The following is a 53016-nucleotide window of genomic DNA, read 5'->3' on the forward strand; positions in this document are numbered from 1 at the left end:
TCTAGTTTCTCCCGCAGATGGGGGGCGGCTTTCAAAGCGGCACCGAAGACGGCCTCGGCGGTGTAGCCGCCGTAGATGTCCGCCTGATCGATGGTCGTGATTCCTTGAGAAAGGCAGGCTTCCACCTTGGCCTGGACATGGGCAGGGGAGGTGTCCGGATCATCGGCGACCCGCCACATTCCGTAGACGATGCGGCTGAGGGTGAGCTCCGGTGAAAGGGAGATGCGATCCATTAGCGACGTACTCCATTGCCCAGCGGTGTCGCCGGGGTTTCGCTAGGGACGCGACCGTAGGCATGCGGCAGCGAACAGGTTTTCAGGTGCGGCAGTAGCTTGCTGCCGAAGTGATCCGCCTCGTCGAGATGCGGATAGCCGGAGAAGATGAAGGCGCGGATGCCCATCTTTTGGTAGGCGTCGATCTCTGAGAGCACTTGGTCGGTGGAGCCGACGAGAGCGGCACCGCAGCCTGAACGGGCGCGCCCGATGCCAGTCCACAGATGGGGTTCCACATAGCCGAACTGATCTGCGAGTTCGCGGGCACGCGCCTGATGCTCCACCCCGAGCGAGATGCTGTCATGGGCACGGGAGCGGATCAGCTTGCCGTATTCGTCGTCCAGCTTCGAAACGAGATGCTCGGCGTAGTCTCGCGCTTCCTGTTCCGTGTCGCGGACGATGACATGCACGCGCAGGCCGTAATCGAGCACGCGTCCGTGCGCCTGGGCTCGTTCATGGACGGCACGCATACGCTCGGCCAGTTGTTCCTTCGGTTCGGGCCACATGAGATAGACGTCGCATTGCGCGCCGCAAAGTTCTAGGGCGTCGGGAGAGTAGCCGCCGAAATAGAGAAGGGGACCGCCGTTTTGCTGGTAGGGCTTGGCCGGATCTGTAGGCACTCCTTTGAAGTGATAAACCTCGCCGTCGTGGTCGATGGTGTCTCGCGTCCAGGCTTGGCGGAGGATCTGCACCACCTCGTGACTGCGCTTGTAGCGATACGCGCTGTCGGCGACTTCGCCCGGGAAATCCGAACTGATGACGTTGAGTGTCAGGCGTCCTTTCAGCATGTGGTCAAGCGTCGCCACCGTTCGGGCCAGCATGATGGGTTGCATTTCGCCACAGCGGATTGCCGCAAGCATGTTGATCTGGCTTGTGATCGGCGCACATCCTGCGACAAAGCTCAGTGTGTCCTGGCCGACCTGATAGGAGGAGGGGCAGAGGATGTTCCTGAAGCCGAGCCTCTCTGCGCTCTGGACTATATCCGAACAGTGCTCCCAGCTGGAGCGAAGCCCTCCATCCGGCACACCAAGATATCGGTAGTCATCGGAGCAGAGCGCGGCGAACCAGGAGACTTCGGCGGCATCCAAGTCAGCGGAACGTACCGGAACGGCAGTCATGGAAATCTCTCCCGAACTCGATTTTCCACTTGCGTAACATCCGCCTTGATGTAAATCAATAGTGTATCAATTTGATATGCCCTGTTCCGCAATCTCCGCCACCGAAAGCCGATGAACCAACCCGCTGGCAGCCTTCCCATCTATCTGCAGATCACGGAGCTGTTGATCCGCGACATTGCGGCGGGGCGTCTGATCGACGGCGAGAAGCTGCCGCCGGAACGGGAGATGGCGGAGCGGCTGGGGATTGCCATCGGCACCCTGAGGAAGTCGCTTGCCGAGTTGCAGGTGCGCGGCATGCTGGAGCGGGTCCAGGGCTCGGGCAATTATATCCGTGCCGTCAGCGATCCCAAGAGCGTCTATGCCATGTTCCGACTGGAGCTGCTGCACGGGGGTGGGCTTCCTACGGCTGAAGTGCTTTCGGTCGAACGGCTTGCAAAGCCTGAGGACCTTCCGGACTTCGGGACGAGCCGAGATGGCCACCGCATTCGCCGTGTCCGGCGCCTGTCCGGCCAGGTCGCGGCTATTGAAGAGATCTGGCTCGACGGGGCCTATGCGGAGCGAATTCAGCCTCAGGATCTCTCGGAATCGCTCTACCTCTACTACCGGACGCAGATAGGACTCTGGATTGTCCGCGCGGAGGACCGGATTGGCCTGGACGTGGTGCCGGACTGGGCGCCTTCCCTGTTTCAGCCGGCGGTTGGCACCCCGGTCGTCCATATCCTCAGAACAAGCGATGCTCAGGACGGGAAGCGCGCCGAAGTGTCCCGCACCTGGCTTGATCACGCGGTTGCCCGATACGTCTCGCGGCTCAAATAGGAATGCACAGATGATGTTGAACTACGGTGTGATCGGATGCGGAATGATGGGGCAGGAGCACCTCCGCAATATCGCGCTTCTCTCGAACGCGCAGGTCGGGGCGATTTTCGAGCCTGACCCTGTTATGCGGCAGCGAGCGGCCGAGCTCGCGCCAGAGGCTGAATTTGTCAATTCAATCGATGACCTGCTTTCCTTCGAGGCGATCAACTGCCTGCTGATCGCCAGCCCTAACCATTTGCATCTGAAGCAGTTGGAGCAGGTCGCGGCTGTCAGGCCTCTCCCCGTGCTTGTGGAGAAGCCGCTTTTCACAGTCCTGGACGAAATGCGCCGCATCGAGGCGCTACGCCAATCTTATCCCGCACCGATCTGGGTGGCGATGGAATACCGCTACATGCCGCCGGTGGCGCGCCTGATCAACGAGGTGGATGAGGCGACCGGTGGTGTCAGGATGCTGACCATCCGAGAGCACCGCTTCCCATTTCTGCAGAAGGTCGGCCACTGGAATCGCTTCAACCATCAGACCGGCGGCACCCTCGTGGAGAAGTGCTGTCACTTCTTCGACCTAATGCGCCATATCCTGAAATCGGATCCGGTTCGAGTGATGGCGTCAGGCGGGCAGGCAGTCAATCATCTCGACGAGGTTTATGAGGGTCGAAGGCCTGACATTTGGGACAATGCCTATGTTCTTGTCGATTTTGCTTCTGGGGCGAGGGCCATGCTCGAGCTCTGCATGTTTGCGGAGGGTGCGCGCTACCAGGAAGAAATTTCGGCGATCGGAGCGAAGGGCAAGATTGAATGCAAGGTTCCGGGACCCGGCCGTTTCTGGCCTGAACATCTTGGCGAGCCCCCGGTTGCGCAAGTCATCGTATCACCGCGCGATCCTAAGGGGCCAAGAAGGATCGATATCCCTGTCGATCCTCAGCTTCTTGAGGCGGGGGACCACAACGGCTCTACCTTCTACCAACACCAGCGATTCATGAAGGCGGTGTTGGGCCAGGGGCAGACAGAAGTGACCGTCAGCGACGGCAGCTGGGCAGTCCTGATGGGATTGGCCGCACAGCATTCAGCGATAACCGGCCAGGCGGTCGACATCTCGCCTGCCGGTTTTGCTGCCTTCGAGAATACGTCATGCGTAGCAGTCGGGTAGCCGGAACCCCTACGGAAGGGACGTTAAAGGCTGCTCGCCAGCGAAATGTGCGAATTCCGAGATCACCTGGTCGTAGACGGCGCGCTTGAAGCGTACGATCAGGCCTGGAAGCTCGGTCATGGGCTTCCAATCCCATGCGTCGAATTCGGCGTAGTGACCTCCCGGCGGCGGATTGATCTCTATTTCCTTTTCATCACCGTCGAAGCGGAAGGCAAACCATTTTTGGGTCTGGCCTCTATATTTGCCCTTCAGGCCGATGCCGATCAGATGTGACGGAAGATCGTAGTTGATCCAACCCTTGGACTGGCCGAGCAGCGTGACCGAGCGGATGCCGGTTTCTTCGTAGAGCTCGCGGTAGGCGGCGGCGAGCGGATCTTCTCCCTTGTCGATCCCGCCTTGCGGCATCTGCCAGAGTTGGGGAGAGCCGTCGGATTCGCTGTTTCCTTCAGGGATCCGGCGGCCGGCCCAGACCAGGCCCTGATGATTGAGAACCATAACGCCGACACATGGGCGATAGGGAAGGTCTTCCGGCTTCAGGGCTGTCTTCTTGCTCATCCGTCACTCGGTCAGTTCTTTTGGGGATCGTCAACCACGGCAGAAACGCCGACGATCTCGATGCCGCGGCTGCTTGCTTCTTCCACCCATTGTTCGATTGCGTCAACGGACTCGTCGAAGGCGGATGCAAAGCCGACTGCGCTGCCCTTGCGCAAGGCCAGGCGCTCCAGGTCGTCGAGCTTCTGCACAATCGCATTCTTGTCCAGTTGAACGTCGAGTGTCATGTCGGCGAAGCCGTGCGGCAGGTCTATCGCTTTCGATATCGTGCCGCTCACCGACTGGGCGGAGCTACCATCGTCGAGGAAGAGCAGGCCGCGCGACGAGATGTCTCGCAGCAAGGGCTCAAGCGCGTCAGGATCCGACAGCAGCCGCGCACCTTGATAATTGATAATGCCTGTAAAGCCGGTGATCTTTCCCATAGCCTCGTGCAGTCTTGCGATATTCTCTTCTGGGGGAAGGCGGGTCAGAAGCGTGGTTGCGCCAGAGTCGGAAGCTGAGAAGCCGAAGGGCTCCATCGGCACCTGGATGAGGATCTCGTGGCCTTGACGGCGGGATGTCTGCATCCAGCGCTGGAGGCTGTTGCCGCTCGACGCGAACGCAAGAGTGATCTCCGGGGGCAGCTTCTCGATTGCCCGCTGCGTGCCGGTCTGACTAAGCCCCAGGCCACCGACGACGATTGCGATCCTAGTGCCGCGGGTGCCGGACCAGGGACGGGCGTACTGATCCATGGGCCGCAGTCCATCCTGTCCCCGAACGGGAAGAGGGCCATAGGGTGAATCTTCAAGAAGGTCTTCGTTCGGGGTGCCTGCGAGCCGAGGATCCTGACCAATGCGAGGCGTCTCCACAAGCACAGGGCCTGAGCCATCGCGCTGCCGGGGAGAGTATTTAGTGACGACACTGCCGTCGTCGGTCAAAACGCGCTCGACGTTGGCGCCCGACCCGGGATCAGTGCGAGCGACACTTGCCGGTGCGATATCCTTGTCGGCGAGCAATTTTTCCTTCGTGGCAGCTTCTGCCGGGAGGGCGGCGACCTCGTTCTGTTGTAGCGCACTCTCACCTCGCATTGCGTAAAGCGAGAGGCCTACGACAACAGCCGCCGCGGCAAACCCGAAGAGAGAAATGAGAGAGGGGCGCACACGCCGACGCCTTCCGGTCGGTTTGTCCTGTCCGAGCGGTTTATGAAGGTCGCTGCTCAAGAAGTTCGCCCGCGGTCGGATGCAAAAGAGGAGAGGGAGCAACCCGGTGCTCCCTCTCCTATACTCGTTACTGCTTTGCAGCAGCAGCCTTGTCCGGGCTCGGCGGGAAGCTCGGATCCGTCTTGTTGCCGCGCAGGAGATCCAGAGCGTAGTTCAGCTGGATGTCGTCCTTTGCTTCCGGCGGCACATAGGCGACGGAGCCGGAGCCCTCTTCGGTCTCGTTCTGGCCGGTGATGTGACCGCGCAGGCTGGACTCACCCTCTGCACGCACCTTGCCCTGCAGCTCCTCAGGCAGAGGCTGCTCGACGATGATGTCCGGCTTGATGCCCGTGCCCTGAATGGAGGTGCCAGACGGCGTGTAGTAGAGAGCCGTGGTCAGCCGCAGTGCACCACTTTCGCCAAGCGGGATGATCGTCTGAACCGAGCCCTTGCCGAAGGAACGCGTGCCGAGGACCGTCGCACGCTTCAGGTCCTGAAGGGCGCCAGCGACAATTTCCGAAGCAGAAGCCGAGCCGCCATTGATCATTACCACAACCGGCTTGCCATCGGTCAGGTCGCCCGGACCAGCGTTGAACCGACGGGTCTCGTCAGCGTTACGGCCACGGGTGGACACGACTTCGCCGCGCTCCAGGAAGGCATCGGAGACGTTAATGGCCTGGTCGAGCAGGCCGCCCGGGTTCAAGCGCAAGTCGAGGACGTAACCCTTCAGCTTGTCGGCCGGAACTTCAGCCTTGATCTTCTGGATCGCCTTTTCGAGGTCGTCGTAGGTCTTTTCGGTAAAAGAGATCACGCGCAGATAACCAACGTCGCCTTCGACGCGCGACTTCACTGCCCGTACGGCGATGATGTCGCGCACCACCGTGATCTCCAGGGGCTTGTCGGCGCCCTCGCGGATGACTGTCAGCTTGATCGGTGTGTTGACCGCGCCCCGCATCTTTTCGACGGCATCTTCAAGCTTCAGCCCACGCACTGCGGTGCCATCGATTTCCGTGATCAGGTCACCTGCGAGGATACCTGCGCGAGAAGCAGGCGTATCGTCGATCGGCGCGATGACTTTCACCAGCTCGTCTTCCATGGTGACTTCGATACCAAGGCCGCCGAACTCGCCCCGCGTCTGGGTGCGCATATCCTCGGCGTCCTTGGCATTGAGGAAGCTCGAATGCGGATCGAGCGAGGTGAGCATGCCGTTAATGGCGTTCTCGACCAGCTTTTCCTCGTCCGGCGGCGTGACGTACTGCGCACGAACCCGTTCAAAGACGTCGCCGAAGATCGACAACTCCTTGTAGGTTGAAGGGCCCGCAGCCTGTGCCGGAACTCCTGCCGAATAGAGAACGCTCATGGCCGTCGCACCCATGAGCGCACCGACGATCACAAGAGAAGCCTTACGAATCATTTCGTGCCCTTCCGCTTTCCTTAGCGGCCCACCATGGTTCCGAATCCACCGGGGAGCCGTCCTTCCTGAACTCAATGTAAAGGGTTGGGCGATCCGTTTCCAGCGTCAATGCTGTAGCGCTCGCCACCTTTTTATCACCCATCACCGCAATAGGTTCGCCGGACAGGACGAACTTGCCTTGCCGTGTTCTCACCTCGTCCATGCCGGCAAGCACAAGGTGGTATCCGTCTCCCGCGTTCAGAATGATCATCTGCCCGTAACTTCGGAATGCACCTGCAAACACGACGACCCCGTCAGCCGGCGCCGTCACGATCGCACCGGGGCTCGAAGCCACCGTCATGCCCAAGGCAGTGTGTCCCGTCCCGTCTGACTCGCCGTAGTTGCGCAAGATGTCGCCAGCCACGGGGAGCTCAAGTGCCTGCTTAAGACTTGCGAACGCATATGCGGGTGCAATGCGGTTTTTGTCAGGCAGCGAATTCTCGGCTCGCTCTTTTGCTTTTTCCCGCTCAGCCTGCGACAGTTCACGTTGACGTTCCTCCTCTAGGCGCGCCTGCTCCATGGCTTCCCGTACCGAGGCAATCTCCTCCTCCAGCGATCCAATCAAGCCTTCAAGGCTGGTCGCCTGAGCTGCAAGCTGCTCAGCATGCCGGCGTTCAGCCTCCAGCTGAGCCATGTTCTGCTGGCTCAGCTTCTCCTTTTCGGCCAGCAGCGTGTCCATGCGCTTTTCTTCGGCGAGGCGATCGGCAATGGTGGCCGAGACCTGATCCTTCTCCGCGATGGCCTCTCCCTTGAGCTGGGCAAGCGCTTCAAGGTCGGCGATCAGTCGGTCGGCTTGGTCGCGCATGCCTGGTACGACTGCGCCAAGTAAGATGGCGCTTCGAACGGAAGCCAGGGCGTCTTCCGGTGTCACAAGAAGCGCAGGGGGAGGGTTTCGGCCCATCCGCTGCAGTGCGGCGAGAACTTCTGCGAGGACCTCGCGCCTGCCCTGGAGCGAGGTGCGGATCTCCGCTTCTCTCAGACGAAGCCGTGCGAGCCTTTCCTCGGCATTGCCGATCTTCTGCTCGAGCTCCTTGCGACGAGCGGCAGAAGCGATTAGCGCCTGACGAAGATTTTCCGTCGTCTTCTCAAGCTCCGCTATGTCTTGCTCGATAGCCTCAGCCTTCTCGACGGAGAGCGTTATCGTGCTGCTCAGCTGTTCGAGTTCCTCGCGTGCCTCGTCGCGCTTTTGTTCTAGATCAAGTGCCGGGTTGGCGGGGCCGGCCAGCTGTTCGACCACCTGTGCCTGACCTCGCTCTACAGGTGTCACTGCCGCCAGCGTGGCAAGCGCCAAGGCGACCGCGATCACACGCGGCCTTTGAAGGCGAGGGCGCTTTGAACTCTGGGTCATGGATCTTCCGATTGCCACGCTGCAGCGTAGAGTGATTTGCCTAGTTAGCCAACAGAGAGTTGACGTTCGCCGAGGAGCTCAGGCCCGGTGGTAGGGATGACCCGACAGGATCGTCACTGCTCGGTATAGCTGTTCCGCAATCAGGATCCTGACCAGCTGGTGCGGCCAGGTCATGTTGCCGAGATTCAGAACGGCGGACGCTTTCGACTGCAGAGCAGGATCAAGGCCGTCAGCTCCGCCGATGGCGATCATCAGGTCGCGCTTCCCAGAATCACGGAACCTGCTGATGGTTTCGGCAAAGGCCTCGCTGTCGAGCGATTTTCCCCGTTCGTCGAGTAGCACGAGCAAAGCGCCTTCAGGCAGTGCCTTCTCCAAGGCTGCAGCCTCTTCGCGTTTACGCGTATCGGCATTGGAGGCTTTGCTTTCCGTGACTTCCGTCAGACGGACGAATTCAAGCCCTACTGCCGGGCCGGTCTTCTCAAACCGCTCCAGATAACGTGAGGCAAGTTCCTTCTCCGGTCCGGCCTTAAGCCGTCCCACAGCAAAGAGGCTAATCCGCATGTGGCGCGCCGCTCTCCGACCAATAACAAAGGTGCCGCTCGTTTTTCCACCGAGCTGCTCTACCCGTCTCAATCGCAGCCGGACCCGGCCCGCCGCAGATTAATGAAGTGTCTCGTCTTCGAGCTCCGGAGCCGCCCACATCTTCTCGATGTTGTAGAACTCCCGCACCTCAGGCCGGAACACATGGATGATGATGTCACCAGTGTCAATCAACACCCAGTCCCCTGTCTCAAGGCCCTCGACCCGAGCGGTGCCCAAGCCTTCGTCCTTCAGGTCCGAGATCAGATGATCGGAAATTGCGGTGACATGCCTGTTCGATCGCCCGGACACTACGACCATGTAGTCTCCCAGGGCAGACTTCCCGGCAATATCGATGGTGACGATGTCTTCTGCTTTGGAGTCCTCAAGGCTTGCGAGGACCAGTTCGAGAGCTCGGGCAGCGGCATCGGCGCCACGTTCCATGCTCTTCGGGAGGATGACTGGCATCTTTCCCTTGGTGTGTACTGTCGTCAGGGTTCGTCCTTTCTTCAAGTAACAGCTACAGCACTGCCAGCGAATCCGAATTCCTTCGGTCGCTAATGAAAGGTGGCATCGAAGCGTTGATCTTTCAAGACGCAGGAAAAAACGTGATCAGCAATCGGGAAGTGATCCAGGGCGAGCCTGTCGCAGGCTCGTGGAGCTGAGCGCTGAGCGGGGGCCGTGGACAAAGGTCCAAGCGGGCGCGGGTTTCCGCCATAGGATCCCTGCGTCGTCTTCATCCACCCGGGCCCATTCGAAGCTCCGGGTCATCTTTGAGGACAGGAAGGAAAGGGTGGAGCCGGGGCGGTCGATCACCGCAATGGGAAACGTGCTGACGATGGAGCGCCACCGCTGCCACCGATGGAAGGTCCTGAGGCCATCGGCCCCCATGATCCAGATGAAATGAACCCCCGGGTTGCGGCTCTTCACATGCGCCAGGGTCAAGGCAGTGTAAGGGCTCCCCAATGTCTTCTCGAATGCTGTGACTTTGATGCGTGGATTGCGTGCGAGTTGTTCGCTCATCGCAATGCGACTGGATAAGGGTGCCAGGTCCATCGGGTTCTTCAGCGGGTTACCTGGCGTCACCATCCACCAGAGCTGGTCAAGCCCAAGGCGGCGCAAGGCAATTTCCGCCACCAGCAGATGCCCCTCATGCGGTGGGTTGAATGACCCTCCGAAGAGACCGACGATCATGCGCCGCTCCACCCGAGGCATGGCGAGATATCTTCGGTTTTCCGGATCCTGCGTCACCGTTTCCTACGGCCTGACTTGGCCGGTGCCATGCACGCGGTACTTGAAGGACGTCAGTTGCTCAGCGCTAACCGGGCCACGGGCATGCATCTTGCCGGTCGCAATGCCGATCTCGCCGCCCATCCCGAACTCCCCTCCGTCTGCGAACTGGGTCGAAGCGTTGTGCAGCAAGATGGCAGAGTCGATCTCGTTGAAGAAACGCTGAACCACCAGCGGATCTTCGGCCACGATGGCTTCCGTGTGATTGGAGGAGTAGGTGTTGATGTGAGCGATCGCGCCGGAAATGCCATCGACGATGCCGACGGAAATGGTCGCATCGAGATATTCCGTCCGCCAGTCTTCCTCTGTGGCGGGCTTAAAGCCCGGAAAGACTTTCAGAACCGCCGCAGAGGCGCGGATCTCGCATCCGACTTCGGTCAATGCTTCTAAAATCGGCATAAGGTGAGTTCCGATCGCTGCACTGTCGACCAGCAGCGTTTCTGCTGCCCCGCAGATCCCGGTCCGCCGCATCTTTGCGTTGACGACGATGCGCTTCGCCATCTCGATATCTGCCGATGCATCGACGTAGATGTGGCAAAGCCCCTCGAGGTGCGCGAAGACCGGCACCCGTGCCTCGCTTTGCACCCGCGCGACCAGGCTCTTTCCGCCGCGGGGCACGATCACGTCGATGGCGCCGTTCAAGCCGGTCAGCATGGCACCTACCGCCGCACGGTCCGTGGTCGGAACAATCTGGATCGCATGCTGGGGAAGGCCCGCCGCCTTCAATCCTGCGAAGAGGCACTGATGGATGGCGTGCGAAGAATGTCGCGAGTCTGATCCGCCGCGCAGGATTACGGCGTTCCCGGCCTTCAGGCACAGTGCACCAGCATCGGCGGTCACGTTCGGGCGGCTCTCGTAGATGACACCGATGACGCCAAGTGGTGTCCGCACCCGCTCGATTTTCAACCCATTGGGCCGATCCCATGCGGCGATAACGCCGCCGACCGGATCAGGAAGCCCGGCAATTTCCCGCAGCGCCTGCGCCATTCCGTCAATCGATTTCTCGGTCAGCGTAAGCCGGTCGATGAAGGAGGGCTGGAGTCCTTTCCCTTCAACCTGCTTCAGGTCCTCGGCGTTGGCGGCGAGAATGTCACCTTTGGAGGCGACAAGAGCATCGGCCATGGCGTGCAGCGCTGCGTTCTTCGTTTCGGTCGACGCGGTCGCGAGAACACGCGCAGCCAGCTTCGCCTGACGGCCGAGGCCGTCCATCAAACCTTCGACATCCTCTGTGCTGGTGGTCACCAGATCAAGCATGTGCGGCTTCCTCTTCCGAATTATGATTGGCAATGCCTTGACCAAAAGGGCGGGTGACGACGAGATCGTCGCGGTGAACCATAGCGGCCCGGCCGGCATAGCCGAGGATTGCTTCGATCTCGGTCGATCGGCGCCCAGTTATCTGACGGGCTTCGTCCGCATCGTAGCCGGCAAGGCCGCGTGCGATCTCGAGGCCATCGGACCCTATGATGGCAACGGTATCTCCACGATGGAATGTGCCCTTGGCGGCAACCACGCCTGCGGGCAGAAGGCTCTTACCACTGGCCAGCGCGCGTTCGGCGCCCAAGTCCACCACCAATTCGCCCGCCGGCTGCAGTTGACCTGCGATCCAGGTCTTGCGCGCCGTCACAGGCGTCGCAGAGGGGGCAAACCATGAGGAGCGAGCGCTCTCGCCGATTGCCCGCAGGGAGTGCTCGCTCTTGCCAGAGGCGATGATCATCGCACATCCTGCGCTCGTGGCTATCTTGCCCGCATCGATCTTCGTCCGCATTCCGCCGCGCGAGAGTTCGGATGCCGCGCCGCCGGCCATGGCTTCGATGGCCGGGGTAATCGCAGGGATCGTCTCCAGAAAGGTCGCCTGTGGATCGAGGTGCGGCGGTGCGGTGTAGAGGCCGTCGATGTCGGATAAGAGAACCAGGAGATCTGCGCCCGTCATTGTCGCGACACGAGCGGCCAGTCGGTCATTGTCGCCATACCGGATTTCCGAGGTGGCTACGGTATCGTTTTCGTTGATGATGGGGATTGCGCCGATTTTCAGCAGCTGATTGATCGTCGCTCGGGCGTTGAGATACCGGCGGCGCTCCTCAGTATCGCCCAGCGTCAGCAGCACTTGGCCAGCAACGATGTCGTATCGAGACAGACTTTCGGACCAAGCGCGGGCGAGGGCAATCTGGCCGACCGCCGCGGCGCCTTGGCTCTCTTCCAGCTTCAGTGCGCCTGAGGGCAGCCTGAGGACCGTGCGGCCCAAGGCGATCGCGCCCGACGAAACTACCAGCACATCAACGCCCTGCGCCTTCAACGCGGCGATGTCGGCACAGATGGAGGCGAGCCAGCCGGACTTGAGACCGCTGTTGCGGTCGACAAGCAAGGCCGAACCGATCTTCACGACGATCCGTCGATAACTCGAGAGCGGCTTGCGCCCTGCACTCATTCGGCATCCTCCTCCAACTCGTCGCCGTCAGGAGAATAGCGGGAACTGCGATCGGGAAGGGCGGTCTCGTCGCCGCCTGCCTCGACGATTACATCTCGGAGCGCACGGAGCACCTCGGTCATGCCTTTGCCCGTTGCGGCAGAAATGAGGAAAGGTCTTTGGCCGGAAGCGGCCTCCAGCGCGTCGGCCTTCTCCTTGATGTCTTCATCATTGAGAACGTCGATCTGCGAAAGAGCGACAATCTCCGGCTTGTCATCAAGCCCCCCGCCGTAAGCCTCCAGCTCGTGCTTCACCGTCGTATAAGCCTTGCCAGCGTCCTCTTCCACGGCAGACACAAGATGCAGGAGGACCCGCGTTCTCTCCACATGACCCAAGAACCGGTCGCCGATGCCCACACCTTCATGTGCGCCTTCGATTAGGCCCGGGATGTCAGCCAGAACGAATTCGCGCGCATCGATCGTCGCCACGCCCAAATTCGGGTGCAGCGTCGTGAAGGGATAGTTGGCAATCTTCGGTCGTGCCCGCGTGACCGTCGCAAGAAAGGTGGACTTGCCGGCGTTCGGAAGCCCCACCAGACCCGCGTCAGCAATCAGCTTCAGCCGCAGCCATATCGTCTTTTCCTCGCCTTCGAGGCCGGGGTTCGCCCAGTTGGGCGCTTGATTGGTCGACGTCTTGAAATGGGCGTTGCCGAAGCCGCCATTGCCGCCCTTGGCGAGACGGAAGCGCTGCCCTTCCTTGGTCAGGTCGATGATCAGCGTCTCGTTGTCTTCCTCGAAGATCTGCGTGCCTACGGGCACCTTCAGCGTGACTCCTTCACCGTTAGCACCTGTCCGGTTGCGGCCCATGCCATGAGTGCCGGTCTTTGCTTTGAAGTGCTGTTGGTAACGGAAGTCGATCAGCGTGTTCAGCCCGTTGACGGCTTCCACCCACACGTCGCCGCCGCGTCCACCGTCGCCGCCATCCGGACCGCCGAATTCGATGAACTTCTCGCGCCGGAACGAGACAGCACCTGCGCCCCCGTCGCCGGAGCGGATGTAAACTTTTGCCTCGTCGAGAAACTTCATCTTACTGCCATTGGTCTTGTGTTAGCGGACGCGCATTGCTGAAAACACGTCGTCCTCGTTCGATATAGGCGGTGCAGTCGCAGGTCAAAGATAATCATATGGTGCACTGGCCGGTGGTCGAGAGTCGTCCCACAACTTCATATGGAGTGCCGGCGGATCTCCGCCGGCACTCGCCAAACTAAGGTCGACGAAAATCTGCTGACGTTAGTCTGGTCTCGATATGCGTCACCATCGCGTTGCGAGACAGGTTGAACAGCTCGCCGCATCCGATGATCCGGAAGCCGAGCTTCTGCTGGATCGTCAGCGATGCCGGATTATCCGCAAAAACGCCTGAGTGGATCTCGACGTCCGGCATACGGCGCAATGCGCGGTCCAGGATCGCTGCTACGGCTTCCGTCATTAAGCCCTTTCCCCAATAGAACCGGTTCAACCAGTAGCCAAGGTGCCAGTGCGGCCCGCGCAGCTCCAGACCGACGACTCCGATGTGAACGTCATCGCCGGTCGTGATTGCGAGGTTCCAGCCCGGCAACGTCCCGGAAAGCTGCATCTGCAGCCAGTCCAGGCCGTCCTGTCGATCATAGGGTTGTGGTATCCGCGCAAGCATCCTCGCCACCGCAAAGTCCGAAAGGGACTGGGCAATTGCGTCCGCATCCGTCAGCCGGTGTGGGCGCAGTACCACTCGAGCGGTCGAAATAACCGGGCAGGAGCGCAAAGACCGCATAGTAGTACGTTCGTCCTGGAGGATTGCCTCAGTCATCGCAGTTCTCCCCAACTGCGCAGCGACATCCAGGTCTTCCGGTCCAGCCGGAACCATTCCACTGGAACCATGCCGCCCATGGCGAGCGATCCGAACATGCCGGAGCCCTGGAATTGGAAGCCGCACTTTTGGATCACGCGCCGCGATGCGACGTTCGTCACCCGGCAACGGGCGTCGATGTGGTCGATGTCGCGCGTCCGGAACGCCATGTCGATCAGGACATGCGCGGCTTCGGTTGCAAATCCCTGGTTCCAGTAGGGTTCGCCCAGCCAGTAGCCGATCTCGACCACCCGGCTGTCCTCCTGAGGCTCTAGGCCGCAGCAGCCAAGGAATGCACCGTTGTCGCCTCGGGTAATGGCGTAGACGCACTTGCCAATATCGCCCGTATTCGCGCGTCGTACGAAATCGGCGGCGTCTTTCGCAGTATAAGGATGCGGCATACGCGACACCATAGTGGCGATGTTCGCGTTATTGGCGAGATGGGCAAGAGCGTCGGTGTCTTCTTCGTGCGGAGCGCGCAGAACCAGTCTCTGCGACAGTAAGACAGGGCAATCGCTTCTTGACCGCTCGGGCCTCAGCCGTTCCTCGGGCGGCCGCGATTGGCTCGCCCTTATCAATTCGCCTTGCATGGTTCAGTCCTCCTTGTGGAACAAAAGAAAAAGGGAAGGTGGGTGGCGCCCCATCTTCCCTTTTCTTTGGACTGAACCTGGTGGTGCCAGCCGGGTCGATGAGACGCCGGCTGTTTTTGAGCGCTACCGGCTTATTCCGCTGCTTCCGCTTTCGGCATGACGGACACGAATACGCGACCGTTGGCCTTTGTACGGTAGTTCACATTGCCGGCGGTAAGCGCAAAAATGGTGTGGTCCTTGCCGAGGCCGACATTGGCGCCCGGATGCCACTGCGTACCGCGCTGGCGCACGATAATGTTGCCCGGAATGACGGCTTCGCCGCCGAACTTCTTCACGCCAAGGCGCTTGGATTCAGAATCGCGACCGTTACGCGACGAACCGCCAGCTTTTTTGTGTGCCATTGGTGTTCTCCTTAAACCTTAGAAACCCTGATCGACTTAAGCGGTGATGTCCGTGATGCGGACAACCGTGTGGTGCTGGCGATGTCCGCGAATCCGCTTGGAATTCTGACGGCGACGCTTCTTGAAGGAGATGACCTTCTTGCCACGGTTGTGTTCGACCACTTCAGCCTTGACCGTCGCGCCCGAAACAAACGGGGCGCCGAACTTGGCATCTGCACCTTCACCGATAACCAGGATCTCGTTGAATTCGATCGTAGAACCGGCCTCTGCGTCGAGCTTCTCGATGGTAACCACATCGTTGGCCGCAACGCGGTACTGCTTACCGCCGGTCTTGATGACTGCGAACATTTTTTATCCTTTCATGTTCGTTCCGGCTCTACCCGAGAGTGGCCGTCTTTTTGTCAGTCGTTGAGCGGATCGGTCGTTGGACCAACACCCGCCGGTGGGCTTGCCGGATACAGTTACCCATGCAAGAAGAACAGGCATGGATCTTCTCCACGCCTAATCTCAGGCGCAGATACGCGAGCAGTCAAAGACTGTCAAGGCAATAGTACTTCAAGAACGAGGAAACCCACCGGCAGCTTTAGGTGGATGTGGCTTCCGTCTCACTGAACGTAGTCTGCAATGCCAAAGCTTAAGATTAGGGCGCCAGCTGAACTCGCTAGTTTCTTGCGATTGCGTGGAAGAAGCTGCCGCTGACATGACCGCGGCGGCCACCTGAGGGGCCGATTGGCTTACCAGCGCCATCCGTAATGATTGCCAAAGGCTCGTCGCACCCTGCGGCGACCACGCGGGCATAGTGGAATTCATGGCCACGAATGATGTCACCCGCCGTACCGATCGCGCTGTCGGCTTGCAAGGTGGCTTGTCTATAGCCGAGGTTCATCTTGCGTTCGGCAAAGCTCGTCCGATGGGAAAGGAGCGAGGTCATCCGATGCGTCATGCCTTCGGCATCCTCCAGCGTTTCCCCCAGCACCATGTAGCCACCGCATTCGCCATGGATCGGGCGGCGTTCGGCAAATCGGGCAAGGCTGTTTCTGAAATTATCTGCTGCGGCAAGGCGACCGGCATGCAGTTCAGGATACCCGCCGGGAAGCCAGCAGACGTCGCAATGTTCTGGGGGCGTTTGATCGGCGAGAGGCGAGAAGGGCACCAGCTCCGCACCTTGCGCCCGCCAATGCGCGGCAACGTGCGGATAGAGAAAGGTGAAAGCCTCATCTTGGGCAAGAGCGATTCTCTGACCCGGCGGCGCAAGAGCTCGCTCTGAAGAACCGGCCGGCGGCTGGAAGCGGACGGCCGCCGCGAACACGGCGTCCAGATCAATGGAGGCTTCCATGACGTCGGCCAGGCGATTGATGTGTGCGTCCATGGCAGGGTGTTCGCTCGCCTGCACAAGCCCCAGATGCCGCTCCGGCAGCGCGAGAGTTGGATCGCGAAGAACGGAGCCCAATACGTTCAAGCCAATGCTGCCGATCGCGTCGGAGCAGAGCGTGCGATGCCGTTCGCTACCGACGCGATTGAGTATACATCCGGCCATCCGGACCTGCGGATCATAGCCGGCAAAGCCATGAGCAATCGCGGCGGCTGTCTGCGATTGCCCGGACACGTCGAGCACCAGCAAGACCGGAATGCCGAACATGCGGGCAAGGTCGGACGCTGCTCCTGATCGATTTGGATCGCTCCGTATGCCGTCGAAAAGGCCCATGGCGCTTTCGATGATCAGGAGCTCCGTCTCCGAGGCCTGCCCGTGTGCGAGGTGGCACAGAAGCGAGGGATGCATTGCCCAGCTATCGAGATTGATACCCGGCAAACCAGTGGCGGCCTCGTGGAACCCTGGGTCGATATAGTCCGGGCCGGTCTTTGCCCCGCGCACCTTGACCCGGCGGCGGGCGAACGCCCGCAGGAGGCCGATGGTGACGCTGGTCTTGCCAGAACCTGACCGAGGCGCTCCGATGATGATCGCGCGCGGCGTCATGGTCTTCCTTCGCCGGTGAGATGGGCGCGCATCGATACGATCTCGCCAATGATGATCAGGGAGGGGGCCACGAATCCCTGCCTCTGCACCTCGGCCTCTACGGTCGCGAGAGTCGCCGTCAGGAGCCGTTCGTCGGGTGTGGTCGCCGCCATCACGACCGCAGTCGGGGTGTCTGGTGACATGCCGCCATCGATCAGGAGCCGACTGATTTCGCCGATCATCTTGAGGCCCATATAAACGACGATGGGTTCGCCCACTTTGGCAAGCGCCCGCCAGTCCAAGTCACCTTCCTCGCCTGCCGCATGACCTGTGGCCAGCGTGATCGAGCGACTGATGCCCCTCATGGTCGCCGGAATGCGTGCAGAGGCAAGCCCAGCGATGGCGGAGGTCATCCCGGGAAGGATGCGGAACGGGATGCCGGCGTTCAGGAGTGCCTCCGCCTCCTCGCCACCACGGCCGAAGATGAAGGGGTCGCCGCCCTTCAGGCGCAGCACCTTGCGGCCTAAACGGGCGAGATCGATCAGCGTGGCCGTGATGTTCTCCTGCGTCTCAGATGGTTTACCACCCCTCTTGCCGGCAAAGTGCAGCTGTGCGGCATCGGACGCGAACGAAAGAACCTCGGCCGACACGAGAGCATCGTAAACAATGCTGTCTGCCTTGGTCAGCGCATCCGCCACTTCTAGGGTGAGGTAGCGGGGGTGACCGGGCCCCGCGCCGGCGAGCCATACATGACCCGGCTCAAAGCTGGGGCAGCTGGCGCAGGCCTTAGTAAGTGTTTCGTGCAAGCTCATGGATCGACCTTTTGCCGATGACTGCGGTCGACGGCGGGGATATAGACGGTTTCATGGAAAGCGAAGGCAAGAACCTCCGGCGTGGCTGGACCACGGGAACCTGTGCGGCAGCGGCCAGCAAGGCGGCGTGTCAAGCCTTGCTCAGCGGCGCCTTCCCGGCCACGGTCGAGGTTAGCCTGCCTGGCGGCCAACGGCCAAGCTTCGTGCTGGCTCAGGAGGCGAAAGGCGATAACTTCGCGACCGCGGGTATCATCAAGGACGCGGGGGACGATCCGGATGTGACGCACGGGGCGCTGATCGTCAGCACGGTGCGGCGCGGGAGATCGCGTACCGGCATCACCTTCCGCGCCGGCACTGGAGTGGGCATGATCACACGGCCGGGCTTGCCGTTGCCGCCGGGGGAGCCCGCCATCAATCCGGTGCCGAGAAAGATGATTTCGGCCGCCATTGCTGAGGTTGCTGGGCCAGACGCCGACCTTGAGGTCGAGATCTCGGTTCCGAACGGGGAGCGACTGGCCGAGAAGACGCTCAATCCGCGGCTCGGCATCGTCGGCGGGATCTCGATCCTCGGCACGACGGGCATCGTTATCCCGTTTTCCTGCTCGGCCTGGATCCATTCGATCTGGCGCGGCATCGATGTTGCGCGCGCCGCCGGCCTCACGCATATCGCCGGGTCGACAGGCAGTGCCTCCGAGCAGGCCGTTGCCGAGCATCACTCTCTGCCTGAGATCGCGTTGATCGACATGGGAGATTTCGTGGGAGGAATGCTGAAGTATCTCCGCGACAATCCCGTGCCGCAGATCACGATCGCCGGTGGAGTCGCTAAGATGACCAAGCTCGCGCAGGGTATGCTGGACGTTCACTCCAAGCGAGGGTTGGCGGACATGGAGGCGCTTGCGCAGATCGCTGCGGAATGCGGAGCCTCCGACGAGCTTGCGGAGCGTATCAGCGGTTCCAACACCGTCGCCGGTGCCTTCAACCTCGCCTCGGAAGCCGGGATAGAACTGGGCGATCGCGTCGCGTCTCGTGCGTGGAGTACTGCCGCGAAAGTGTTGAACAGCCCGGAGATGGCGCTCGAGATCCTGGTGTTCGACCGTGACGGCGGTCTCCGTGGATGCGCTCCCTTCACGCCGACCAGTCATTCGTCCGACCCAGCATCTTGAGGCCAACCGGGGCGGAAGCGCCGAACATAGTCGGCATTGTATAGCTGGCTTTCCACGAACTGGGAGGCGCCGAGGCTGCGGCCCACGAAGATCAGCGCCGTGCGCTCGACGGGCTCGGCTGCGAGTTTCTCTTCTATGTCCGCCAAAGTGCCGACGATTGTGCGCTCCTCCGGCCAGCTTGCCTTCACCACGATCGCTACGGGGCAGTCCGCGCCGTAAAACGGCGTGAGCTCCGAGACGACGCGATCCAGCGCATGGATCGCAAGGTGGATCGCGAGCGTTGAACCCGTCGCCGCAAAGCCAGCAAGGGTTTCCCCTTCAGGCATTTTCGATGCGCGTCCGGAGATGCGCGTCAGGACCAGGCTCTGCGCCACTTCAGGAATGGTCAGTTCGCGTTTGAGAGCTGCGGCGGCCGCTGCGAACGATGGGACGCCCGGCGTCAGCGTATAGTCGATGCCATGCTTTTCCAACCGGCGGATCTGCTCGGCGACGGCGCTCCAGACGGAGAGGTCGCCGGAATGCAGACGGGCCACATCCTTGCCGTCGCGGTAAGCAGCCAGGTACTCGGCTTCAATATCGTCGAGCGACAATGACCCAGTGTCGACTATGCGAGCGTTTTTCGGGCAGTAGTCGAGCAGCTCGCGTGGCATGATGGAGCCGGCGTAGAGGCAGACGGGGGAGCGAGCGATGATATCTCTCCCGCGAACCGTGATGAGATCGGCTGCTCCGGGCCCCGCTCCAATGAAGTGGACGGTCATCGAACCTCCTCCGATTGCGCCAGCGCACAGGTGGCGCCCTCTGCGACAACCCTCGCGACGATCAGCTGGGCATCGGCGCCTGCCGCTGCGAGTGCTGCGGCTTCCGAAAGGCTTGGTGACGAGGTCTGGGCGAGGCTGTGGCGCGAGACCGTTTGCGTCAACCCTTCGACAGCCTTCAGTGCTTCATCGTCTATTATGCGGAGCGGGACCGCTAGACGGTCGCGCAAGTCAATCATGCCCGGCTCGAATTCCTTGATGATGCCCGTTGCAAGAGCATCGATGGCGGATAGATCTAACCCTGCCTGTTCGCACGCCTGCCTCAGTGCCGCCGCCAATCCGTCCGCCGACGTGCCCTTTCGGCATCCCAAACCTGCGACGATCATCGAACCATTCTGTCCTTGTGCCATGTCCACTGCGTCACCGGCATTGCCGGTCTCCAGCCCTGCATCGACCCTACAGGCTCTGCACGGCTCAGCTGCAGGCGGACGAGACGCCCGCCAAACTGTGCACGAGCCTCCAGCAGAACCTTTTCCGTCTCGAGTGTCACCGCATTGGCAACCAACCGGCCTCTAGGCTTCAGCCTGTCCATAGCAGTCTCCAGGACGCCATCGTCGCTGCCGCCGCCGCCGATGAAGATGGCATCGGGTGCTTCCAGATCAGCAAGCGCTGTTGGCGCCGTCCCCTCCACAAGCTGCAGCCCCGGAACGCCGAGAGAGTTCGCGTTTTTCCGCGCGCGGTCCGCACGCACCGGATCGGCCTCGATAGCGATCGTGCGCATCGAGGGGTGCCGTAGCATCCACTCGATGCCGATCGAGCCGGAGCCAGCGCCAATATCCCACAGCAGTCCGCCGCGGCGGGGCGCGAGGGCCGAGAGGGTGAGTGCGCGAATCTCGCGCTTGGTCATCTGGCCGTCATGCTCGAAGAAGTCATCCTCCAGGCCGCTCGCAAGAGGCAGGGGCTGAGCTTCGGCATCGGCTTTGACTTCGATAGCGACGACGTTCAGATCGGACACATCGCTCAGAGCGAACTGAAAGGCTTGCGCTGAACGGATGCGCTCGTTTTCACCGCCCAGGGCTTCCAGCACTGTCAGATGCGACGTACTGAAGCCGGTCCCTGCAAGAAGTCTGGCAAGTTCGGCAGGTCCGCGGCCGTCGGAAGTCAGAGCCAGTATCCGCCGAGCGGGATGAAGCAGTGGTCGTATGAGTGAAGTTGGGCGCCCATGGAGCGAGACAGCCTCGATGTCCTGCAGTGCCCAGCCCAACCGGGATGCTGCGAGGGAGAAGGACGAAGGGGCAGGGTAGGTAACATACTCATCACGCGAGACCACCCGTGACAGGTTTACCCCAACGCCGAAGAAGAAGGGATCGCCCGAAGCCAGGGCGCAAACAGGCTTTCCGCGAAGGGCAACCACGTCCGCCATCGTCGGATCAAAGGGGACGCTCCATGGTCTTGCCTCACCCGAGATAAGAGCTTCGGCCAGTGCCAGATGCCGCTTGCCGCCGAAGACGAACGCCGCGGAGGCGATTGCCTGCTTGGCATTGTCCCCAAGACCGGCAACGCCATCTTCGCCAATCCCGACGATGGACAGCCATCGGTTTCCCGTTGCATGTTCAGGGCTCATCTCAGGAGGCATCGTGAAGCAGTCCATCCTCATACTTGGCGGCACCGCCGAGGCCCGTCGGCTTGCGGAGGTTCTGAGCCGTGATGCCCGTTACGCCGTGGAGCTTTCCCTGGCGGGTCGTACACGCACTCCCGTTCCTCATGCCGTGCCGGTGCGAACCGGTGGCTTCGGCGGCGCGGAAGGGCTTGCGGGGCATCTCGTCGAGCGGGGCTTTGGCATGCTGATCGATGCTACCCATCCCTATGCCGCACGTATATCCGCCAATGCCGCAATGGCTTCGAAGATATCGGGCGTACCATTGGTGGCGCTGCGTCGCGCGCCGTGGCTGCCCCAGGCGGGCGACAGATGGCAAATTGTGGCGGCGATCTCGGATGCCGTTTCCGCGCTGGGATCGGCTCCTCGGCAGGTCTTCCTGACGCTCGGTCGACAGGAACTGCTGCCGTTCAAAGCGGCCCCTCAGCATCGGTACCTGATCCGTAGCGTTGACCCGGTGGAGCCTCCACTTCAAGTTCCCGCTGCCGCCTATCTGACCGACCGCGGTCCGTTCCGGGAGGAGGATGAGATCCGTCTGCTGCGCCAGTACGCGATTGACGTCATCGTCGCCAAGAACAGCGGTGGGCCCGCGAGCTACGGCAAGATCGCCGCGGCTCGCGAACTCGGCATCGATGTCATTCTGATCGATCGACCTGAGCTTCCGGATGTTCCGGCGGTCGAGAATGTCGAGGCTATGGTGGATTATCTTGCTCACGCGCTGCCGCCTTTGTAGCTGCGGGGTGAGTATACCAGCGGCTCGTCGCCTTCCCGAGGAATGACACGCGTCTCCACCGAACCAACTATGATGCACGTCGCCATGTCCGCCATGCCGCTTGCGGCTTCTGCAAGGGAAATGACGCGGATCACTTCGTCTGGCCGGCCGGCTGCACGGCCGAAGATGACGGGAACGTCAGCTGGCAGATGTCGGCGCAACAGCTCAAGCGCTTCCCCAAGCTGATGCGGTCGGGCCTTACTGACGGGGTTGTAGAACGCCATTACAAAGCCTGCCTGGGCCGCGGCCGTGATACGCTTTTCGATGACCTCCCAAGGCTTGAGGTTGTTTGACAGCGAGATGGCACAGAAATCGTGGCCTAGAGGTGCCCCCGCCTTCGCGGCAACAGCCAGCATTGCCGTCACCCCAGGAATGACTTCAAGGTTGATAGACCGCCATTCCGGCGGGCCTTCCTCGATGGCCTCACAGACCGCTGCGGCCATGGCGAAGACGCCCGGATCGCCTCCTGACACGACGCAGACCTTGCCGCCTTGCGCCGCCATGGCGAGCGCGGCTTTGGCGCGAGCCAGTTCCTCACGATTGTCGGAAGCATGACGGCGCTGCTCGGGGCGGAGAGACAGCCTGTCGAGATAAGGGAAATACCCGAAGAAATGCTCCGCTGCAGCGATGGCCGCGGCAGCCTCGGGCGTCATCTGGTCCGGGTTGCCGGGGCCGAGCCCGACGATGGTGAGCGCTCCGGTCGGCATGTCTTTCATGGGCGCGTCTTCCAGCCCGGTACCAGCACGAGAGAGAAATAGGGGGCGGGGCTCTCGTCTCGCTCTTCGAGCCTTTGTGCGTGGCCGTTCAGCATCGTCCCGCGTTCCACATAGAGTGCTTCGGAGAGTTTCCCCGCCGCTTGCAGCGCCCGCCGGATCTTCGGCAGGTTGCGCCCCACCTTCATGATGACGGCGCCTTCCGTGTCCTCGAGACGTCTCGTCAGCGTGTCTTCCGGCAGCGTTCCGGGCAGGATGCTCAAGATGTCGTCGCCCTGTACGAGCGGAAAACCGGTCATCGACCAGCAACCGGACATGGCCGTGATACCCGCCACCACCTCAGTGGGGTAAAGGTGAGCGAGACGGACGTGCATATGCATGTAGGAGCCGTAGAAGAGGGGGTCCCCCTCGCTCAGTACGGCGACATTGCGCCCCTCGTCGAGATAGCTCGCTATGGCCTCAGCCGAGCGGTCGAAGAAGTCGGCAATCGGACCCTGATAGGCGGCTTCGTCCTTGTGCGTCTCGACCGTCACGGGATAGACGAGCGGCATTTCGATTGTGCCGGGGCGCAGGTGCGCGTCGACGATCGCTCTGGCATTGCCATTGCCGCCCTTCTTGCAGAAGAAGGCGACGACATCAGCTTCCTGAAGCGCTCGCACAGCTTTCAGCGTCAGCAATTCGGGATCGCCCGGCCCGGTGCCGACGCCGCTAAAACGACCCTTGACGATGGCGTTCACAAGCCCGCCCTCGCGAGCGCGTTCACCGCGGCAGCCGTCATCGCCGACCCGCCCATGCGCCCCCGGACGATGGCGTAAGGGATGCCGAGGCCGCGTGCCATCAGTGCATCCTTGGATTCTGCCGCACCCACAAAGCCGACCGGCATGCCGATGATGGCAGCAGGCCGCGGGGCGCCGGCTTCCAGCAGTTCGAGAAGCCGGAAGAGTGCCGTCGGAGCGTTTCCGATGGCCACCACTGCACCCTCCATTCCGTCCCAAAGATCGAGTGCGGCCGCAGAACGGGTGTTTCCGATCGTCTTGGCGATCTCGATGGTCCGGCTGTCGCGTAGGGTGCAAATGACCTTATTATCTGCCGGCAGGCGCGCGCGTGTGATCCCATGAGCGACCATTTCCGCATCACAGAAGATCGGCTTTCCAGCATGAAGCGCGCCGCGGGCTTTGGCGACGAAATCCGGGGAGAAGCGGAAATGGCTTGCAGCCTCGACGAGCCCGCAGGCGTGGATCATGCGAATAGCAACCTCCGCCTGATCCTCCGTAAAGGCCGTCAGATCCGCTTCCTCGCGGATAATGGCGAAGGACTGGCGGTAGATCGCGTCTCCTTCGCGGATGTAGTCGTATGCGGTCATCAGGATCCTGTCGTAATATGATCGGCAAGCTGCTCCGGTTTAAGCCGGGCAAGGCATGCCGCAGAGCTTTCGCCTTCACGTCGCTCGCTTCGGAGGAGAGCTGCGGTTCGACGAAGAGAGGTGAGAACATCTACCTGCTTCACTGCGACGAACGGCGCGTCGCTTGCCCGTCCGGCGATGAAGGAAATGCTGGCTGCCGTGCCGCAAAGGGTGAGCGGCGAGGTTTGTGGGAAGGCGCAGCCTTTCGGGCAACCTGTTATGTGCAGCTTGAACGAGCCGTCTAGCAGCGCGCCAAACTCGTCCACGGCATGGGCTGCAAGGTCATGCGTGGCGAGCGTAGCGGAAGCGCAGGCGGGACTGCCGGGGCAGGCGGCAATCGCTCCGCGCGGATCGTTCGCGACAGTAATGAAGCCTTCGCTGGCGGCGTAATGCTGCAGTGACTGACACGCCTGCAAGCCGCCGAAGAAGATAAGCGAATGATCCAAAGCCGGCTTGACAGTCGGGATACCGGCGTTTGCGGCTGCGACACACAGCGCAGCCAGTTCCCTGGCGGTCAGCTGGCCGAAAGCGGGACTTAGGCCAAGAGCGTACTGCTCCGTTGAAAGAGGATGGAGACCGAGAGGAGAGGCGGAGGCGGGAGAATGTCTTCGCTCCATGCCGGCTTCAACTAGGTCACGTCCTCTGACAGAGGGACCAAGCGCAGCCAGCCGGCGCAGCAGATCCAGGACCTGCGCAGTTGCATCCGCGGTGGTGCCTACTTTCCCATAAAGGCCTGCCGTTGCTTCGGTGCCGCCAAGGAGGATCATCCAGCCATCGCCTTCTGCAGGCGGCATGGCGACAAGTCGGATGTCGGCCAGAAGGTTTGAGAGCTTAAAGCGTCCCGAACCGTCCACGATCACGCTCATCTTCGGGGCTAGACCTTGAATGTCCTTCGCTCCTTCGGCGATGGCAGTAGCCAGTTCACGGGGATCGGCAGCTTCCGTCGGATCAAGGCCGGCGAAAGGAGGCACTTCGACCGCCAGACCAGAACGAAGCGGCAGGTTCATTGCCCGCACATCCTGATCCAGAAGCGGGGCAGATGTCTCCGTCAGCCCGCGTACCTGAATGTTCCCGCGTGCCGAGATGTCGATAATGCCGTTGCCATGCTGCGAGGCCAGGCGACACATCCCGGACAACTGTCGTGGCGAGATCGCGTCCGTGAGTGCCACCCGCGCCAGGAGCCCATCGCCGGTTTGCATGGGAGAGGACAGACCAGGGCAGGCGCCGCGGCGAAACTGACTTTGGTTATGACGTGAGAAGGAGCTCGCCATCGTCACGCCGCCTTCTCCGCGACAAGCATTTCTAGTTCCTCGTCGACCGCATTCCTGCGCGGGTGCCATAGGCCCCGACGTAGCGCGGAACGGAAGCGCTCGCCCATGTAGCGTGCGCCTTCGGGGTTCTGCGACAGGAGGAAGTCGCGCACGGTGCTGTCAGCGACGTAGGCATCGTAGGTTGCTTCGATCAGCGACTGAGGGATCGCTTGCGTCGTCTCTGCGAAGCCTATGAGGCGGTCCACCGCTTCCACCAGTTCGGCAGCCCCCCGCGGGCCATGGCGCATCTGGCCAGCGATGAAGCGCGGATTGGTGGCGCGCGCCCGCACAACCCGTGTCACCGCTTCGGATATGGAACGCGCCTTGGGCCTTGCCGGATCGGTGGTGTCGAGCACAATAAGATCCGCCTTACCCCCGATTGCTGCGATGGCAGCAGAGAAGCCGCCGATGAAGGCCACATCAGCAGAACCGTCAAGGAGATCACGACCAGGGTCATCACCGGTGTGAACCAGCAGGTCCGCATCGCCGATGCGTTCTGCAAATTGTCCATGAGCTTCGCTCGCACTGCCCTCAGGGCCCGAGAAGGCGTGGCTTGTTGCGCTCAGATAAGCTTGCCCCAGCTCTTCGCGCTCCTGCCAGCTGCCCTCCGCCAGGCGATCCTCGATGCCGGCGCCGTAGCTTCCGGGGGCAGAACCAAAAATTCTCGCCGGCGGACGGCCATGCTGCCGTGTCTCCTCGGCAAGCGGATTGTCGCCTGGGGCTTCCTCGCGGCTGGCAATCGCCCGCACGGCAGTGTCGAGAAGGGCGATGAGAGACGGGAACATGTCGCGGAAAAGGCCAGAGATTCGCAGCGTCACATCCACCCGCGGGCGCCCCAGCTGAGCGGGAGCCATAACCTCGACACCGGTTACGCGGCCGGTTGTCGTGTCGTAGGCCGGTTTGGCTCCCATCAGAGCCATGACCTGTGCGACTTCCTCACCACCACTTCGAAGCGATGCGCTTCCCCAAAGGTCGAACACGAGGCTCCGCGGCCAATCGCCGTGATCCTGTAGGTAACGGCGCAGCACTTCGTCGGCGGCCTTCCTGCCGAGATCGAATGCTGTCGGTGTGGGGAGGGTGCGGGGATCGCTCCCGTATATGTTCCGGCCGGTCGGCATCACATCCAGCCTTCCGCGGGCTGGCGCTCCGGAGGGGCCAGGACGGATGTGACGACCATCTAACGCAGCGATCAGGGCATTCCGTTCGGCAGTCACGCTCGCCAAACGCAACGGGTCAGTATCATCTGGCGCAGCCACACCATACACGTGTTGACCATCCTTGATCGCGAAGTCCTTCAGATCGCACAGGAAGGCGTCGATGCGTGACAGGGCGATGTCCGGGTCGTCTTCGCGAGACACGCCTGCTTCACCGGCCAGCCCCACTTCCTGCGCGGTCTCCACGATCAGCTTCGCCAGCCGATCCCGGCGCCGCCGGTCCAAGCCATCGGCCTGCGCATATTCGTCGACCAGAAGTTCGAGTCGTTTTTGGTCCTCCGATAGACCTGCATCAACCAGCGACGGCGGCAGGTGGCCGATCGTGGCGGCGCCAATGCGCCTTTTTGCGACCGCCGCTTCGCCGGGGTTGGAGACGATGAATGGATAGATGACCGGAAGTCCGCCCAGAACGATCTCGGGGAAGCATTCACGAGAGAGAGAGACTGTCTTCCCGGGAAGCCATTCCAGTGTCCCGTGAGCTCCGACATGCACGACCGCGTGAGCGCCTAGCCGCTCTTTGAGCCATAGCCCAAAGGCGAGCAGCGCGTGACGTGGCGGGAGGGCAGGGTCATGGTAATCGGCCCGCCGATCCGCGTCGCGCCCGCGGTCAGGGGCCAGGGCGACGGTGATGTTGCCGAAGGTGGCCGCCCGAAACCGAAACGCATGCTGGTCGACGTCCGGATCTTGCTCAGCGTGGCCCCAGGTGGCGTCGACGGCTGCCGAGGCGGCGTCGGGATTGCCGTGCAACCATTCCAGATACCGCGCCGTCTCCAGCGACCCTTCATGCTGACTGAGACGATCAAGCAGCTCACGGGGCGTGGCGGGAGCGTCTCCGACGGCGTAGCCCGCCTCATCCAGCTCCTTCAACATGGCCAGCACGCTCTGCGGCACGTCCAATCCCACGGCATAGCCGGTGCGGCCCGGCGCGTTCGGATAGTCCGGGATCAGGATCGCGACCTTCCTGTGGGCCCGCGGTGTCTGTTGCATCCGCAGGAACAGCGATACCCGCTCCGCAACCTGCTCTATCCGGTCGAACTGGGGCTGGTTAATGACGCGGGACGACGCATCGGTCTGTTTGAACGAGATAGCTCCCAGAAGAATTCGCCCGTCCAGCTCGGGAAGTACGACATGCATCGCCAAGTCAGAAGGTCCCAGCCCGCGTTGATTTTTCGCCCAGGCCTCGTGCTGTGTGGTCGCAATAATCACCTGGAAGACCGGGATCCCCCAGCGATCGAACACGGTATCCTGGTTCTCGTCGGCGCCGGCGGCGAAGGCCGTGGTTGACAGGATGGCTGCGGGGCCGACTGCAGCGAAGACTTCCTCCACGAATTGCAACGATTCCTTATCCTTGAGGCTGCCGATGAAGATCGGGACAGGCGCCAGGCCGCGCGCGCCAAGGGCTTCGAAGAGCGCGCCGATCGGCGCCACGTCGTCGGCAAGAAGCATCGAGCGATAGAAAAGGATCGGCAGCCGAGGAGCGGTTGGTGCAGCCTCCTCGAGCAAGCCTTCCAGGCTCGTGACGCCTTTGAAAGGGTGGTAATACCCTACCTTCGGCATCGCCTGAATAGGAAGATGTTCAACGGACAGCCCCCGCGCCAGAGCGTCCAGCCGGCGTGCGAGCAGTGCCATGTTCTCCCGCCCGCCTTCCCTGAAACAGGTGAGGATGGCGTTGAGGTTGTCTTCGTCGACTGTGGAGGCTGCCGAAAGGCGGTCGTCGCGGATGCTGCATTCGCCGGGCAGAAGAGCAAGCGTGATCTTCCTCGACCTAGCCAGCTGCGCCAGTTGCTCGACCCCATACTGCCAGCGGTCATAGCCGCCGAGAATGCGGACCAGAATGAGTTTGGCTTTGGCGGCCGTCTTCTCCAGCCAGAGATCCACCGACATCGGGTGCCGCAGCTCTGAAAGGTTGGCGGTGCTGAGGGAGGCGCTGCCTGATGCCGGCCAGTGCGCAGACATGCTGTTCAGGTCACTGTTGGAAAAGGAGAGCACCACCACATCAGCCGGGACCTGATTGAGATCGACCGGCTCGATGAGGTCGTCCAAAGACGACGATGTTGTGGCGAGTATGTGCATCCCGTTCTCAAGTGCCGTCAGACGGCCAACATCCTTTCGATCGCGCTGCGGTCAATTCCCTTTTCGCCGATGACCACCAGGCGTGTCTGGCGCGTTTCCCCCGGAGCCCAGGCGCGGTCGAAGTAATGGTTGACGCGTGAGCCTACCGCCTGGACCTGCAGGCGCATCGGCTTGTTCGCGACGTCGACGAAGCCTTTTATGCGCAGCACGTTCTCCGCTTCGGCGGTCGCCGAGATCCGTCGTGCCAGTTCGTCGGCATTGTCCACAGCCGGAAGGTCTACGACAAAGCTGTCGAAGTCATCGTGGTCGTGATCGAGCTCGTCATCGTGATGTGTTTTGCGGTTTTCGATGTCTTCCTCGACCGCCAGACCGAGGCCGATCAGGATTGCCGGATCCACCGAGCCTTTGGCCGCCGGGACGATCTTGACGCTGCGTGGCAGGTGCGCGGCAACCCGCTCCCTTGCCTGGCCCAGTGCGCCGGCGTCTAAGAGGTCCGTCTTCGTCAGGACGATCAGGTCAGCGCAGGCCACCTGGTCCTCGAAGACCTCTTCAACCGGATCGTCGTGGTCGATGGAGCCATCGGCCTCACGCTGGGCTTCCAGGGCATCGTGATCATCGGCCACCCGGCCTTCGGCAAGCGCTACCCCGTCCACCACGGCCACTACACCATCCACCGTCACACGAGCCCTGATGGCCGGCCATTGAAAAGCCTGCACAAGCGGCTTTGGCAGCGCAAGACCGGATGTTTCGATAAGGATGTGATCGACCCGCGGCTCGCGCGCCAGGATCTGGTCGATTGCGGGGACAAAGTCATCCGCGACGGTGCAGCAGATGCAGCCGTTGGCGAGCTCGATAATGTTGTCGTCGGGGCAGCTCTCGATGCCGCAGCCCTTCAGGAGCTCACCGTCGATGCCGACGTCGCCGAACTCGTTGACGACTATGGCAAGCCGCTTCCCGTCAAGCCTTTCGATCAAGCTGCGGATCAGGGTCGTCTTGCCTGCTCCGAGAAAGCCGGTCACCACTGTGCAGGGGACGCGATCGACGGTTACACTCATTTGGGCATGTCCTCATGGTGATGGAAGGGCGGAATACGCGCGGTCATTCCCTTGCCGCGCAAGCAGGTCGGTCGGCTGCGGAGAGGCAGGAAACCGCGATCGTTCTGGGCAAGCATCATGGCGCCGGAAACTATGTCGTCGACATTCTCAAGGTTGAGATGGCCAAAGACATACGACCAGCCGGAGCGATGATTGAACGCCGCACTCGGGCTTTTTTCGCAGTTAGCAAGGCAGGTGACCGGCTTCACGGCGAGCGGCAGATCTGTCGTTGCGTCGCGCAATGCTTCGATGAGCTCGACCCCCGGACGCGCTTCGCTATCCGATGCGCGTCGGCAGTTGGTGCAGACGAAGATCGTCACGTCGATGTCACTGGTAGGCTGCTCGTCACTCAAGGCCGCGTTCCAACTCAATTCCAACATGGGGCGCGGCGGCGGAAAGGCTCATGCTGCTCCGCCATAGTGTCAGTGGCTTTGACCGGAGCACCCCGCCCGGAAAAGCAGTTCATAGTGACGGCAGGTCTCCTGGCTCGCGGGTCTTTGCTCCTTGCCGACCTTCCCGGGCATCGCCCAGTGGCTTTCTGGCTGGAGCTCTTCGCTTACAGTTGCGGGGGCAGCCGCGGCTTTGACCTCTAAAGAGGCCGCACCGCATTCCCTTTTCGTCCCTTCCGTTGCCGGAAAGAAACCGTCTTAGTTTCAGTAAGCCCGGTCGCTGGTTCGTGTCAATCCGTCGCTGAAGCGATTGCCGCTCGGATCTTTTCAGTTATAGTGGCGAGGTCGTCGGTGCCCGAGAGGGCGGAGAGGGAATGCGGTGAGACGGGTATCGTCGAAGCCGCGGCTGCCCCCGCAACTGTAAGCGGAGAGCTTTTACCATTCATGCCACTGGTCAAGTCCGGGAAGGCTGGTGAGAGCGTCGGATCCGCGAGCCAGGAGACCTGCCGCCGACCTGATGAAGATCGAAGACCCTCGGGTGGAGGGTGAAAGGATACGCAATGACGACCAAGACGGCAGCCAGCACGCTCGGCGCTTCCGCCTCCAGGATTATTCCCCTCAGCATGACGGCAGTACTCGGCCTGTTCGTCGTCGGCTTTGTCGGCTTCTCTCACATGGAAGTCGTCCACAACGCCGCCCACGACTCCCGCCACTCGCTCGCCTTTCCCTGCCACTGAGGAACACCGATATGTTCTTGTTTCGTAACATCGTCTTCACGGCGGTGATTGCTGGGTTTGTGTCTGGGCTATGCCTCACTTTGCTTCAGAGCTTCGCCACAGTGCCGCTGATCATCCAGGCAGAAACTTTCGAGAGTGGCGAGACCACCTCAAGTCATTCTCACGACCATGCGCATGACGCGGCGACGCCTGCCCATGAGCACGGCGAGGACAGCTGGATGCCTGCCGATGGCGCGGAGCGCCTACTCTACACCGCCGCTGCCAACATGCTCGCCGGGATCGGGTTTGCCTTGATCCTCTTGACGGCGTCCGAAGCGCTGGGTGGTTTCAGTGGTTGGCGCAGCGGGCTGATGTTCGGTCTGGCTGGTTTTCTCGCGTTCAGTCTGGCTCCGGGGCTCGGTCTCCCGCCGGAGCTTCCAGGCATGCCTGCGGCTGAACTCGGCGCGCGGCAGCTCTGGTGGATGGTGACGGCGGTATGCACTGCGGCCGCACTGGGGCTTTTTGCTTTCTCGCAGACGCCGGCTCTGGCTGGGCTGGGCGTGCTTCTGCTCGTTCTGCCGCATCTATCGGGTGCTCCCCTACCTGCCAACCATGAGACCGCCGTGCCGGCGGAACTGCATGCGCGTTTCGTGGCAGCGGTCTTCGCGACCAGCCTGATCTTCTGGGCCTTGCTTGGTACGCTCTGCGGCGCAATTCGGGTTCGACTGCGCGGCGGGGAGGAAGCCTATCCGAGCAACGCAGCCGAGTCGGTTCGGTGAGGCCGGTCGATGAACAGGCACAGGAGCGCCACCGGTCGAAGATGGCCAATCGAAAGGCTGTCCAGGACGCGGAGGTGGCGGAGAAGACCCTGGAGAAGGGTCTTCTCATGGTCCATACCGGCACCGGCAAGGGCAAGTCCACCGCCGCTTTCGGTCTCGCGTTGCGCATGCTTGGCAACAATCGCCGCGTCGGGATCGTGCAGTTCATCAAGGGTGCCTGGTCGACGGGTGAGCAGCCGGCCTTGGCTGTCTTCGGCGATCGGGTAGTCTGGCGCACCATGGGTGAGGGTTTCACCTGGGAAACTCAGGATCTCAAGCGAGACATCGCTGCCGCAGAAGCAGCCTGGCAAAAGGCGCTCGATCTGATGGCTGACGAGACGATTGGCCTCGTGGTGCTCGACGAGCTGAACATCGCGCTGCGTTATGACTATCTGGATCTCGAGGCCGTGCTGGGCGCGTTCAAGGCACGGCGCCCGGATCTTCATGTTGTCGTGACGGGGCGCAATGCGAAGCCAGGCTTGATCGAAGCGGCTGACCTTGTCACGGAGATGACGTTGGTCAAGCACCACTTCAAGGCGGGCGTGAAGGCTCAAAGCGGCATCGAATTCTAGGATGACGGGTGCGCGTGCTCTCATGTTTCAAGGGACAGGCTCCGATGTGGGCAAGTCTCTCGTCGTCGCCGCGCTTGCGCGCGCTTTCAGGCTGCGCGGCCTCAGCGTTCTTCCTTTCAAGCCGCAGAACATGTCGAACAATGCTGCCGTCACGGCAGATGGTGGCGAGATCGGTCGTGCCCAAGCGCTGCAGGCGAGGGCGGCGAAGGCCCTTCTGAGCGTGCACATGAACCCGGTGCTCCTGAAGCCGCAGAGCGAAGTCGGTGCCCAGGTCGTGGTGCAGGGCAGAGTGTGGCGGAATGCGAAGGCGTTGGACTATCAGTCGCTGAAGCCGCAGCTAATGCCCCGCGTGCTGGAGAGTTTCGACCAACTTAGGGCGACGGCAGACCTCGTTCTTGTGGAAGGCGCAGGCAGTGCCTCGGAGATCAATCTGCGCCAGAACGATATCGCGAATATGGGTTTTGCACGTGCTGCCGACGTGCCCGTAGTGATGATCGGTGACATCGATCGGGGCGGTGTCATTGCAAGCCTCGCGGGTACGAAGCTGGTGCTCAATTCCGATGATGCTGCCATGATCGAAGGGTTCATCGTCAACCGCTTCCGCGGCGATGCAACGCTGTTCAACGAAGGTATGCGCCAGATCGAGACATTCACGGGCTGGAAGCCCATCGGGCTCCTCCCCTTCTTCAAGGAGGCGGTTCGACTGCCGGCGGAAGATGCGCTGGCGCTCGGCCAGAAGCGAGAGCGCAAAGCAAACGCAAAGGTCCGCATCGCCGTGCCGGTCCTGCCTCACATCTCCAACTTCGATGATCTCGATCCGCTGGAGGCTGAGCCGGATGTTGACCTGTTAAAGGTTCGTCCGGATGAATCCATACCAGGTAATTGCGATCTCGTTCTGCTGGTCGGCTCGAAGGCAACGGTCGCCGACCTTCGGGTGCTGAAGGAAAGCGGACTTGCGGTGGATATCGTGGCGCACGTGAGGCGAGGCGGGCACGTGCTTGGGCTCTGCGGCGGATATCAGATGCTCGGGCGGAGGGTGGCAGACCCCCATGGTACTGAAGGCGAGCCCGGGGCGATAGAAGGACTCGGCCTGCTCGACGTCGAGACAGAGCTTGACGGAGACAAGCGACTGCAGGCCGTTAGGGGACACAGCTTCGATGGTGTCTCCCTCGACGGGTATGAAATGCACATCGGCCGGACAAGCGGAGCCGATTGCACCCGCCCCTTCGCCAATTTTGGCGGTGAGCTGGATGGTGCCGTTTCAGCAAACGGCCGGGTAATGGGGACGTATCTGCACGCGCTCTTCGCCAATGATCGCCAGCGCTCTGCCTGGCTGGAGAGGCTTGGCGGAGCGGCGTCGGCTCTGGATTATGAGGCAGATGTCGACGCCGTGCTGGATCGCCTGGCGGCCCACGCCGAGCAACATCTTGATCTCGACGCCCTGCTCAAAATTGCCAGATGATCAGCGCTAGCAGCCCGAGTGATCCGATCAGCAGACCATCTGCGACGCGCGCGAGGCTGAGCGCATTGCGAATATCGGCTGCTGTCAGGTCACTGCGACCTCCGTCTCCCATGAACCGTGCGTCGATCATCCTGCCGCCATAGCTTCGCGGCCCGGCGATCGCGATGCCGAGCGCTCCGGCCACGGCGGCTTCCGGCCATCCGGCATTGGGAGAGCGGTGAAAGCGCGCGTCGCGACGGATCGCGGCGATCGCATCGCGAGGCGAGGCCGCTGGTACCAAGCACGCGGCGGCGACGAAGAGGGCTCCAGTCAAACGAGAGGCTGGCAGATTGACGAGGTCATCAAAACGCGCTGCAGCCCATCCGAAAGCCTCGTGACGGGGCGTGCGATGTCCAATCATGCTGTCGGCTGTGTTTGCTGCCTTGTAGGCCGCGCCACCCGGAAGGCCTGCAATCGCCGTCCAGAAGGCCGGAGCGACGATGCCATCTGAGAAGTTCTCCGCGAGGCTCTCAATGGTCGCCCGACACACTGCGGCTTCGTCCAGTCGCTCCGGGTCGCGGCCGACGATCATGGAGACGGCGCTGCGGCCCGCTTGGAGCCCTTCCCTGTCCAGTGCATCAGCCACTGCTTTGACATGCGACTCCAGGCTCTTCTGTGCTGGAAGAGTGGAAGTGATCAGCACGAGCACAAGGAGACCGAAAGGCACGGCGAGAAAAGACTTCTGGATAAGGCCGGAGACCAAGACCGTCACGCCCAGAAGGACAAGCAGTGCCACAACGCCTGCCGCCTTGCGTGCAGTGAATTCCTGCCCGCCGCGGTTCAAGCTGGTATCGAGGGTGGTGATCAACCGTCCTATCCAGGTGACGGGGTGGCCGATGGCACGATATACCCAGTCCGGATAACCAATCAGGCGTTCGGTCAGCAGCGCAAGAAAGGCGAGAAGAACATACATGAGGAAGGGCGGTTCTGAGCTGGACGGGGCGATTCAACACGGTGGTAATCTGGGGCGCGCGCGGCAGGAGTTTCCTTCAGCTCCCGAACCCTGGATTGATCTCTCCACCGGCATCAATCCGTATTCCTATCCACATTCTCCCATCCCCGCCAAGGCTTTCTTGCGCCTGCCGGAGCTTGATGCTGTCGAGCGGTTGAAGGGGCTGGCGGCAGCGGCCTATGGCGCCCCTTCACCGGCACACATTGCGGTTGCTCCAGGAACACAAATCCTTTTGCCGATGCTCGCACGCCTTCGCGCCACCAGGGGATCTGCAGCCATCCTTTCACCGACCTATGCGGAGCATGCGAAGGCTGCATCGCAGGCCGGCTACCAGATCAAGGACACGGAGGACCTGTCGGATCTGGAGGCGGCGGACCTTGCCATTGTCGTCAATCCCAACAATCCGACGGGCAGGCTTCTCAGCCGGAGCGCGCTCGTAGCGTTGGCTATAACTTTAGCCAAGAGAGGCGGGCTTCTCATCGTAGACGAGGCCTTCGGTGAAGTGTCCACGGGGGATAGCGTGGCCGACGTCGTCGGTGATGGCGGTCTGGTGGTCCTGCGCTCGTTTGGCAAGTTCTTCGGAATGGCCGGTTTGCGGTTGGGCTTTGCGCTTGCCTCGCCCCACCAGGTGCGACAGCTGGAAGACCAGCTTGGCCCATGGGCGGTATCAGGCCCGGCACTTCATATCGCCACGGAAGCGCTGTCGGACGATAGGTGGAAGACAGAGATGAAGCAGAAACTGCGGGAGGAAGCGCAGCGGCTGGATTGTCTCCTGCAGCAGTTCGGCATTCTCGTCGCAGGCGGTACTTCGCTCTTTCGCTATGCACGACATGAGAGCGCCGGCTTCATCTACGAGCATTTGGGGCGTCACGGCATCCTGATCCGGAAGTTCGACGGGCGACCAGTGGACCTTCGCATTGGTCTACCACACGAGCACGAATGGGACCGGTTGAAGCATGCGCTCGCACAGTTCAGGCTGTGATGCCGCCGCCAAAACGATCCTTCCAGGAGGCTTGTGCGTTCGGAAAGGGGAGGGACGATGCTTCGTAGACGCCCCGAGCAACCGCCCGAGCCGTCACCATAGTAGCATGGTGAAAGATCTGCATGAGGGCTTCCGGTGTCTCCACCGGCTTGGCTCCGGTGGCAGCGGAAAACATGGTGTCGCCATCTGCGGACAGATGGGCAGGGAGAATGGCGCGTGCCAGGCCATCGTGCGCCATCAGAGACAGCCGGTTTGCCTCGGCTTTCGACAGAACGGCATCGGTCACCACCACGCCAATGGTCGTGGCGATTAGGTTGTACCCCTTCAACCGTATGCGCGTGTCGAACTGAGGTGGCAGACCCAGTGCTCCGAACTCTGCGTCCTGCTCGAACGGCGCAGCCCAGAAGTGAGGACCGGCGCCGACGGTGGCCGAGCCCATCGCATTTACGGCGACAAGAGCAGCCACCCTGTGGCCGTCGGCTGTCACGGCGCTTGCCGAGCCGATGCCGCCCTTAAACGTAGCAGTTGTCGCGCCTGTTCCGGCACCCACAGAACCCAGTCCGAACCTGCCGGCGCTTGCCGCTTCGAAGGCGACATTGCCGAGTTCGCGGTAGGGAGAGTAGAGGCCCCAATCCTTGTCGCCGCCGTTGAGGAGGTCGAAAAGGATTGCTTGAGGAACGATGGGCACGCGCGCCGCGCCCACCTGAAGCCCTCGCCCCACCTCGCGAAGTCCGGCCTGCACGCCGCCTGCGGCATCCAGGCCGAAGGCTGATCCGCCTGACAGGACAAAGGCGTCGACAGTCTGCACTGTCATTGCAGGATCAAGAAGGGCGGTCTCGCGCCCGCCCGGTGCGCCGCCGAGGACCGAACCCGAAGCCACTGCCGGTTTCTCGAAGACGATCGCTGTCACACCTGAGCCGCATTCGAGATCGGTGGCGTGGCCAACAGCCACGCCCTCCACGTCCGTCAGCAGGTTGAGCGGCGGCCGCATGCGTCAGATCACGTCGAACTTGACGCCCTGAGCGAGGGGCAGCGTTCGGCCGTAGTTCATGGTGTTGGTCGCCCGGCGCATGTATGCCCTCCAGGCGTCCGAACCAGACTCGCGTCCGCCACCGGTTTCCTTTTCGCCCCCGAATGCGCCGCCGATTTCCGCACCCGAAGGGCCAATGTTGACGTTGGCAATGCCGCAGTCCGAGCCGCGATCGGAGACGAAAATCTCCGCTTCGCGCATGTCGTTGGTGAAGATGGACGACGACAGGCCCTGAGGGACGTCGTTGTGGAGCCGCAGTGCCTCGTGGAAATCGCTGTACTTCATGACGTAGAGGATCGGTGCGAAGGTCTCTTCGCGGACCGGTCCAGTCTGCGCGGGCATCTCCACAATGGCGGGACGGACGTAGAAAGCGTCCGGCGCTCCGTCGAACTCGACGCGCTCGCCGCCGATGACCTTGCCGCCAGCCGACTTCGCGGCATCGAGGGAGGACTGCATGCGTTCGAACGCGCCCTTGTCGATCAGTGGCCCTACAAGGTTCCCCGCCTCAAGCGGATTGCCAACCGTGACAGATTGGTAAGCCTTGGCGAGGCGAGGCACGAGGGTGTCATACACGCTGTCGTGGACGAAGAGACGTCGCAGCGTGGTGCAACGCTGGCCAGCCGTGCCCATGGCGGCGAACGCTACGCCTCGAAGCGTGAGGTCGAGATCTGCAGAAGGGCCTACGATGGCTGCATTGTTGCCGCCTAATTCGAGCAGGGAGCGGGCAAAGCGTTGTGCCAGGCGCGGGCCGACTGCGCGACCCATGGCGGTGGAGCCCGTTGCGGAAACCAGCGGCACCTTCTCGTGCTCCACCAGAACCTCGCCCACCTCACGTCCGCCGATCAGGAGCGTCGAAAGGTTCTGCGGCGCCGTGTTCCCTTCCGCGATATAGCGGGAGAGCGCCTTCTCGAAGATGGACTGGACTGCCAACGCCGTGAGCGGCGTCTTCTCGGACGGCTTCCAGATCGTGGTGTTACCGCAGACCAAGGCGAGCGCTGCATTCCACGACCAAACGGCAACCGGGAAGTTGAAGGCCGAGATGATGCCAATGGCGCCCAGCGGGTGCCACGTCTCCATCATTCGGTGATCGGCGCGTTCCGTGGCGATGGTCAGGCCGTAGAGCTGACGGGAGAGGCCGACCCCAAAGTCGCAGATGTCGATCATCTCTTGGACCTCGCCGAGACCTTCCGAGGTAATCTTACCGACTTCGATTGAGACGAGACGACCGAGCGCAGTCTTGGCTGCGCGGAGCTCCTCGCCCAGCAGTCGAACTAGCTCGCCGCGCTTCGGCGCAGGAACGAGACGCCATTCCAGGAACGCCGCATGTGCCTTCTCGATGGCATCTGTGGCAGCCGCGGCCGAATGCTCCGGCAGCTTCCCGATTTCTGCTCCCGTCACTGGCGAGCGAACGGCCAGCGTGCCGCCGGTGTAGCTCTCGCTCTTCACGCCGAGGTCGCTGAGTATTTTTTGCGTCTCTGCCGCGAGATTAAGGTTGGCAAGCGTCATGTCGGTCCTTCCGGTATCAGCAGTTTAAGTTAATGTAAGGAATGGCAGCCGCTTCGCAATCAGAAGCGTTCGCCAGCGAGGTGTGCAATCTGAGCTCCTGCCTCGTAGTAGGCTTCCTTCAAGGTGCGTAACGGCGGCAGTTTCGGGTCGGTGAATGGCAACGGCAGATCGCCTTCGCTGATCTCGCCGAGGATGTGGCCGGCCAACACCCTACCGAAGGAGGTGCCGGGGGAAATGCCCCGGCCGTTATAACCGCAAAAGCCGATGACGTTCGGTGCGAACTTGTGCAGGCGAGGCAGGGCATTATCCGTCATGCCGATCTGGCCGTACCACTCGCTTTCAAAGTCGAAGTCATCCAGCTGTGGGAACAGGCGGCCAAGCGAACGCTTGGCCCATGCCTTGTGCACGGTAACGCCGGTGCCACGCAATGCGCCGACGCTGCCGAAGATCAGGCGTCCCGCCTTGTCCATGCGAAAGGACGACAGCACCTCTTTCGTGTCCCAGCACCCTTCGCGGCCCGGCAGGATGGACCGTTGCAGATTGCTGCTGAGGGGCGCGGTCGCCAGATTGAAATAAGGAAGATGGACCTGTTCCTTGCGGACCACTTCCCATGGGCCGTTGCTGTAGGCGTCGGTGGCGACGATGACCCAGTCAGCCGTAACCTCACCGTGCGAGGTCCTGACGATGTGGCGGCTGCCAACTTGTTCGTGGGAAACTACGGGGCTCTGGGTAAAGAGCGTGGCGCCTGCTCCGCCGGCAGCGCGAGCAAGACCGCGAGTGTAGGCGAGGGGCTGCAGCGTTCCCGCGCGCATATCGAGCAGGGCGCCTGCGTAGGCGCTGGAGCCCGTACGCCGCTCGGTCTCGGCAGCATCCAGCAGCGTGACCGGCGCATCTCGCTTCTGCCACTGCCGAGCCCGTTCTTCCAGTTCGCGCATGCCCGTGTCGCCGACCGCGCAATGTAGCGTTCCGTTTCTCTCAAGCTCGCACTCGATCCTATGTGCGTCGATGATCTGGCGAACGAGGGACGGTCCATTTCCCAGGAGATCCAGCAGCTTTTCGCCATGCTCGGGACCGAGCTCTTCGGAGAAATTGTCAGGCATCACCCACATGCCGGCATTGATCAGTCCGACATTTCGGCCCGCGCCGCCGAAGCCGAACTCCTGTGCCTCGAGCAGAACGGGATTGGTGCCGGCTGCCGCCAGATGAAGGGCCGCTGAGAGTCCGGTATATCCGCCGCCGACGATGACGACATCCGCAGAGATGGCGCCTGAAAGGGTTTGCGTTTCAGGAGCTGGCGGAGCTGTCTTTTCCCAGAGGCCGTGGGAGCGCGCATCGTTGAGCATGTTTTGTTTTCCGGCGAGTGTTGGCCAGTTCTATCGTCCACAGCTTGTGGTGAAAACAGACAGATTCTCAACAGCTCATTCAATCGCGGAATGCGAGCCAGCAAGGGGAAGCCGCAGGGTGTTCTCTGTTGCTTGAAGCAGGCGATTCTTTCAGCGGGAGTGATGATCACGTCCGTCAGCCGCTTGCGATCCGGCAGCGCATCGGTCAAAAAGACGCTCGACCACGCCTCCTACCAGGCCCGACGACAGGACGAAGTCAATGAAGCCCATATTCGTGCAGCTCCGTTGCACTCCCGGAAGAACCTACGAAGTCGCCGATGCCATTTACCAGACGGAACTGGTCTCCGAACTCTACTCAACGAGTGGCGAGTGGGATCTCCTGCTCAAGATTTATATCAAGGAAGGCGAGGAGATCGGCCGCTTCGTCAATGAGAAGATCGCCAGCATTCCTGGTATCGAGCGTTCGTTGACAACGATGACCTTCACCGCCTTCTGAGGCTCGCCAACGCTCAGGGGGTAGCAGCGCTCTCCGGCCGCCGGTTGACGAGGTCGCGGATCGCGGATCGGACTTCGTCGGCCGAACTGAACAATTGCTCATCCAGGTCGATGACGTGGAACTTCACGGCGATGAACTTTAGCCGATCCGCATCCGGCACGACGATGCCGACGGGTTCGCCGCGATATTCAATGACTTGTCTCTGCATTAAACTGCTCCCTCTGGCTTCCTGAGCCAGCACTGCGAATGAAAACTCAGGTGGATTAACCTGAGCTGTTACATTCGACAGCGCAGAGAGAGTCGGCGCCCCACGCCGTTCGTATCTAGCACGACCCGACCAAAGGCGACGCTCGTCACAACAAACATGTCCTTCTCCTTAGCAGGTTGCGCTTCCGCCAAATGAGTCAAGGTTCGGTGGCAGTCCAATAATACGCGATGCCGATGTGAGCAGCAACGGACTTCAGATTATGTGGGATATTTTTCCAGCGAATGACAGGAGGAAGGCGGAATTGTGAAATCCTCTTCTCCTGAAGTCATCCTTCCGCCTGATCCTCGTGTTTGGAATTGGCTCGACCTACTCGATCTCAGCGGTGGCTGATCCAAACGTCAGCCCATCCGCTCTGACGCATAGCTGCCAGGGCTCGGCGGAAATACGATGGTGCGGTTGCCGTTGAGAAACACGCGGCGATGGATGTGGGCATGAATTGCCCGTGCAAGCACCTGGCTCTCGACGTCCCTGCCAAGCGACACGTAGTCGTCGGGGCTTTGGGCATGCGTGATGCGCACGGTGTCCTGCTCGATGATCGGGCCTTCGTCGAGATCAGCCGTCACGTAGTGCGCCGTCGCCCCGATGAGCTTCACGCCACGCTGGTACGCCTGCTTGTAGGGGTTCGCGCCTTTGAAGCTTGGCAGGAAGGAGTGATGGATGTTGATGATCTTGCCAGACATGTTGCGGCACAGCTGGTCGGAGAGCACCTGCATATAGCGCGCCAGAACGATCAACTCGGTCCCCGTCTGTTCAACAAGATCCATCAGCTGTGCCTCAGCCTGCGGCTTGTTGTCCTTCGTGACCTTGATGTGGTGGAAGGGAATGTCGTGGTTGACCACGACCTTCTGGTAATCGAAGTGGTTGGACACGACGCCCACAATGTCGATTGGCAAAGCTCCGATTTTCCAACGATAAAGGAGATCGTTGAGGCAGTGGCCGAAGCGGGACACCATCAAGAGAACCTTCATCCGCTCTTCGGCGTCATAGATCTCCCACTCCATCCCGAAGCGTTCGGCGATGGGCAGGAAATCTTCCAGCAACTGGCCCCGCGTAACGCCCTCCTCCGAGATAAAGGAAATGCGCATGAAGAACTTGCCGGTGTCCAGGTCATCGAACTGGGAAGAGTCGATGATGTTGCAGCCCTTGCCTGCAAGGTAGCCTGAGATGGCCGCGACTATGCCGCGGGTGGAGTTGCAGGTTACCGTCAGGACATAGCTCATCATCGTCACAGTTCCTCCGCCGTTCGATCGGCAATGTATACATTAAGCGACAGCAGCAGCAGCCAATTTCGTTCTCACAGTCACAACGTTATGCTGCCATTGTCTCTGGCCACCGCATGCATCGTGCTGAGGTTCGGCAGGCGGCCTCTGAAGGCGTTAAGGAATCTACCGCCTCCCTCTGGCGATACCGTCCTTATTGCGCCGTTGGGAAGCGTCTTCACGCCGAAGGATCGGCTGCGGCCTGTAAGAAAATCCTGCGGCGCCCAAGTATGCGCATAGGTATCAGTCCCAAATCGCAAGGTAGCTTGCATGCATGCGCCAACCTGTGTTCAACAGTCATCGACGTACCGGTGCACGCCGCCGCGGAAGTCGCTGACGATATAGGATCCATCTTCCTGTTGCTGTGCCCCTTCCGCAATCACCGTTTTCCCGTGGCCGCCCGGGATGTCCAGTACATAGGTCGGCTGGCATAATCCGGAGATGCTTCCCCGCATGGAGGCAACGATCCGTTGTCCCTCGGCAAGCGTGATCCGGAAGTGGCTGGTTCCGGGGGCAAGATCGGGGTGGTGTAGGTAATAGGGCTTAATGCGATTCTCGACAAAAGCCTTCATCAGATCCGCAAGGATCAGTGGGTCGTCATTCACCCCTCGCAGGAGTACCGTTTGGCTTACCATGCCGACGCCCGCGTCCACCAGTCGGGTGCAGGCCGCACGTGCGGCCGGTGTCATCTCGCGCGGATGGTTGGCGTGCAGGGCGAGATAGATGGTCTTGCCGCTTGCTTTGAGAGCAGCCAGGAGCTCGTCGTCAACGGCAGCCGGATCGACAACAGGAACCCGACTGTGCAGCCGGATGATCTTGACGTGAGGGACGTCGGCCAGCTTCCGCATGATTTCCGAGAGGCGGCGGGCGGAAAGAACCAGCGGGTCGCCGCCCGTCAGGATCACCTCCCACACCTCCTTATGCTGCCGGACGTAATTCAGGGCGGCATCGATTTCTTCTGTCGAGAGAGTTCCGTCGCCTTGTGGCCCGACCATTTCGCGCCGAAAGCAGAACCGGCAATAGACGGGGCACACATGCACTGCCTTCAGGAGGACGCGGTCCGGGTAGCGATGGACAATACCCTTGATGGGGCTATGGGCGGCATCTCCTATAGGGTCTGCTCGTTCCGCCTGCGTGGTGATCAATTCCCTTTTGTTGGGCAAGAACTGGCGCGCGATCGGGTCCTCAGGATCGCGCTGGTCGATGAGGTCTGCCATCGCAGAGGTGATGGCGATCGCGTAATGATCGCCGACAGCGCGGGCCTCGGTCACCTCGCGCTGATCGAGCAGGCCCGCCGCTGTCAATTCCTCTGGGGTCCTGAGCGTACGTTGTGCCGGCATCAACTCGTCTCCGCCACAGGAGCCCAGAGAACCTGCTCGATCCGCTGCGCACCGGTTGCGAGCATTGCCAGTCGATCGAAGCCAAGGGCTGCACCGCAAGCGTCCGGCATGACCTCGATCGCGTCGAGGAAGTCTTCGTCTATCGGATAGCGCTCGCCATAGATGCGCTGCTTTTCTGACATCGCTTCGTTGAACCGGCGGCGCTGTTCCGCAGCGTCGGTGAGTTCGCCGAATGCGTTGGCAAGTTCTACGCCGCAGGCATACAGCTCGAACCGCTCGGAGACACGTGGGTCAGAAGGCGAGGGGCGTGCAAGAGCGGCCTCACAGACCGGATACTCATACAAGATGGTTGGCTTCACGATCCCAAGATGCGGCTCAATCTTCTCCACCAGCACACGGCTGAACAAGTCCGTCCAGCTGTCGTCTTCGGCAAAACGGATGCCAGAGCCTCTCAACCCGTCGGCCAGCAGGTCGCGGTCGGTGTCGCCTGCAACGGATACGGTCGCCAGCAGATCGATGGCCGCAAATCTTTCGAAAGCCTCCGCCACAGTCAGCCGTTCAGGCTCAGCGAAGGGATCTGTCGTCGATCCCCGATAGCTGAAGCGCGTCGTCCCGGACGTCTCGGCGGCGACTGACAGCAGACTTTGACAGTCGTCCATCAGCGACCGGTAGTCCTCGTCGACTCGATACCATTCCAACATAGTGAACTCGGGGTGGTGGAGCGGACCGCGTTCGCGATTGCGGAAGACATGAGCGAAGGAGAAGATTTTACGCTCTCCCGCCGCCAATAGCTTCTTACAGGCGAACTCAGGAGAGGTGTGCAGGAAGAGGTCGTGTGGCTTTCCTTCAGTCGTTAGTGCCTCGGTGGCGAAGGCATGAAGGTGCGTCTCGTTGCCGGGGGAGACTTGCAGGGCCGCCGGATCAACTTCGATGAAGTCACCTTCATCAAGGTGCTGACGGATGGCATTCTGAATCCGATTGCGTCCGAGAAGGAACGGTCGCCTGTCAGAGTGGACCTGCGCGTTCCACCATGGAGAGCGCTTCGATATGGAACCAGTCGAAGGCATAGAGGGTCCTGCTGTCAGCTTTCTATGGTGCTTGATCCTGCAAGGCTTCCTATTCGCCCTTTTTTAGGGTAGGTGCGCCGGGAAAGCGTTCATCCGTCACGCGGATCGGTTTCCCGCTCCTCTACGACGCATCCCCGGTGGAGACAAGCCGGTAGGTACAAGGGAATTTTCATGGTCAAGGTCATCGCTTCTTCCGTCCGCAAGGGCAACGTACTTGAAGTCGAAGGGAAGCTCTATGTCGTCCTGACGGCGCAGAACTTCCATCCGGGCAAGGGCACGCCCGTCACGCAGGTCGACATGCGCCGCATTGTCGACGGCGTCAAGGTTTCGGAACGCTGGCGGACGACGGAGCAGGTCGAGCGTGCTTTCGTTGAAGACGTCAACTTCCAGTACCTCTATGAGGACGGCGAAGGCTTCCACTTCATGAATCCGGAAAGCTACGACCAGGTTGTCGTGGATGCGGACACGATGGGAGATCAGAAGGCCTATCTTCAGGAAGGCATGACCTGCATCTTGTCGATCCATGAGGGCGTGCCCCTCGCGGTCGAGTTGCCACGACATGTGACGCTCGAAATCACTGAGACCGAGCCGGTCGTTAAAGGGCAGACCGCTTCTTCCTCGTACAAGCCGGCGATGCTTTCGAACGGTCTGCGCACCATGGTGCCGCCGCACATCAATGCCGGAACACGCGTCGTGATCGCGACCGAAGACAACTCTTATGTCGAACGCGCCAAGGACTGATAAGTATCCTGAATAAGAAAAAACCTCCGAAAGCGCCGCTTCGGAGGTTTTTTCTTTGTCTTCCGCCTGGCTGGACTACTTGGTCGGCAGCGCCGCGACCGATGCTACCCGCGTCAGCCCTTGCCCGTAGTCATAGCCGCCACCGATCGCAACGTTGAGCGATACGAAGTCCTGCGCCGCCTGCTGAACCGCCTGTGCCAGGTTGGACTGAGCCGTGGACACCTGCCGCTGTGCGTCGAGGACGTCAAGCAGCGAAGAAGCGCCGTCCCGATAGCTTGCGGTCGCAAGGTCGAGGGCCTCCTCATAGGATCGCACCGTGTCGCGAAGTGCATTGACGGTGCGGGCGTCGCGGGCAACGGCGGCGAGAGCGTTCTCGGTCTCCTCTACCGCATTCAAGACGACTTGCTTCCAATCGAGGTAAGCTTCCCGTGCGGCGGACTCTGCGGCCGACACATTGGCTTTGAGGGCTCCGCCGTCGAAGATCGGCAGCGAAATCGTGGGGCCGAACGACCATGACAGAAGACCGCTCTCGCCACCGCCACCGACGCGCGTGTAGGACGGCGTGATCGAGCCGCCCAGAGTGATGGCAGGATACAGCTGAGCCTCGGCAACGCCGATCTGTGCCACCGCTGCCGCCAGTTGGCGCTCCGCAGCCCGGATGTCGGGGCGGTTGCGGATCAGGTCGGCAGGAACGCCCGCCTTGACGTTGAAGCGTGCAACGGGCTGAGCTGCACCCTTCTGAAGCTCGGGAATGAGTGACGACGCCGGAAGGCCGAGAAGCGTTGCAACCCGGTGAGCGGCACCGCGGAAGGCGGTTTCAAGTGCCGGGATCTCTGCGATCGTGGAATTCACCAGACCTTCTGCCTGCACCACATCGAGCCGGGACGCCGCACCCGCTTCAAGCTGAAGGCGCGTGAGTTCCAGGGTTTCGCGACGGGAGGCGAGATTCTGCCGGGCTAGCGCAATGCGCTCCTGGTAGTAGCGAACGTCGATATAAGCGGAGACAACCGCCTGCAGCAGCGACAGGCGTGCCACATCGGCTGCGGCATAGGCAGCGTCGAGGCTTGCAAGTGCTGCTTCTTTCGAGCGACGATAAAGCCCGAAGAGATCGAGGAACCAGGATGCCGTGGGGCCGCCGGACACGGAGGTCTGGGTGGCGGTCGCCGTCGCGCTCGGCGTGCCGCCCAGTTCACTAGCGCCGCTTCGTCTTGCCTGTGCACCAAGATCAAGCGAGGGAAGGGCGCCGGCGCCAGCCTGCACTACATTTGCCTCTGCCTGGTTGATTCGCTCAAGCGCCTGAAGAACATCAAGGTTCTGCGCAAGTCCTTGCACAACATACCCATTGAGACGGCTATCGTGGAACGCGGTCCACCAAGGTACGGTTGTTACGTCGCCATTGCTGGTCGTTGGGCCTTCGGCATATTTTGCCGGAAGGGCGATAGCGGGCGCCGTATGATCAGTGCCGACGACACAGCCGGACAAGAGAAGCATAGCGAGAGGAGCCGCTGTGTGTATCGATTTCATATCTTGTGTCCCCATGCCCAATATAAGAGCCCGCAACAATTGGTGGCCGATTCACCGCCGCGACTCAAGGCTTCGGGCGATGATTAACGGAAATGCATAACAACTCATTTCACTCTGTCTTCGCTCGTTTTTCGCGGTTTGATAACCGCCTGACGACAACAAAGAAGGTGGGAATGAAGAAAATTCCGAGCAGTGTTGCAGAAAGCATACCCCCCAGCACGCCTACTCCGATGGCATTCTGCGCAGCGGAGCCTGCTCCGGCCGCAATTGCGAGCGGCACCACGCCCAGGATGAAGGCAAGCGAGGTCATAACGATCGGGCGCAGACGCAGGCGTGCCGCTTCCAGTGTTGCCTCGATGAGCCCCATACCCTGCTCTACGCGGTCCTTGGCGAATTCAACGATTAGGATCGCGTTCTTTGCGGCAAGTCCGATCGTCGTCAGCAGCCCGACCTTGAAGTAGACATCGTTCGACTGTCCGAAGAAGTGAGCGGCAGCCAGGGCTCCAAGTACTCCGACGGGAACCGCGAGGATGACGGAGAAGGGAATGGACCAGCTCTCGTAAAGGGCGGCAAGGCAGAGGAAGACGATGAGGACCGACAGTGCGTACAGCATCGGAGCCTGGGAACCGGATAGCCGCTCCTGATACGAGATACCCTGCCAGGCAACCGAGTACCCGCCGGGCAGTTGGGCCGTGAGCCTTTCCATCTCGTCCATCGCTTGACCGGTGCTGACGCCTGGGCCGGCGGCACCGTCCAGGGGGATGGCGCTGGTGCCGTTGAAGCGCGCCAGTTGCGGGGTTCCGCTTTGCCAGTTCACGCGGCTGAAGGCGGAGAATGGCACCATCTCTCCTTGGCTGTTGCGGGCGTACCAGAAGTTGAGGTCGTCCGGCTGCATGCGGTAACCCGCATCGCCCTGAACGTAGACCGGCTTCAGCTCGTTGTTCAGCGTAAAGTCATTGACGTCGCGGCCTGCGAAAATCGTTGACAGCATCGAATTGACCGACGCCAGATCAACGCCCATAGCTCCCAGCTTCTCCTGATCAAGAAGGATCTGAAGTTGCGTCTCGGAGCGCTGGCTGTTACTGCGCAACGAACTGATGTTCGGGTTGCTGGTGGCCGTCTGGATGAGTTGCTGTGAGGCATTCGTCAGAGCGTCGTTGCCGTTGCCGCCACTATCGACGAGGTACATTGAGAAGCCGCTGGAGGTGCCGAGGCCCTGAATCGCCGGAGGCAAGAGCGGGAAAACCTGGGCATCGCGAAGGGTAAAGAAGTAGCCGCCCGCACGTTGCACGATTTCCGCGGCAGACTGGCCTGGACCTGTTCGCTCTTCGAAATCCTTGAGCTTGGTGAAGACGATGGCGTTGTTCTGCCCGGAGCCGCCGAAGCTGAAGCCAAGCACGCCGAACACGTCCGAGACGTTCTCTTTTTCCTGCTCCAGAAAGTAGTTCTCGACCTGCTTGACCACTGCATCCGTGCGGGCGGTGGTGGAGCCCGCGGGCGTCTGGATGATGGTCAGCAACACGCCCTGGTCTTCCTGCGGCAGGAAGGAGCTCGGAAGGCGCGTGAAGAACCAGGCGCAACCGGCGATAACAACTGCGAAGACGAGCATGACCCGGAGCGGGCGTTTCAGCAGGTAGCCTACCGAGCCAACGTAGCCCCGTGTCGAGCGATCAAAGCCGCGGTTGAACCAGGCGCCGATGCCGCGCCCCTTCTTGTGGTGGTCGATCGGCTTCAACATCGTGGCGCAAAGCGCGGGCGTCAGCACGATGGCGACCACGGCGGAAAGTAGCATGGCGGAGACGATCGTAATGGAAAACTGCCGGTAGATGATACCAGTTGAGCCGCCGAAGAAGGCCATGGGAATGAAGACGGCGGTCAGAACCAGCGCGATGCCGATGATTGCTCCCGTGATCTCGCCCATGGACTTCTCGGTTGCCTCAAGCGGCGACAAGCCTTCCTGGTCCATGATGCGTTCGACGTTTTCGACCACGACGATCGCGTCATCGACCAAAAGACCAATGGCAAGAACCATGGCAAACATGGTCAGCGTATTGATCGAATAGCCGGAGATCGCCAGGATCCCAAACGTTCCCAGCAGAACGACAGGCACGGCGATCATCGGGATGATGGTCGCTCTTAGGTTCTGCAGGAAGACGAGAAGCACGACGAAGACGAGAATGATCGCTTCAATCAGCGTATGCACCACTTTCTCAATCGAAAGCTCTACGAAGGGCGTCGTATCGTAGGGATAGGTGATTTCCACGCCCTCAGGAAGAGTGGGACCAATCTCGCTCAAGGCTGCCTTGACCCTTGCCGCTGTATCGAGTGCGTTTGCACCAGTGGCCAGATTGACGGCAAAGCCCGTCGAAGGCAGCCCGTTCTGGCGCGAGCTGAAGCCGTAGTTTTCCTGCCCGATCTCGATCCGCGCAACATCGCTCAAGCGTACGGTCGCGCCATCCGGCTCCACCTTCAGGATGATGGCCTCGAAGTCGTCGACGTTCCGGAGTTGGCTCTGCGCGGTCATCGTGACCGTCAGCTGCTGCCCATCCACCACCGGCTGGCCACCCAAGGATCCCACGGATACCTGCGTGTTCTGCGTCTGGATCGCGCTCGTCACATCGCCAGGGGTCAGCTGGTACTTTTGCAGCTTCAGCGGATCCATCCAGATCCGCATAGCATAGCCGGACCCGAAGATGTCGATGCTTCCCACACCTTCCAGCCGCTTTATCTGATCTTCAATGCTCGTCGAGAAGACGTCGCCAAGGTCAACGGAAGAGCGCTTGCTGTCGGTCGAAACGAGAGCGCCGACCATGAGGATGCTCGAGGTCGAGCGAGTGACGGAGATGCCGGCCTGCTGCACGACATCCGGCAGTTGCGACTGCACAAGCTGCAGCTTGTTCTGAACCTGGACCTGGGCGATCTCCGGGTCGACGCTGTTGCCGAAGGTGAGCGTTACCGATGCACTGCCGGTGCTCGACGAGGATGACATGTAGGTCAGGTCATCCAGGCCGGTCATGCCGTCTTCGATGATGCTGGTGACCGACTTCTCAACTGTTTCGGCACTCGCGCCGTTATAGGATGCTGCGATACGGACGGTTGTTGGAGCGATGTCCGGATATTGCGAGATCGACAGCGTCGAGATCGCCAGCGTACCGCCCAGCATGATCACGATCGCGATGACCCAGGCAAATACCGGGCGCCGGATGAAGAACTTCGCCATTGCAGTTTCCCTGCCTTAAAATCTGTAGGTGCTGACAGTGACGAATGTCTACTGCTGCTGGGGTGCCTGTTCGCTTGCCGAGCCACCCTGCTGGGTCTGGACAACCAGCCCATCGTCGTCAACGGTGGAGTCGACCGGGGCAACGGTGGCGCCATCGCCGATCCACTGGAAACCGTCAACCACGAGGCGATCGCCGTCGGCAACGCCCTCTGCCACCAGCCAGTTGTTGCCGGAGACCTGGCTGGTTGGAAAGATGCGCGTTTCAACCTTGTTGTCGGCGGTGACGAATTTAGCGGAGAGCTCGCCGCGTGCATTGCGTGTGGCCGCGCGCTGCGGGATCAGATATCCGTTCTCCTCACCCAGGGTTACGGTTGCCCGGACGTACATGCCCGGCAGGATGACGTCATTGGGGTTATCGAAGAGGGCGCGTATCTGGTAGGTGCCGGTGCTTTCGCTGACAGCCATCTCGGCCATGTCGAGCTTGCCCTTCTGCGGATAAACAGTCCCGTCCTCCAGCGTAAGGCTGATCTCTGCGTTGCGCGGATCCCCACTCAGGCGCCCGGACTCAAACGCCGTCCGGAGCTCGAGAAGATTGGTGCTGGATTCGGTGAGATCGATGTAGATCGGATCCAGTTGCCGCAGGGTCGTCAGCGCCTCGGCCTGATTGGCCGTCACGATGTTGCCGATCGCGACGTTGGAGATGCTGGTGATGCCATCGAACGGCGCGCGGATTTTTGTCAGATCCAGATTGATCTCTGCGGTCTTCAACGCCGCCTTTGCCTGTGCAACATCGGCCTGCGCTTGGAGAAACGTGACGCGCGCATTCTCATAGTCGATCTGCGTGGCGCCGCTGTTTACCAGCCGCTCATAACGAGCCAGGTTGGCTTCCGCACTGGGAACACTTGCTTCCGCCTTGGCAACACTTGCCCGTGCTTCCGCGAGGGCTGCCTGATAGGTGTCATCCTCGATCTGGAACAGCAGGTCGCCTTCCTTGACCTCGCTGCCTTCCTTGAAGGCGATCTCCCGGATCGAGCCGGTTACCCGTGGTCTGATTTCGGCGGTACGGAAGGCGGTCGCTCTCCCCGGCAGGACCCGAGTGATCGGAAATTGCCCTTTCTCCATTGAAACGACGCTTACGGGCGTTGGTGGTCGTTCCTGAGCCTGGCTCGCCTGACCGGTTCCGGCGCCTCCTCCACTATCGCTGCACGAGGCCAGCGCCACCGAAAGAAGGGTCGGCACGAGGATTTTCAGTCGGATCATAGCATCGTCCTGGCAAGGCATTAACAGAAACTGGTGCCTTCTTGAGGGAGGCCTGCAGGATAGACAACCCACCGACCGAAGGTCTCACAAAAAAGGCAAAGGCATTGAAGTGGCGCGTAAACGCCAGAAGTGACGTAAGTTAAATATCGTCACTTGGCAAGCGCGTTTTGCAGTGCCGCATTGACCAGATTTACCAGGCCCTCGCACCTCCGGTGAAGCTCATCCGCGCTCGCTCTGGCCAGTAGCACCGGATGCAATACTGCCGAGAAAGCAGCGGCCACGTCAGAACTCACGTCTTCCGGGCTCTGACAATGATAGACGCCAGCCTCGACGCCTTCCTGGATCACTTCCACAAAGAGAGAGTCGATCAGCGTCTTATAGTGGCGGGCGCTCGGCAGGTCGGAGTCGGACATCATCAGAATCATCTCAAACAGATATGGGTTCTGCTGGATGTCGCTGAGGTGCGCGTCCATCAATCTCCGGACGACGATACCAAGTTTTTCCGGAGCGGGGGCGGGGTCCTTGAGCAGTTCGAACCGGTCGATCATCCTGTGGATGTGGCGGTCGCAGATCGCGTCGGCCAACTGGGCCTTGGAGCCGAAATGCTTGAAGACATTCGCAGGCGACATCTGGAGTTCGTTGGCAATGTCAGCGACAGAACAGCGTCCGATACCTCTTTCGCGAAAGAGATCCTCCGCGGTCGCTAGGATATCCTGCCGCGTTTCTTCCGCCTTTTGTCTCGGTCTGCGCACCGCGTCCTGCCTCCCCAGGCTTGTCACGGCAAAATGAAATAGGGTGAAAGATTGGCTCTGACACGGTCGAGAACGGAATCGCCCCGCTCGTCCGGCACGAACGCCTGGCCGGTTATCTTCTCAAACGCACCTCGATAGACGTCGGCGGTCGCTTCGATCAGTGACGCGGGGATCTCCGGGATCTCATCCTTGTAGGGGTCGCATCGCTCAGAAACCCAGGAGCGAATAAAGTCCTTGTCGAAGCTGACGGGCCGCTCCCCTCGCTCGAACTTCTGAGCATAGGTGTCCGCCATCCAGTAGCGGCTGCTGTCTGGTGTGTGGATCTCGTCCGCCAGGATGATGGTGCCGTTCTGGTCCAATCCGAACTCGTATTTGGTGTCAACGAGAATGAGGCCACGTTCCCCCGCAAGCTTCTGTCCACGTGTGAAGAGGGCGAGCGCATAGGCCTGTACCGTTTCCCATTGCGGCTCGGTCAGCAGCCCGTTTGTGATGATCTCTTCGGCGCTGAGGGGCTCGTCATGGCCGCCATCGAAAGCCTTGCTGGTGGGGGTGATAACCGCCTCGGACAGAACCTGATTGTCACGCAGGCCGTCGGGCAGCCGCAGACCGTACATGTTCCGCTGTCCCTGCTTGTAGAGCGTGAGCAGCGAGGTGCCGGTTGTGCCGGCGAGATATCCCCGAACGACAATCTCGACCGGCAGGATATCGAGCCGCTGGCCGATGACGACGTTGGGATCTGGATAAGCTAGGACGTGGTTGGGGCAGATGTCCCTGGTGTTCTCGAACCAGTACCGCGCCGTCTGGGTCAGGACGTGGCCCTTGTCCGGGATGCAGGTGAGGATCCGGTCGAAGGCGCTCAAGCGATCGGTGGCAATGATGATGCGCCGGCCGTCCGGCAGATCGTAGTTCTCCCGCACCTTACCCTTATAGTGATTGGGTAGTTCAGGGATGTCAGCTTCTGCCAGGATGCGCACGGTCGACCTTTCGTATGTTGAGGGTGCGCCATCTATGCCACGTACGCCGCTTCCCCGACAAGGACAGCTCTTCGTCCAGGACGGTACCGCGATTGGACCTTCTGCTGGAGCGCTTCACTGGCATTCCCGTGTACGCATCCAGGACAGTCGAGTGCGGCGTGCGAGGGTGAGAGGCTTTGATGGGGTGGGGCGGCGGGGGTGGTTTTGGCAATCAGGGCGGGGCATTTCTGGAAATTACGCTTTCCGATCAGTATGTTGGTGAAAAACTAGGGTGCTTTTGCAAAAACCGTGTTGACTTGTTTTGTGTGTTGGATCTATAAACCGCTCACCAACGAGGGCGGCGGCGCTGCTGGCGACG

52 protein-coding genes and 2 riboswitches (1 of these 54 only partly in view) are annotated in these 53016 nt (G+C 61.2%); of the genes, 11 read left to right on the plus strand and 41 right to left on the minus strand.

Going from position 1 to position 53016, the window contains the following annotated elements; translation table 11 throughout:
• Both MUU54_RS07830 and MUU54_RS07835 read right to left on the minus strand, forming a co-directional pair.
• Window positions 1–233: the start of an aldo/keto reductase gene (locus MUU54_RS07830; protein WP_247243470.1), read on the minus strand. 661 nt of this gene lie to the left of the window's left edge; 233 of the gene's 894 nt are visible here — the first part of the coding sequence; it begins with the start codon at window positions 231–233; its stop codon lies beyond the left edge, outside the window.
• Entirely contained in the window at window positions 233–1390 is a 1158-nt protein-coding gene (locus MUU54_RS07835; protein ID WP_247243471.1) for an LLM class flavin-dependent oxidoreductase, read from the minus strand. The genes MUU54_RS07830 and MUU54_RS07835 overlap by 1 nt, the downstream gene beginning before the upstream one ends.
• Before the next feature lie 111 nt (window positions 1391–1501).
• Here MUU54_RS07835 and MUU54_RS07840 point away from each other — a divergent pair, with 111 nt between their 5' ends.
• Window positions 1502–2206: a GntR family transcriptional regulator gene (locus MUU54_RS07840; protein ID WP_247243472.1), complete on the plus strand. Its 705-nt coding sequence runs from the start codon at window positions 1502–1504 to the stop codon at window positions 2204–2206.
• Between the two features lie 10 nt (window positions 2207–2216).
• Window positions 2217–3353: a Gfo/Idh/MocA family protein gene (locus tag MUU54_RS07845; RefSeq protein WP_247243473.1), complete on the plus strand. Its 1137-nt coding sequence runs from the start codon at window positions 2217–2219 to the stop codon at window positions 3351–3353.
• Window positions 3354–3362: 9 nt separating this feature from the next.
• Here MUU54_RS07845 and MUU54_RS07850 read toward each other — a convergent pair whose 3' ends face one another.
• The 16 genes from MUU54_RS07850 to cobA form a co-directional block, all read right to left on the minus strand.
• A complete protein-coding gene (locus MUU54_RS07850) occupies window positions 3363–3908 on the minus strand; it encodes an RNA pyrophosphohydrolase (protein ID WP_247243474.1) in 546 nt (181 codons plus the stop codon).
• Window positions 3909–3919: 11 nt separating this feature from the next.
• The gene (locus MUU54_RS07855; RefSeq protein WP_247243475.1) at window positions 3920–5104 is read right to left on the minus strand and encodes a divergent polysaccharide deacetylase family protein; all 1185 of its coding nucleotides are present in this window, start codon (window positions 5102–5104) and stop codon (window positions 3920–3922) included.
• 67 nt (window positions 5105–5171) lie between these two features.
• On the minus strand, window positions 5172–6497 hold the full coding sequence (locus MUU54_RS07860; protein ID WP_247243476.1) for a S41 family peptidase: 1326 nt from the start codon (window positions 6495–6497) through the stop codon (window positions 5172–5174).
• Window positions 6487–7884, minus strand: a complete 1398-nt coding sequence (locus tag MUU54_RS07865; protein WP_247243477.1) for a murein hydrolase activator EnvC family protein — start codon at window positions 7882–7884, stop codon at window positions 6487–6489. Before MUU54_RS07865 ends, MUU54_RS07860 begins: the two co-directional genes overlap by 11 nt.
• Window positions 7885–7962: 78 nt before the next feature.
• A complete protein-coding gene (rlmH, locus tag MUU54_RS07870; protein ID WP_247243478.1) occupies window positions 7963–8445 on the minus strand; it encodes a 23S rRNA (pseudouridine(1915)-N(3))-methyltransferase RlmH in 483 nt (160 codons plus the stop codon).
• A 99-nt stretch (window positions 8446–8544) separates the two neighbouring features.
• Window positions 8545–8931 (minus strand): ribosome silencing factor, encoded by a 387-nt coding sequence (gene rsfS / locus MUU54_RS07875; RefSeq protein WP_247243479.1) that lies wholly within the window; start codon window positions 8929–8931, stop codon window positions 8545–8547.
• Between the two features lie 144 nt (window positions 8932–9075).
• Window positions 9076–9678: a nicotinate-nucleotide adenylyltransferase gene (locus tag MUU54_RS07880; protein ID WP_247243525.1), complete on the minus strand. Its 603-nt coding sequence runs from the start codon at window positions 9676–9678 to the stop codon at window positions 9076–9078.
• Window positions 9679–9720: 42 nt separating this feature from the next.
• Window positions 9721–11007 carry a glutamate-5-semialdehyde dehydrogenase gene (locus tag MUU54_RS07885; RefSeq protein ID WP_247243480.1) on the minus strand — a complete coding sequence of 429 codons (1287 nt, stop codon included), beginning with the start codon at window positions 11005–11007 and terminating at the stop codon, window positions 9721–9723.
• Window positions 11000–12178 (minus strand): glutamate 5-kinase, encoded by a 1179-nt coding sequence (proB, locus tag MUU54_RS07890; protein ID WP_247243481.1) that lies wholly within the window; start codon window positions 12176–12178, stop codon window positions 11000–11002. The genes MUU54_RS07885 and proB overlap by 8 nt, the downstream gene beginning before the upstream one ends.
• Window positions 12175–13242: a GTPase ObgE gene (gene obgE, locus MUU54_RS07895; RefSeq protein WP_247243482.1), complete on the minus strand. Its 1068-nt coding sequence runs from the start codon at window positions 13240–13242 to the stop codon at window positions 12175–12177. The genes proB and obgE overlap by 4 nt, the downstream gene beginning before the upstream one ends.
• A 178-nt stretch (window positions 13243–13420) precedes the next feature.
• On the minus strand, window positions 13421–13999 hold the full coding sequence (locus MUU54_RS07900; protein ID WP_247243483.1) for a GNAT family N-acetyltransferase: 579 nt from the start codon (window positions 13997–13999) through the stop codon (window positions 13421–13423).
• Window positions 13996–14628, minus strand: a complete 633-nt coding sequence (locus MUU54_RS07905; protein WP_247243484.1) for a GNAT family N-acetyltransferase — start codon at window positions 14626–14628, stop codon at window positions 13996–13998. Before MUU54_RS07905 ends, MUU54_RS07900 begins: the two co-directional genes overlap by 4 nt.
• A gap of 131 nt (window positions 14629–14759) precedes the next feature.
• Window positions 14760–15029 carry a 50S ribosomal protein L27 gene (rpmA, locus tag MUU54_RS07910; RefSeq protein ID WP_247243485.1) on the minus strand — a complete coding sequence of 90 codons (270 nt, stop codon included), beginning with the start codon at window positions 15027–15029 and terminating at the stop codon, window positions 14760–14762.
• Between the two features lie 36 nt (window positions 15030–15065).
• On the minus strand, window positions 15066–15377 hold the full coding sequence (gene rplU, locus MUU54_RS07915) for a 50S ribosomal protein L21 (protein WP_247243486.1): 312 nt from the start codon (window positions 15375–15377) through the stop codon (window positions 15066–15068).
• A gap of 313 nt (window positions 15378–15690) precedes the next feature.
• Window positions 15691–17004: a cobyrinic acid a,c-diamide synthase CobB gene (locus MUU54_RS07920; RefSeq protein WP_247243487.1), complete on the minus strand. Its 1314-nt coding sequence runs from the start codon at window positions 17002–17004 to the stop codon at window positions 15691–15693.
• The gene (cobA, locus tag MUU54_RS07925; protein WP_247243488.1) at window positions 17001–17795 is read right to left on the minus strand and encodes a uroporphyrinogen-III C-methyltransferase; all 795 of its coding nucleotides are present in this window, start codon (window positions 17793–17795) and stop codon (window positions 17001–17003) included. The genes MUU54_RS07920 and cobA overlap by 4 nt, the downstream gene beginning before the upstream one ends.
• Window positions 17796–17848: 53 nt before the next feature.
• Between cobA and MUU54_RS07930 the strand changes: the two genes are divergently transcribed.
• Window positions 17849–18958 (plus strand): cobalt-precorrin-5B (C(1))-methyltransferase, encoded by a 1110-nt coding sequence (locus MUU54_RS07930; RefSeq protein WP_247243526.1) that lies wholly within the window; start codon window positions 17849–17851, stop codon window positions 18956–18958.
• Here the strand turns inward: MUU54_RS07930 and cobM are convergent.
• Genes cobM through cbiE form a run of 3 tightly spaced genes read right to left on the minus strand, consistent with a single transcriptional unit; the run spans window position 18934 to window position 21349 of the window.
• A complete protein-coding gene (gene cobM, locus MUU54_RS07935) occupies window positions 18934–19716 on the minus strand; it encodes a precorrin-4 C(11)-methyltransferase (RefSeq protein ID WP_247243489.1) in 783 nt (260 codons plus the stop codon). The two genes, MUU54_RS07930 and cobM, sit on opposite strands and share 25 nt — an antisense overlap.
• On the minus strand, window positions 19713–20099 hold the full coding sequence (locus MUU54_RS07940; RefSeq protein WP_247243490.1) for a cobalamin biosynthesis protein: 387 nt from the start codon (window positions 20097–20099) through the stop codon (window positions 19713–19715). Before MUU54_RS07940 ends, cobM begins: the two co-directional genes overlap by 4 nt.
• The gene (gene cbiE, locus MUU54_RS07945; protein ID WP_376742068.1) at window positions 20096–21349 is read right to left on the minus strand and encodes a precorrin-6y C5,15-methyltransferase (decarboxylating) subunit CbiE; all 1254 of its coding nucleotides are present in this window, start codon (window positions 21347–21349) and stop codon (window positions 20096–20098) included. The genes MUU54_RS07940 and cbiE overlap by 4 nt, the downstream gene beginning before the upstream one ends.
• A gap of 1 nt (window position 21350) precedes the next feature.
• Here cbiE and MUU54_RS07950 point away from each other — a divergent pair, with 1 nt between their 5' ends.
• Window positions 21351–22103 carry a cobalt-precorrin-6A reductase gene (locus MUU54_RS07950; protein WP_247243492.1) on the plus strand — a complete coding sequence of 251 codons (753 nt, stop codon included), beginning with the start codon at window positions 21351–21353 and terminating at the stop codon, window positions 22101–22103.
• Here the strand turns inward: MUU54_RS07950 and MUU54_RS07955 are convergent.
• From MUU54_RS07955 to MUU54_RS07985, 7 genes are read right to left on the minus strand one after another with little or no spacing between them, the layout of a single operon-like run.
• The gene (locus MUU54_RS07955) at window positions 22082–22849 is read right to left on the minus strand and encodes a precorrin-3B C(17)-methyltransferase (RefSeq protein WP_247243527.1); all 768 of its coding nucleotides are present in this window, start codon (window positions 22847–22849) and stop codon (window positions 22082–22084) included. The two genes, MUU54_RS07950 and MUU54_RS07955, sit on opposite strands and share 22 nt — an antisense overlap.
• A 5-nt stretch (window positions 22850–22854) precedes the next feature.
• Window positions 22855–23592, minus strand: a complete 738-nt coding sequence (locus tag MUU54_RS07960; protein WP_247243493.1) for a precorrin-2 C(20)-methyltransferase — start codon at window positions 23590–23592, stop codon at window positions 22855–22857.
• Window positions 23589–24218: a precorrin-8X methylmutase gene (locus MUU54_RS07965; protein ID WP_247243494.1), complete on the minus strand. Its 630-nt coding sequence runs from the start codon at window positions 24216–24218 to the stop codon at window positions 23589–23591. Before MUU54_RS07965 ends, MUU54_RS07960 begins: the two co-directional genes overlap by 4 nt.
• On the minus strand, window positions 24218–25597 hold the full coding sequence (cobG, locus tag MUU54_RS07970; protein WP_312038811.1) for a precorrin-3B synthase: 1380 nt from the start codon (window positions 25595–25597) through the stop codon (window positions 24218–24220). Before cobG ends, MUU54_RS07965 begins: the two co-directional genes overlap by 1 nt.
• Window positions 25531–28854 (minus strand): cobaltochelatase subunit CobN, encoded by a 3324-nt coding sequence (gene cobN, locus MUU54_RS07975; protein WP_247243496.1) that lies wholly within the window; start codon window positions 28852–28854, stop codon window positions 25531–25533. Before cobN ends, cobG begins: the two co-directional genes overlap by 67 nt.
• A 17-nt stretch (window positions 28855–28871) precedes the next feature.
• A complete protein-coding gene (cobW, locus tag MUU54_RS07980) occupies window positions 28872–29909 on the minus strand; it encodes a cobalamin biosynthesis protein CobW (protein ID WP_247243497.1) in 1038 nt (345 codons plus the stop codon).
• Window positions 29906–30301 carry a DUF1636 family protein gene (locus tag MUU54_RS07985; protein WP_247243498.1) on the minus strand — a complete coding sequence of 132 codons (396 nt, stop codon included), beginning with the start codon at window positions 30299–30301 and terminating at the stop codon, window positions 29906–29908. Before MUU54_RS07985 ends, cobW begins: the two co-directional genes overlap by 4 nt.
• A 102-nt stretch (window positions 30302–30403) precedes the next feature.
• Window positions 30404–30610, minus strand: a riboswitch (cobalamin riboswitch).
• A 59-nt stretch (window positions 30611–30669) separates the two neighbouring features.
• Window positions 30670–30862, plus strand: a riboswitch (cobalamin riboswitch).
• Between the two features lie 35 nt (window positions 30863–30897).
• Between MUU54_RS07985 and MUU54_RS07990 the strand changes: the two genes are divergently transcribed.
• Genes MUU54_RS07990 through MUU54_RS08005 form a run of 4 tightly spaced genes read left to right on the plus strand, consistent with a single transcriptional unit; the run spans window position 30898 to window position 33905 of the window.
• Window positions 30898–31074, plus strand: coding sequence for a CbtB domain-containing protein (locus MUU54_RS07990; protein ID WP_247243499.1), 177 nt, complete (start codon window positions 30898–30900; stop codon window positions 31072–31074).
• Window positions 31075–31085: 11 nt separating this feature from the next.
• Window positions 31086–31832 (plus strand): CbtA family protein, encoded by a 747-nt coding sequence (locus MUU54_RS07995; protein WP_247243500.1) that lies wholly within the window; start codon window positions 31086–31088, stop codon window positions 31830–31832.
• Window positions 31829–32443, plus strand: a complete 615-nt coding sequence (cobO, locus tag MUU54_RS08000) for a cob(I)yrinic acid a,c-diamide adenosyltransferase (RefSeq protein ID WP_312038812.1) — start codon at window positions 31829–31831, stop codon at window positions 32441–32443. Before MUU54_RS07995 ends, cobO begins: the two co-directional genes overlap by 4 nt.
• 22 nt (window positions 32444–32465) lie before the next feature.
• The gene (locus MUU54_RS08005) at window positions 32466–33905 is read left to right on the plus strand and encodes a cobyric acid synthase (protein ID WP_376742069.1); all 1440 of its coding nucleotides are present in this window, start codon (window positions 32466–32468) and stop codon (window positions 33903–33905) included.
• Here MUU54_RS08005 and cbiB read toward each other — a convergent pair.
• On the minus strand, window positions 33889–34857 hold the full coding sequence (cbiB, locus tag MUU54_RS08010) for an adenosylcobinamide-phosphate synthase CbiB (protein ID WP_247243503.1): 969 nt from the start codon (window positions 34855–34857) through the stop codon (window positions 33889–33891). The genes MUU54_RS08005 and cbiB overlap by 17 nt on opposite strands.
• On the opposite strand from cbiB, the gene cobD reads away from it, so the two are divergent.
• On the plus strand, window positions 34856–35878 hold the full coding sequence (cobD, locus tag MUU54_RS08015) for a threonine-phosphate decarboxylase CobD (RefSeq protein ID WP_247243504.1): 1023 nt from the start codon (window positions 34856–34858) through the stop codon (window positions 35876–35878). The genes cbiB and cobD overlap by 2 nt on opposite strands.
• Here cobD and MUU54_RS08020 read toward each other — a convergent pair.
• Genes MUU54_RS08020 through MUU54_RS08030 form a run of 3 tightly spaced genes read right to left on the minus strand, consistent with a single transcriptional unit; the run spans window position 35868 to window position 39757 of the window.
• The gene (locus tag MUU54_RS08020; protein ID WP_247243505.1) at window positions 35868–36869 is read right to left on the minus strand and encodes a P1 family peptidase; all 1002 of its coding nucleotides are present in this window, start codon (window positions 36867–36869) and stop codon (window positions 35868–35870) included. The genes cobD and MUU54_RS08020 overlap by 11 nt on opposite strands.
• 3 nt (window positions 36870–36872) lie before the next feature.
• Entirely contained in the window at window positions 36873–38414 is a 1542-nt protein-coding gene (gene amaB, locus MUU54_RS08025; RefSeq protein WP_247243506.1) for an L-piperidine-6-carboxylate dehydrogenase, read from the minus strand.
• 59 nt (window positions 38415–38473) lie between these two features.
• Window positions 38474–39757 carry an NAD(P)/FAD-dependent oxidoreductase gene (locus MUU54_RS08030; RefSeq protein WP_247243507.1) on the minus strand — a complete coding sequence of 428 codons (1284 nt, stop codon included), beginning with the start codon at window positions 39755–39757 and terminating at the stop codon, window positions 38474–38476.
• A 259-nt stretch (window positions 39758–40016) separates the two neighbouring features.
• Between MUU54_RS08030 and MUU54_RS08035 the strand changes: the two genes are divergently transcribed.
• The gene (locus MUU54_RS08035) at window positions 40017–40253 is read left to right on the plus strand and encodes an Lrp/AsnC ligand binding domain-containing protein (protein ID WP_247243508.1); all 237 of its coding nucleotides are present in this window, start codon (window positions 40017–40019) and stop codon (window positions 40251–40253) included.
• 13 nt (window positions 40254–40266) lie between these two features.
• Here the strand turns inward: MUU54_RS08035 and MUU54_RS08040 are convergent, their stop codons facing one another.
• The 4 genes from MUU54_RS08040 to epmA all read right to left on the minus strand — a co-directional run bounded on the left by MUU54_RS08040 (window position 40267) and on the right by epmA (window position 44169).
• On the minus strand, window positions 40267–40461 hold the full coding sequence (locus MUU54_RS08040) for a hypothetical protein (RefSeq protein WP_247243509.1): 195 nt from the start codon (window positions 40459–40461) through the stop codon (window positions 40267–40269).
• 398 nt (window positions 40462–40859) lie between these two features.
• Window positions 40860–41744: a formyltetrahydrofolate deformylase gene (gene purU / locus MUU54_RS08045; protein ID WP_247243510.1), complete on the minus strand. Its 885-nt coding sequence runs from the start codon at window positions 41742–41744 to the stop codon at window positions 40860–40862.
• A gap of 326 nt (window positions 41745–42070) precedes the next feature.
• Window positions 42071–43120 carry a lysine-2,3-aminomutase-like protein gene (locus MUU54_RS08050; protein ID WP_247243511.1) on the minus strand — a complete coding sequence of 350 codons (1050 nt, stop codon included), beginning with the start codon at window positions 43118–43120 and terminating at the stop codon, window positions 42071–42073.
• Window positions 43120–44169: an EF-P lysine aminoacylase EpmA gene (epmA, locus tag MUU54_RS08055; protein ID WP_247243528.1), complete on the minus strand. Its 1050-nt coding sequence runs from the start codon at window positions 44167–44169 to the stop codon at window positions 43120–43122. The genes MUU54_RS08050 and epmA overlap by 1 nt, the downstream gene beginning before the upstream one ends.
• Window positions 44170–44358: 189 nt before the next feature.
• Between epmA and efp the strand changes: the two genes are divergently transcribed.
• Window positions 44359–44928 (plus strand): elongation factor P, encoded by a 570-nt coding sequence (gene efp / locus MUU54_RS08060; RefSeq protein ID WP_247243512.1) that lies wholly within the window; start codon window positions 44359–44361, stop codon window positions 44926–44928.
• A 75-nt stretch (window positions 44929–45003) separates the two neighbouring features.
• On the opposite strand, the gene MUU54_RS08065 is transcribed toward efp, so the two are convergent.
• From MUU54_RS08065 to MUU54_RS08090, 5 genes are all read right to left on the minus strand, one after another.
• On the minus strand, window positions 45004–46452 hold the full coding sequence (locus tag MUU54_RS08065; protein ID WP_247243513.1) for an efflux transporter outer membrane subunit: 1449 nt from the start codon (window positions 46450–46452) through the stop codon (window positions 45004–45006).
• Window positions 46453–46561: 109 nt separating this feature from the next.
• A complete protein-coding gene (locus tag MUU54_RS08070; RefSeq protein ID WP_247243514.1) occupies window positions 46562–49672 on the minus strand; it encodes an efflux RND transporter permease subunit in 3111 nt (1036 codons plus the stop codon).
• A 48-nt stretch (window positions 49673–49720) separates the two neighbouring features.
• Window positions 49721–50932: an efflux RND transporter periplasmic adaptor subunit gene (locus MUU54_RS08075; RefSeq protein ID WP_247243515.1), complete on the minus strand. Its 1212-nt coding sequence runs from the start codon at window positions 50930–50932 to the stop codon at window positions 49721–49723.
• Between the two features lie 149 nt (window positions 50933–51081).
• Window positions 51082–51711, minus strand: coding sequence for a TetR/AcrR family transcriptional regulator (locus MUU54_RS08080; RefSeq protein ID WP_376742070.1), 630 nt, complete (start codon window positions 51709–51711; stop codon window positions 51082–51084).
• Window positions 51708–52658 carry a phosphoribosylaminoimidazolesuccinocarboxamide synthase gene (locus MUU54_RS08090; RefSeq protein ID WP_247243516.1) on the minus strand — a complete coding sequence of 317 codons (951 nt, stop codon included), beginning with the start codon at window positions 52656–52658 and terminating at the stop codon, window positions 51708–51710. The genes MUU54_RS08080 and MUU54_RS08090 overlap by 4 nt, the downstream gene beginning before the upstream one ends.
• Window positions 52659–53016 lie beyond the last annotated feature (358 nt).

The organism is Pseudorhizobium tarimense (genome assembly GCF_022968135.1).
Classification (GTDB): Bacteria; Pseudomonadota; Alphaproteobacteria; order Rhizobiales; family Rhizobiaceae; genus Neorhizobium; species Neorhizobium tarimense.

What these genes read in the sequence shown, in the direction of transcription:
- efp (WP_247243512.1), top strand. Translation starts at nt 44,359, where the DNA reads ATGGTCAAGGTCATCGCTTCTTCCGTCCGCAAGGGCAACGTACTTGAA.
- MUU54_RS08035 (WP_247243508.1), top strand. Translation starts at nt 40,017, where the DNA reads ATGAAGCCCATATTCGTGCAGCTCCGTTGCACTCCCGGAAGAACCTAC.
- MUU54_RS07990 (WP_247243499.1), top strand. Translation starts at nt 30,898, where the DNA reads ATGACGACCAAGACGGCAGCCAGCACGCTCGGCGCTTCCGCCTCCAGG.
- MUU54_RS07845 (WP_247243473.1), top strand. Translation starts at nt 2,217, where the DNA reads ATGATGTTGAACTACGGTGTGATCGGATGCGGAATGATGGGGCAGGAG.
- MUU54_RS07835 (WP_247243471.1), bottom strand. Translation starts at nt 1,390, where the DNA reads ATGACTGCCGTTCCGGTACGTTCCGCTGACTTGGATGCCGCCGAAGTC.
- cobG (WP_312038811.1), bottom strand. Translation starts at nt 25,597, where the DNA reads ATGGCACCCGCGCAGGAATGCGGTCGACGAGGAACTAGAAATGCTTGT.
- MUU54_RS07880 (WP_247243525.1), bottom strand. Translation starts at nt 9,678, where the DNA reads ATGCCTCGGGTGGAGCGGCGCATGATCGTCGGTCTCTTCGGAGGGTCA.
- obgE (WP_247243482.1), bottom strand. Translation starts at nt 13,242, where the DNA reads ATGAAGTTTCTCGACGAGGCAAAAGTTTACATCCGCTCCGGCGACGGG.
- MUU54_RS07860 (WP_247243476.1), bottom strand. Translation starts at nt 6,497, where the DNA reads ATGATTCGTAAGGCTTCTCTTGTGATCGTCGGTGCGCTCATGGGTGCG.
- cobW (WP_247243497.1), bottom strand. Translation starts at nt 29,909, where the DNA reads ATGAGTGTAACCGTCGATCGCGTCCCCTGCACAGTGGTGACCGGCTTT.
- MUU54_RS08070 (WP_247243514.1), bottom strand. Translation starts at nt 49,672, where the DNA reads ATGGCGAAGTTCTTCATCCGGCGCCCGGTATTTGCCTGGGTCATCGCG.
- MUU54_RS08065 (WP_247243513.1), bottom strand. Translation starts at nt 46,452, where the DNA reads ATGAAATCGATACACACAGCGGCTCCTCTCGCTATGCTTCTCTTGTCC.
- MUU54_RS08020 (WP_247243505.1), bottom strand. Translation starts at nt 36,869, where the DNA reads ATGCGGCCGCCGCTCAACCTGCTGACGGACGTGGAGGGCGTGGCTGTT.
- MUU54_RS07995 (WP_247243500.1), top strand. Translation starts at nt 31,086, where the DNA reads ATGTTCTTGTTTCGTAACATCGTCTTCACGGCGGTGATTGCTGGGTTT.
- MUU54_RS07850 (WP_247243474.1), bottom strand. Translation starts at nt 3,908, where the DNA reads ATGAGCAAGAAGACAGCCCTGAAGCCGGAAGACCTTCCCTATCGCCCA.
- cbiB (WP_247243503.1), bottom strand. Translation starts at nt 34,857, where the DNA reads ATGTATGTTCTTCTCGCCTTTCTTGCGCTGCTGACCGAACGCCTGATT.
- proB (WP_247243481.1), bottom strand. Translation starts at nt 12,178, where the DNA reads ATGAGTGCAGGGCGCAAGCCGCTCTCGAGTTATCGACGGATCGTCGTG.
- cobA (WP_247243488.1), bottom strand. Translation starts at nt 17,795, where the DNA reads ATGAGCTTGCACGAAACACTTACTAAGGCCTGCGCCAGCTGCCCCAGC.
- MUU54_RS07940 (WP_247243490.1), bottom strand. Translation starts at nt 20,099, where the DNA reads ATGATCGTCGCAGGTTTGGGATGCCGAAAGGGCACGTCGGCGGACGGA.
- MUU54_RS08050 (WP_247243511.1), bottom strand. Translation starts at nt 43,120, where the DNA reads ATGCCGGCACAACGTACGCTCAGGACCCCAGAGGAATTGACAGCGGCG.
- amaB (WP_247243506.1), bottom strand. Translation starts at nt 38,414, where the DNA reads ATGACGCTTGCCAACCTTAATCTCGCGGCAGAGACGCAAAAAATACTC.
- cobN (WP_247243496.1), bottom strand. Translation starts at nt 28,854, where the DNA reads ATGCACATACTCGCCACAACATCGTCGTCTTTGGACGACCTCATCGAG.
- MUU54_RS08040 (WP_247243509.1), bottom strand. Translation starts at nt 40,461, where the DNA reads ATGCAGAGACAAGTCATTGAATATCGCGGCGAACCCGTCGGCATCGTC.
- cbiE (WP_376742068.1), bottom strand. Translation starts at nt 21,349, where the DNA reads ATGCCTCCTGAGATGAGCCCTGAACATGCAACGGGAAACCGATGGCTG.
- MUU54_RS07905 (WP_247243484.1), bottom strand. Translation starts at nt 14,628, where the DNA reads ATGCAAGGCGAATTGATAAGGGCGAGCCAATCGCGGCCGCCCGAGGAA.
- MUU54_RS07885 (WP_247243480.1), bottom strand. Translation starts at nt 11,007, where the DNA reads ATGCTTGATCTGGTGACCACCAGCACAGAGGATGTCGAAGGTTTGATG.
- MUU54_RS07900 (WP_247243483.1), bottom strand. Translation starts at nt 13,999, where the DNA reads ATGACTGAGGCAATCCTCCAGGACGAACGTACTACTATGCGGTCTTTG.
- cobD (WP_247243504.1), top strand. Translation starts at nt 34,856, where the DNA reads ATGAGGAAGGGCGGTTCTGAGCTGGACGGGGCGATTCAACACGGTGGT.
- rlmH (WP_247243478.1), bottom strand. Translation starts at nt 8,445, where the DNA reads ATGCGGATTAGCCTCTTTGCTGTGGGACGGCTTAAGGCCGGACCGGAG.
- MUU54_RS08030 (WP_247243507.1), bottom strand. Translation starts at nt 39,757, where the DNA reads ATGCTCAACGATGCGCGCTCCCACGGCCTCTGGGAAAAGACAGCTCCG.
- MUU54_RS07840 (WP_247243472.1), top strand. Translation starts at nt 1,502, where the DNA reads ATGAACCAACCCGCTGGCAGCCTTCCCATCTATCTGCAGATCACGGAG.
- MUU54_RS08005 (WP_376742069.1), top strand. Translation starts at nt 32,466, where the DNA reads ATGTTTCAAGGGACAGGCTCCGATGTGGGCAAGTCTCTCGTCGTCGCC.
- MUU54_RS07865 (WP_247243477.1), bottom strand. Translation starts at nt 7,884, where the DNA reads ATGACCCAGAGTTCAAAGCGCCCTCGCCTTCAAAGGCCGCGTGTGATC.
- MUU54_RS07955 (WP_247243527.1), bottom strand. Translation starts at nt 22,849, where the DNA reads ATGCCGACCGGAGCGCTCACCATCGTCGGGCTCGGCCCCGGCAACCCG.
- MUU54_RS07920 (WP_247243487.1), bottom strand. Translation starts at nt 17,004, where the DNA reads ATGACGCCGCGCGCGATCATCATCGGAGCGCCTCGGTCAGGTTCTGGC.
- rsfS (WP_247243479.1), bottom strand. Translation starts at nt 8,931, where the DNA reads ATGCCAGTCATCCTCCCGAAGAGCATGGAACGTGGCGCCGATGCCGCT.
- MUU54_RS08075 (WP_247243515.1), bottom strand. Translation starts at nt 50,932, where the DNA reads ATGATCCGACTGAAAATCCTCGTGCCGACCCTTCTTTCGGTGGCGCTG.
- rplU (WP_247243486.1), bottom strand. Translation starts at nt 15,377, where the DNA reads ATGTTCGCAGTCATCAAGACCGGCGGTAAGCAGTACCGCGTTGCGGCC.
- MUU54_RS07930 (WP_247243526.1), top strand. Translation starts at nt 17,849, where the DNA reads ATGGAAAGCGAAGGCAAGAACCTCCGGCGTGGCTGGACCACGGGAACC.
- cobM (WP_247243489.1), bottom strand. Translation starts at nt 19,716, where the DNA reads ATGACCGTCCACTTCATTGGAGCGGGGCCCGGAGCAGCCGATCTCATC.
- purU (WP_247243510.1), bottom strand. Translation starts at nt 41,744, where the DNA reads ATGATGAGCTATGTCCTGACGGTAACCTGCAACTCCACCCGCGGCATA.
- MUU54_RS07965 (WP_247243494.1), bottom strand. Translation starts at nt 24,218, where the DNA reads ATGACCGCATACGACTACATCCGCGAAGGAGACGCGATCTACCGCCAG.
- rpmA (WP_247243485.1), bottom strand. Translation starts at nt 15,029, where the DNA reads ATGGCACACAAAAAAGCTGGCGGTTCGTCGCGTAACGGTCGCGATTCT.